This is a genomic window from Haloimpatiens lingqiaonensis, assembly GCF_901447495.1.
GTDB classification, from domain to species: Bacteria; Bacillota; Clostridia; order Clostridiales; family Clostridiaceae; genus Haloimpatiens; species Haloimpatiens lingqiaonensis.
Genome location: NZ_CABDWS010000014.1, coordinates 1 through 50,323, shown reverse-complemented (window position 1 = coordinate 50,323; position 50,323 = coordinate 1). Strand labels below are relative to the sequence as shown.

42 protein-coding genes and 1 riboswitch are annotated in these 50,323 nt (G+C 30.4%); of the genes, 33 read left to right on the top strand and 9 right to left on the bottom strand.

Annotated features, from left to right (window positions below; genetic code table 11):
* Positions 1 to 633 precede the first annotated feature (633 nt).
* The 18 genes from FGK85_RS04500 (at position 634) to FGK85_RS04420 (ending at position 14,878) form a co-directional block, all read left to right on the top strand.
* A complete protein-coding gene (locus FGK85_RS04500) occupies positions 634 to 1,056 on the top strand; it encodes a DUF5684 domain-containing protein (protein ID WP_138204129.1) in 423 nt (140 codons plus the stop codon).
* Positions 1,057 to 1,522: 466 nt separating this feature from the next.
* The gene (locus FGK85_RS04495; protein WP_138204127.1) at positions 1,523 to 2,131 is read left to right on the top strand and encodes a copper homeostasis protein CutC; all 609 of its coding nucleotides are present in this window, start codon (positions 1,523 to 1,525) and stop codon (positions 2,129 to 2,131) included.
* Between the two features lie 850 nt (positions 2,132 to 2,981).
* Complete coding sequence (locus tag FGK85_RS04490; protein ID WP_138204125.1) at positions 2,982 to 3,530, top strand: GNAT family N-acetyltransferase; 549 nt, start codon at positions 2,982 to 2,984, stop codon at positions 3,528 to 3,530.
* Between the two features lie 158 nt (positions 3,531 to 3,688).
* Positions 3,689 to 4,903, top strand: a complete 1,215-nt coding sequence (locus tag FGK85_RS15480) for a S66 family peptidase (RefSeq protein WP_138204123.1) — start codon at positions 3,689 to 3,691, stop codon at positions 4,901 to 4,903.
* Between the two features lie 234 nt (positions 4,904 to 5,137).
* Positions 5,138 to 5,710 carry a GNAT family N-acetyltransferase gene (locus FGK85_RS04480; protein WP_138204121.1) on the top strand — a complete coding sequence of 191 codons (573 nt, stop codon included), beginning with the start codon at positions 5,138 to 5,140 and terminating at the stop codon, positions 5,708 to 5,710.
* Between the two features lie 239 nt (positions 5,711 to 5,949).
* Complete coding sequence (locus FGK85_RS04475; protein ID WP_138204119.1) at positions 5,950 to 6,462, top strand: GNAT family N-acetyltransferase; 513 nt, start codon at positions 5,950 to 5,952, stop codon at positions 6,460 to 6,462.
* A gap of 411 nt (positions 6,463 to 6,873) precedes the next feature.
* A complete protein-coding gene (locus FGK85_RS04470) occupies positions 6,874 to 7,407 on the top strand; it encodes a GNAT family N-acetyltransferase (RefSeq protein WP_138204117.1) in 534 nt (177 codons plus the stop codon).
* 66 nt (positions 7,408 to 7,473) lie between these two features.
* Positions 7,474 to 7,695, top strand: a complete 222-nt coding sequence (locus tag FGK85_RS04465; RefSeq protein WP_138204115.1) for a PF20097 family protein — start codon at positions 7,474 to 7,476, stop codon at positions 7,693 to 7,695.
* 299 nt (positions 7,696 to 7,994) lie between these two features.
* Complete coding sequence (locus FGK85_RS04460) at positions 7,995 to 8,687, top strand: class I SAM-dependent methyltransferase (RefSeq protein WP_341472466.1); 693 nt, start codon at positions 7,995 to 7,997, stop codon at positions 8,685 to 8,687.
* Between the two features lie 45 nt (positions 8,688 to 8,732).
* Positions 8,733 to 8,882 (top strand): hypothetical protein, encoded by a 150-nt coding sequence (locus FGK85_RS15270; RefSeq protein WP_171011327.1) that lies wholly within the window; start codon positions 8,733 to 8,735, stop codon positions 8,880 to 8,882.
* 219 nt (positions 8,883 to 9,101) lie between these two features.
* Positions 9,102 to 9,434 (top strand): DUF3784 domain-containing protein, encoded by a 333-nt coding sequence (locus tag FGK85_RS04455; protein WP_138204112.1) that lies wholly within the window; start codon positions 9,102 to 9,104, stop codon positions 9,432 to 9,434.
* Between the two features lie 42 nt (positions 9,435 to 9,476).
* Positions 9,477 to 10,613, top strand: coding sequence for a hypothetical protein (locus FGK85_RS04450; protein ID WP_138204110.1), 1,137 nt, complete (start codon positions 9,477 to 9,479; stop codon positions 10,611 to 10,613).
* 178 nt (positions 10,614 to 10,791) lie between these two features.
* Entirely contained in the window at positions 10,792 to 11,154 is a 363-nt protein-coding gene (locus tag FGK85_RS04445; RefSeq protein ID WP_138204108.1) for a dATP/dGTP pyrophosphohydrolase domain-containing protein, read from the top strand.
* A complete protein-coding gene (locus FGK85_RS04440) occupies positions 11,129 to 11,365 on the top strand; it encodes a hypothetical protein (protein ID WP_171011326.1) in 237 nt (78 codons plus the stop codon). The genes FGK85_RS04445 and FGK85_RS04440 overlap by 26 nt, the downstream gene beginning before the upstream one ends.
* The gene (locus FGK85_RS15845; RefSeq protein WP_138204135.1) at positions 11,366 to 11,551 is read left to right on the top strand and encodes a GNAT family N-acetyltransferase; all 186 of its coding nucleotides are present in this window, start codon (positions 11,366 to 11,368) and stop codon (positions 11,549 to 11,551) included.
* A gap of 93 nt (positions 11,552 to 11,644) precedes the next feature.
* On the top strand, positions 11,645 to 11,926 hold the full coding sequence (locus FGK85_RS04430; protein ID WP_138204104.1) for a histidine kinase: 282 nt from the start codon (positions 11,645 to 11,647) through the stop codon (positions 11,924 to 11,926).
* Between the two features lie 799 nt (positions 11,927 to 12,725).
* Positions 12,726 to 14,288, top strand: a complete 1,563-nt coding sequence (locus FGK85_RS04425) for an AAA-like domain-containing protein (RefSeq protein WP_138204102.1) — start codon at positions 12,726 to 12,728, stop codon at positions 14,286 to 14,288.
* A gap of 38 nt (positions 14,289 to 14,326) precedes the next feature.
* On the top strand, positions 14,327 to 14,878 hold the full coding sequence (locus FGK85_RS04420; RefSeq protein ID WP_138204100.1) for a Uma2 family endonuclease: 552 nt from the start codon (positions 14,327 to 14,329) through the stop codon (positions 14,876 to 14,878).
* A gap of 112 nt (positions 14,879 to 14,990) precedes the next feature.
* Here FGK85_RS04420 and FGK85_RS04415 read toward each other — a convergent pair whose 3' ends face one another.
* The gene (locus FGK85_RS04415) at positions 14,991 to 15,098 is read right to left on the bottom strand and encodes a putative holin-like toxin (RefSeq protein ID WP_171011325.1); all 108 of its coding nucleotides are present in this window, start codon (positions 15,096 to 15,098) and stop codon (positions 14,991 to 14,993) included.
* A gap of 70 nt (positions 15,099 to 15,168) precedes the next feature.
* On the opposite strand from FGK85_RS04415, the gene FGK85_RS04410 reads away from it, so the two are divergent.
* The 5 genes from FGK85_RS04410 (at position 15,169) to FGK85_RS04390 (ending at position 18,472) form a co-directional block, all read left to right on the top strand.
* Entirely contained in the window at positions 15,169 to 15,540 is a 372-nt protein-coding gene (locus FGK85_RS04410) for a DUF5412 domain-containing protein (protein ID WP_138204098.1), read from the top strand.
* A 119-nt stretch (positions 15,541 to 15,659) separates the two neighbouring features.
* Positions 15,660 to 16,115, top strand: a complete 456-nt coding sequence (locus FGK85_RS04405; RefSeq protein ID WP_138204096.1) for a LytTR family DNA-binding domain-containing protein — start codon at positions 15,660 to 15,662, stop codon at positions 16,113 to 16,115.
* A gap of 1 nt (position 16,116) precedes the next feature.
* On the top strand, positions 16,117 to 16,815 hold the full coding sequence (locus FGK85_RS04400; protein WP_138204094.1) for a LiaF transmembrane domain-containing protein: 699 nt from the start codon (positions 16,117 to 16,119) through the stop codon (positions 16,813 to 16,815).
* Between the two features lie 211 nt (positions 16,816 to 17,026).
* A complete protein-coding gene (locus tag FGK85_RS15475) occupies positions 17,027 to 17,377 on the top strand; it encodes a hypothetical protein (RefSeq protein ID WP_207670517.1) in 351 nt (116 codons plus the stop codon).
* A 99-nt stretch (positions 17,378 to 17,476) separates the two neighbouring features.
* Positions 17,477 to 18,472, top strand: a complete 996-nt coding sequence (locus FGK85_RS04390; RefSeq protein ID WP_138204092.1) for a patatin-like phospholipase family protein — start codon at positions 17,477 to 17,479, stop codon at positions 18,470 to 18,472.
* Positions 18,473 to 18,749: 277 nt separating this feature from the next.
* On the opposite strand, the gene FGK85_RS04385 is transcribed toward FGK85_RS04390, so the two are convergent.
* Positions 18,750 to 19,610, bottom strand: coding sequence for a tetratricopeptide repeat protein (locus tag FGK85_RS04385; RefSeq protein WP_138204090.1), 861 nt, complete (start codon positions 19,608 to 19,610; stop codon positions 18,750 to 18,752).
* Positions 19,611 to 20,262: 652 nt separating this feature from the next.
* Between FGK85_RS04385 and FGK85_RS04380 the strand changes: the two genes are divergently transcribed.
* A complete protein-coding gene (locus FGK85_RS04380; protein ID WP_138204088.1) occupies positions 20,263 to 21,759 on the top strand; it encodes a cobyric acid synthase in 1,497 nt (498 codons plus the stop codon).
* 147 nt (positions 21,760 to 21,906) lie between these two features.
* Here FGK85_RS04380 and FGK85_RS04375 read toward each other — a convergent pair whose 3' ends face one another.
* Genes FGK85_RS04375 through FGK85_RS04365 form a run of 3 tightly spaced genes read right to left on the bottom strand, consistent with a single transcriptional unit; the run spans position 21,907 to position 25,520 of the window.
* Positions 21,907 to 23,406, bottom strand: coding sequence for a hypothetical protein (locus tag FGK85_RS04375; RefSeq protein ID WP_138204087.1), 1,500 nt, complete (start codon positions 23,404 to 23,406; stop codon positions 21,907 to 21,909).
* A 34-nt stretch (positions 23,407 to 23,440) separates the two neighbouring features.
* Positions 23,441 to 24,829 carry a sensor histidine kinase gene (locus FGK85_RS04370; RefSeq protein ID WP_138204085.1) on the bottom strand — a complete coding sequence of 463 codons (1,389 nt, stop codon included), beginning with the start codon at positions 24,827 to 24,829 and terminating at the stop codon, positions 23,441 to 23,443.
* On the bottom strand, positions 24,816 to 25,520 hold the full coding sequence (locus FGK85_RS04365; protein ID WP_138204083.1) for a response regulator transcription factor: 705 nt from the start codon (positions 25,518 to 25,520) through the stop codon (positions 24,816 to 24,818). Before FGK85_RS04365 ends, FGK85_RS04370 begins: the two co-directional genes overlap by 14 nt.
* A gap of 875 nt (positions 25,521 to 26,395) precedes the next feature.
* On the opposite strand from FGK85_RS04365, the gene FGK85_RS04360 reads away from it, so the two are divergent.
* The 5 genes from FGK85_RS04360 (at position 26,396) to FGK85_RS04345 (ending at position 37,507) form a co-directional block, all read left to right on the top strand.
* Positions 26,396 to 27,946, top strand: coding sequence for an FGGY-family carbohydrate kinase (locus tag FGK85_RS04360; RefSeq protein ID WP_138204081.1), 1,551 nt, complete (start codon positions 26,396 to 26,398; stop codon positions 27,944 to 27,946).
* 228 nt (positions 27,947 to 28,174) lie between these two features.
* A complete protein-coding gene (locus FGK85_RS15265) occupies positions 28,175 to 28,348 on the top strand; it encodes a hypothetical protein (RefSeq protein WP_171011324.1) in 174 nt (57 codons plus the stop codon).
* Between the two features lie 328 nt (positions 28,349 to 28,676).
* Positions 28,677 to 29,912 carry an MDR family MFS transporter gene (locus FGK85_RS04355; RefSeq protein ID WP_138204079.1) on the top strand — a complete coding sequence of 412 codons (1,236 nt, stop codon included), beginning with the start codon at positions 28,677 to 28,679 and terminating at the stop codon, positions 29,910 to 29,912.
* A 667-nt stretch (positions 29,913 to 30,579) separates the two neighbouring features.
* Complete coding sequence (gene rsgA / locus FGK85_RS04350) at positions 30,580 to 31,650, top strand: ribosome small subunit-dependent GTPase A (RefSeq protein WP_138204077.1); 1,071 nt, start codon at positions 30,580 to 30,582, stop codon at positions 31,648 to 31,650.
* Positions 31,651 to 32,743: 1,093 nt separating this feature from the next.
* Positions 32,744 to 37,507, top strand: a complete 4,764-nt coding sequence (locus FGK85_RS04345; RefSeq protein WP_138204075.1) for a S8 family serine peptidase — start codon at positions 32,744 to 32,746, stop codon at positions 37,505 to 37,507.
* A 49-nt stretch (positions 37,508 to 37,556) separates the two neighbouring features.
* Here FGK85_RS04345 and FGK85_RS04340 read toward each other — a convergent pair whose 3' ends face one another.
* The gene (locus tag FGK85_RS04340; protein ID WP_279232900.1) at positions 37,557 to 41,000 is read right to left on the bottom strand and encodes a pyruvate carboxylase; all 3,444 of its coding nucleotides are present in this window, start codon (positions 40,998 to 41,000) and stop codon (positions 37,557 to 37,559) included.
* Positions 41,001 to 41,760: 760 nt separating this feature from the next.
* Here FGK85_RS04340 and FGK85_RS04335 point away from each other — a divergent pair.
* From FGK85_RS04335 to FGK85_RS04320, 4 genes are all read left to right on the top strand, one after another.
* The gene (locus FGK85_RS04335) at positions 41,761 to 42,327 is read left to right on the top strand and encodes an amidase domain-containing protein (protein WP_138204073.1); all 567 of its coding nucleotides are present in this window, start codon (positions 41,761 to 41,763) and stop codon (positions 42,325 to 42,327) included.
* Between the two features lie 1,842 nt (positions 42,328 to 44,169).
* Positions 44,170 to 44,853: a hypothetical protein gene (locus FGK85_RS04330; RefSeq protein WP_138204071.1), complete on the top strand. Its 684-nt coding sequence runs from the start codon at positions 44,170 to 44,172 to the stop codon at positions 44,851 to 44,853.
* A 265-nt stretch (positions 44,854 to 45,118) separates the two neighbouring features.
* Complete coding sequence (locus FGK85_RS04325) at positions 45,119 to 46,057, top strand: dipeptidase (RefSeq protein WP_138204069.1); 939 nt, start codon at positions 45,119 to 45,121, stop codon at positions 46,055 to 46,057.
* A gap of 334 nt (positions 46,058 to 46,391) precedes the next feature.
* A riboswitch (THF riboswitch) is annotated at positions 46,392 to 46,499 on the top strand.
* Between the two features lie 51 nt (positions 46,500 to 46,550).
* Complete coding sequence (locus FGK85_RS04320; protein WP_138204068.1) at positions 46,551 to 47,102, top strand: folate family ECF transporter S component; 552 nt, start codon at positions 46,551 to 46,553, stop codon at positions 47,100 to 47,102.
* Positions 47,103 to 47,612: 510 nt separating this feature from the next.
* On the opposite strand, the gene FGK85_RS04315 is transcribed toward FGK85_RS04320, so the two are convergent.
* The 3 genes from FGK85_RS04315 to FGK85_RS04305 form a co-directional block, all read right to left on the bottom strand.
* Complete coding sequence (locus FGK85_RS04315) at positions 47,613 to 48,335, bottom strand: amino acid ABC transporter ATP-binding protein (protein ID WP_138204066.1); 723 nt, start codon at positions 48,333 to 48,335, stop codon at positions 47,613 to 47,615.
* A complete protein-coding gene (locus FGK85_RS04310) occupies positions 48,328 to 49,008 on the bottom strand; it encodes an amino acid ABC transporter permease (protein WP_138204064.1) in 681 nt (226 codons plus the stop codon). Before FGK85_RS04310 ends, FGK85_RS04315 begins: the two co-directional genes overlap by 8 nt.
* Before the next feature lie 74 nt (positions 49,009 to 49,082).
* A complete protein-coding gene (locus tag FGK85_RS04305) occupies positions 49,083 to 49,895 on the bottom strand; it encodes a transporter substrate-binding domain-containing protein (RefSeq protein ID WP_138204062.1) in 813 nt (270 codons plus the stop codon).
* Positions 49,896 to 50,323: the final 428 nt, after the last annotated feature.

Genomic DNA, 50,323 nt, shown 5'->3' with positions numbered 1-50,323 from the left:
GTATACCTTATTAATATAAGTAAGTAATTGTTTTAAATAACTTTTACTCATTTTATCAGCATCCTTTTTAAGTTGGTTTCTTGTCAAAACTATTATAAAAAGGATGCTTTTATTATGCAAATTTTTTCTCTAAAATTTCCAGCAAAAATCAGAATTTATGGTTTTTAACCTAACCCTCAATCATTCATTATAAATCAGCGGGCTCACGCCCCAAAAATTTTTAAGCGCTAAACTTCTGTAATAATTTTATTAATATAAATTAACCGAAAGACAATAAATGAAGTCATATAAAGCAATAGGAAATGCAATAAGTTTATGCATATAAATTAATAGGAAATGCAATAAGTTTATGTATATAAATTAATATGAAATGCAATAAGTTTATGCATATAAATTAATAGGAAATACAATAAGCTTATGCATATAAATTAATAGGAAATGCAATAAGTTTATGCATATAAATTAATAGGAAATGCAATAAGTTTATGCATATAAATTAATAGGAAAGACAATAAGCTTATGCATATAAATTAATAGCAAGGATAATAATTTTGTATAAAAAATGGTGGACTGGCATAGGGAATGCTCTTTTGAATATTATATAAGTATAGAGTAATTATCTGGAGGAATTTTATGTTTAATTACAATTACTATTCTTATTTAAATAATACCTATCTTATTTGGGTGTCAGTTATAAGTTACGTAGTTCAAGCATTTGCATATTATAGGCTGGCTGAAAAGGCGGGGCTTAATAACAAATGGATGGCTTTTATTCCTTTTTTACAATTTATAATTTTTTTCCACATAATAGATAAGAGTGCGTGGAATGTATTATTTGCATTTCTTGCCATCATACCATTTATTGGCCCATTAGTTTTGATTATTATATATATAATTTGGGATGTGGAATTTTACCAAAGATTTAAGACGCCTACAATATGGATTGTATTAAGCATAATATTTGTATTTGTAGCATGGATATATGTACTTTATATGGCCTTCTCGGATGATGTTGAATATGTAGGAATAAATCAATTTTCAGATAAGAAATTTTAAAGAAGATCTGGACAAGAAATTCTATAAAAACTTGGTGATAAAAACTTGGGGACGGTTAACAACTAATTTAAAATAAACAAGAAAAAGTTAGGTAGAATTAAAAAAACTAAGGACAGTTAATAATTAATTTATAATAAGTAAGAAAAATAAGGATAATCTAAATAAAAGGCTCATGTAAGGTTATGCAACTTTATATGAGCTCTTTGTTTTTTGTTAACATGTAGATATGTTAATATGTATATATGATATATATTAAATAAACTGTGATATATAATAGGGAATGATTTACACATAAAGTAATAAATAGATTGACATGGAAAATAATAAATAAATTGTGGTATGGAATAATGTAAAATAGGAGTTTATAGAGTAGGTAAGAAGTAAGAGTGAAAAAGTAAGAACTATGCTAAAGTTTAGTTAATATATAAACGAGTACATAGAATAATATGTAGGGGAGGAAAAGGTTATGACTATTTTTGAGGCTTGTGTAGGTAATTTTAAAGAGGCAGTTTCCATGGAAAAGTTAGGAGCAAATAGACTAGAATTATGTGATAATTTATTAGAGGATGGTACTACCCCAAGCTACGGCACTATAAAGGCAACTATAGATAATGTGAAAATACCTGTAATGGTTATGATTAGACCAAGAGGTGGTTCCTTTGAATATTCAAAGGAGGAAATAGAAATAATGAAGGAAGATGTGAAAATAGCTAAAGAATTAGGTGCCCATGGAGTGGTTATTGGTGTGTTAGCTGATAATAAAATAGATGTAAAAGCAGTGGGGGAACTAGTAGAAATAGCAAAGCCAATGTGTGTAACTTTCCATATGGCTTTTGATGAAATAGAGGACAAGTTCTCCGCTATAGATCAGCTGGTAAGTTTAAAAGTGGATAGGATATTGACTAAAGGTGGACAAGTTAATGCTTTAGCGGGAAAGGAGCAATTGAAAGCTTTAGTACAATATGCCAATGGCAGGATTACAATTATGCCTGGAAAAGGTGTTACTAAAGAAAATAGACAATATATTTTAGATTATACAGGTGCCACTGAAATTCATGGTAGCAAGGTAGTTTAATTAAAACATTTAAGAAAATTTGTAATTGTACTATTGACAGTTTTTATTGAACATGTTAACATATTACACAATTAAGTGATATTTCACAATTTTCAGTGCAATAAGGTATTAGTTTTTAGTTAACTTAAAGGCCGTAATTTTTCACTTAAAATTGTCAATAAATATATTATAAAGTGAGTGTATCTAGGGTTATACTTCAATTAGAGTTATATCTAAGTATGAGTAGGGCATTAGTTATTGATGCAGTTATTAGACTAAGCGTTATACAGGGATAATGGTTATGCTGGGATAATAATTATATTAGGGTAATAGTTATACTTAGATTAAAGTTATACAAGCATGTGGACAAGACCAAGATGTTTTAGTTGCATAGCTAAAAGTTATACTTCAATTAAAGTTACACCTGAGCGGTACAGGGAGACTTTCTAAATGTACAAAGAAATTTCCTACACGCGGATTAGAATTTAAACCTGCGGAGTCACGATTTAAAAGTGATTCTGTGGGTTTTTTGTTTTATAAACAGAGCTCTTAGCTTCAGATGGAGTTTTTACTCCAACTGAAGGTTAGAGATCGTTATCCAGGGTAGCTGGCGTTAACTCGCACTTTGTTAGAAGTGGGAGTGTTACGGCAGGTAGTCATCGGATAAACAGAGCTCTTAGCTTCAGATGGAGTTTTTACTCCAACTGAAGGTTAGAGATCGTTATCCAGGGACGTAGCTGGCGTTAACTCGCACTTTGTTAGAAGTGGGAGTGTTACGGCAGGTAGTCATCGGATAAAAATAAATATTTTATAGGATTTGTCATGAAAAAAACATATATATTTTATATTAATTATACTAGGAGGAATAGCTATGGGGAGAATATTAGGAAAAAGAATTATGCTGAGAGAGTACAAAAAAGAGGACTTAATTTATATGAGGCAATGGGTGAATGATGACAATATTACTAAGTATTTATCAGACATATTTTTATATCCACATACATTGAATGAAACGGAAAATTTTTTAGACTCCATATTGGATGGAAAAACTAAAGGTAAAAATTTTATAATTGCCAATAAAGATACAGAAGAATATTTAGGTCAAATAGATCTTTTAACAATAGATTGGAAAAACAGAGTTGGTTTATTGGGAATTGTATTAGGAAAAGAAGCTAATTTAGGAAAAGGATATGGTGAAGAAGCTATAAGACTTCTCTTGGATTATTCCTTTAATAAACTTAATTTAAATAGAATAGAACTTTGGCTTCATGATTTCAACAAAAGAGCATATAGATGTTACTCAAAATGTGGTTTTAAAGAAGAAGGCAGGAAGAGAAATAGTTTTTACGTAGATGGCAAGTATACGGACTATGTTTTGATGGGCATATTAAAGGATGAATTTACTGGGACAGTTAAGTAGAAATTGGTGAGATCAGAGCAGAATGAATGGGGACGGTTAAGCAGAAATTACTGAAATCAGAGTAGTAGTTAATGGGGACGGTCAAGCAGAAATTACTGAAATTAAAGTAGTGAATAGGGACGGTTAACATTTTATATTAATTATTGGGAGGGAGCGCTATGGAGATGATAGGAAAAGTGAATAAAATAGAGTGTAACAAATTGAAATTTGGTGATGAAATAAGAGTGATATCACCAGCTAGAAGTATGAAAATAATAACTCAGGAATTAAGAGAAATAGCTAAAATAAGATTTGAAGAAATGGGGCTTAAAGTCACTTTTGCAAAACATGTGGAGGAATGTGATGAGTTTTCATCATCGAGCATAGAATCCCGTGTGGAAGATATTCATGAGGCCTTTTTAGATAAGAATGTAAAGGCTGTTATAACCACCATAGGCGGTTACAATTCAAACCAATTATTAAAATACATTGATTATGAAATTATAAAAAATAATCCTAAAATATTTTGTGGCTTTTCAGATATAACCGCATTATGTTGTGCAATTTATAAGAAAACAGGACTTATAACTTACTATGGACCTCATTTTTCATCCTTTGGTATGGAAAAAGGCATTGAATATACAAGAGACTATTTTAAAAGGTGTCTTTTAGATGAAGAAAGCAAAGTAAGAGGAAAAAGTAGCCAAGCAGTCATTGAGGGGGCAAATGGTATAGGAAAATTTAATAGCCACGAAAGCATTGTAGGGCCAGATGGTATAGAGAAGTTTAGTATCCAAGAAAGCATTGATGGGCCAAACAATGTTGGAGAATTTAAAAAACATGAGGTTTGTAAAAATAAAGTTAACAGGGAGACAAGCAATGAAAATAAAACTTATATAGAGATTAAGCCTTCAGAATTTTGGAGCGATGATCCTTGGTATAGAGATCAGGAAAATAGAAATTTTATTCCTAATGATGGGTATTTAGTTATAAATGAAGGGGAAGCAGAGGGAACTTTAATTGGAGGAAATTTATGTACATTCAATCTTCTTCATGGTACTGAGTACATGCCACCTTTAAAAGATTCCATATTATTTATTGAAGATGATGAGCTAACCAATGTGGAAACCTTTGATAGAGACCTTCAGTCCATCATACATCAACCAGGATTTGAAGGAGTAAAGGGAATTCTTATAGGAAGATTTCAAAATGCTACAGCTATGACAAATGAAAAGCTTATAAAAATAATAAAAACAAAGAGAGAACTGAATAATATACCAGTTATGGCTAATGTGAATTTTGGACACGTAACTCCAATTGCAACTATTCCTGTAGGGGGGTGGGGAAGAATGTCCACTGGCAGCAAGAGGATAGAAGTAAGAATGAATAATTAGTGTATTAGTTGGTTAGTGGACCAGAAGTAAGTGTGCCAGTTGACCAGTGTGCTAGATAGCTAGTTTACAGTGTACTAGTTGTCCAGAGGGACAGAAGTCAGTACGCCAGTTACCCAGTGTGCTAAATCAAAGTGTGCTAGTGGTATAGAGAAGGTAGAGGTTTCTAGTCGGTGTTGAGGAAAAGATTTGAAGGTAAAATTGAAAAATAATCATTGTAAAGAAGGAGGAATTAGAATGTATTTTAAAAAACTTATAGGGCAAAAATGCTATTTATCTCCTATAAATGTGGAGGATTATGAAAAATATACTAAATGGGTTAATGATATGGAGGTATCTGCAGGCCTTGTATTTGCATCTAAACTTATTGGAATCGAAGCAGAAAAATCAGTTTTAGAAAGGCTTTCTACTAACGGTTATAATTTTGCAATTGTAGATGTAGAAAAGGATGAGCTTATTGGAAACTGTGGATATCCAAAGCTAGACCACATAAATAGAATAGGAGAAGTAGGTATATTTATTGGTAATAAAGATTATTGGGGTAAAGGCTACGGTCAAGATGTGTTAAATCTTTTATTAGACTTTGGCTTCAATGTATTAAATTTACACAATATTTCTCTAAAAGTATATTCATTTAATAAGCAAGCTATAAAATGTTATAAAAAAGTGGGATTTAAAGAGGCTGGGAGACTTCGAGAAGCAAAACTTATAGCTGGAAAAGCTTATGATGAAATTTTTATGGATATTTTAGATACGGAATACCAATCAATTTATGTTAATAATATAGTAGATAAGAAATCCCAGAGATAAATTGCAGAAAAAATGCGATAAAAATGGGGACGGTTAAGTAGAATAATAAAAATGGGGACAGTTAAGTAGAACAATACGATAAAAATGGCTAAGTAGAACAATTAAACTAAGTAGATAATAATTAAGAAAAAATAAAACGATGTTAAGTAAAATTCAAAAAACGATACTTAACCATCCCCAAAAAGGCTCCTTAAGAAAGAGTGAAAACTTAAAACTAAATAGGGGGGATGGAATTGAGTATGAATTTTAAAATAAGACCAGTAAGAATTGAAGATGCAACTGCTATAAATGAAATAAGAAGGCAAGATGGAGTTAGAGAAAACACCATGGGTATTATCAGTGAAAGAATTACTAGAATTCAAAATATCATAAATAATCTTACTGAAAATGATCATATGTTAGTTGCGGAAATTGAAGAAAATGGCATTGCAAAAGTTGTAGGAGTTGCAACCTTATCAGTTAATAGATCAAATAGGGTACGACATTCAGGGAGTATGGGTATATCTGTACACAAAGATTATCAAAGCAAGGGAATTGGAAGAGCTTTGATGACTAGTTTATTGGATATAGCAGATAACTGGCTTATGCTTGTAAGAATTGAGCTTGGAGTTTTCGTTGATAATGAAAAGGCCATAAATTTATATAAATCATTAGGCTTTGAAATTGAGGGCAGGAAAAAATACGTAGCCATCAGAAATGGAAAATATGAAGATGAGTATATAATGGCTAGATATAATTTACACAGAAATTAAGAATCCTGATTCAAATAAAGTGTATAAGAGTATCGGTTATAAGGAATGTGGAAGAATTGATGAAATTATTTTTAGCCTTAAGTAATATTTTAGGCCTTAAGTATAAATTATAGGGTCTAAATAATATCTTAGTAAAAGGTATAGTAAACATAAAATAAACAGAGCTCTTAGCTTCAGATGGAGTTTTAACTCCAACTGAAGGTTAGAGATCGTTATCCAGGGACGTAGCTGCCGTTATCTCGCACTTTGTTAGAAGTGGGAGTGTTACGGCAGGTAGTCATCGGATAAAAGCATGTTTTAGGATTTAAGCAGAGATTAACAAGGCCTAATTAATACTTTGGTAAAACTTATAGTAATTATAAAATAAAAATATTAGGCCAATAAAAATATGAGAAACAGGAGGATTTTATTATGTATGGAGGAGAAAAGGTAAAATTACGTGAATATAAAAGGGAAGATATTAAATTAGCTCAGGAATTTGTAAATGATGTAGAAGTAAAGAAAATGCTAAATCCGGGTATTCCATTTTTGTACACTTATGAAGATGAGGAAAAATGGTTTGAAAGCCAATCAGCTACAAATGAGCTATATAATTTTGCTATTGAAACATTAGAAGAAAGGAAATATATAGGTGGTTGTGGAATAAATAAATTGGATTGGAAAAACAGTGTAGCAACTATCGGTATATTTATAGGAAATAAAGAATATTGGAGTAGAGGCTATGGAAGTGATACATTAAATATTTTAATCAGATTTATTTTTGAGCAAATGAATATACACAAAATTAAACTAAATGTATTTTCTTTTAATAAAAGAGCTATAAAATGCTACGAGAAATGTGGCTTTAAAACAGAAGGTGTATTGAGGGAAGAAATATTTAGAGATGGAAAGTATTATGACGAGATAGTTATGGGACTTCTAAGGGATGAATACTATAAAAAATAGTAGAGTATTTGGTAGCATTGGGCTAGCAGATTTTTATTGTTATTAATAGAAAGTTAGGTGAATTTTATGGAGTGTCCATATTGCAATAAGAATATGGAAGAAGGAGTAATACATGGAGACAGATATGCATTGAAGTGGATAGAGAAATCAAGGGATAAAGGAGTAATGTTGAGTGCGTTTCAAAAGGGTATAAAGTTAACAGATCCTTGGATGCACAATGAAGTAGAAGTATTTTACTGTATCAATTGTAAAAAGATGATTATTGATCTCAATAATAAGATTGAATAAGCCAAGCAAATTTTTAGGAAATTGAAGCTAAAAAATTAATGCAATAACATTAATTATATTTTATTAATTAAGCAAATAACGATATTTACGTTAGAAATGGGTGGTTAATCTTAAATAAAGACAAAAAAATGTTAACCGTCCCCAAAGACTCATCCCCAAAAATCCAATGAATTTATTTATATTTTAAGAAGGGAAAATGAATTATGGAAGAATTGAAATATTTGGCAGAATATTATAATAATTATGATGAAGAGGGGCGTCTTACCTCTAAACATGGTCAGGTTGAGTTCCTTACCACAATGAAGTACTTAAATAAGTACTTAAAAAAAGGAATGCGTATTTTAGAAGTAGGAGCTGGAACCGGTAGATATTCGCTTTCACTTGCAGAAAAAGGATTTAGAGTTGATGCAATAGAACTTATTCAGCATAATATTGATATTCTTAAGAGCAAGACAGGAGAAAATTGTAATATAGATATTAGACAAGGCAATGCCATAGATTTGTCTTGTTACAATGATGAAACTTTTGATATTACATTAGTGCTTGGACCATTGTACCATTTGTTCACTGATAAGGATAAAAAGCAAGCCATCAGCGAAGCTATTAGGGTTACAAAAAAAGGCGGAGTTATATTTGTTGCCTATTGTATGAATGAAGCAACAATTATAAGCTGGGGCTTTCAGAAAGGTAATATTCTTGAAGGAATTCAAAGTGGTATTGTTGACAAGGACACATATAAATGTTTGTCCAATCCATCTTTGCTGTTTGAAATGTACAGGAAAGAGGAAATTGATCAGTTGATGGCAGGATATGCTGTTGAACGTCTTCATTTTGTTGCAACTGATTTAGCAACAAATTATATGCGTGGTGAAATCGATGCCATGGATGAAGAAATGTTTGAAGCTTACTTGAAATACCATTTTTCTATATGTGAACGTCCTGACCTAGTGGGTATAACACACCATAGCTTAGACATTTTTAGAAAAAATTGATATAAGTTTAAACACAATATTTTTAAATAAAAAGGGGGGACTGTCATGCAGGATATAGGGGGATCCATAATGGCTTTGAGTTTTTTGGGGATTGTTAAATCAATATTAGAAGTTCTACTTTATATTTCAGCAATTATAGTATTATTTAAAGTAACACAGGCATTAAATATATATATTAATAAAAATTCAAGATAATATATTAAACATTTTTTTATAATGCAGGAACTATTGAAGAAAAAACATTGAAGAAAAAACAAAGGGGACGGTTAACAACAATTAGATAAATTTAAAGGCGAAAAGTTGTTAACCGTCCCCAAAAAAATTCCCCCAAAACTTTCCCCAAAAATCCCACATGCATGGAGAAGATATAATTAAAATGAATAGAGAGATAAAGGTACAAAGGAGTGAATAATTATGACTATTGCTTGGATAGCTGCAGCTATTTGTGGAATTATAAGTATATTTCTTCTTTGCGGTAAAGGAAGCTGGCTGGTTGCAGGGTATAATACTATGAGCAAAGAAGAAAAAGCTCAATATGATGAAAAAAAAGTTTGTCGCCTTACTGGAATTTTAATGTTAATTATTACAATTCTAATAGTAATTTTGATACAAATAACTGAGTATGGAACTAGGAATAATTCCCAAAGCATAATTTCTAATGCTGCATTAGCTTTCGGTTTTATAGTGATAGTGTTATGTATTGTATTTTGTATATTTTTTGATAGACTAACTAAAATTAAACATTAAAAATAACTTAAGAACATGTAAAATATTTCAGGAGGACATGCTGTGGATAAAAAAGTAAAGAAAAAGAATGTTAAAGATTTATTTAAAAAAATAGGTGCTATTATACTATCTATGGGGATAGGCGCTATTATAGGTATTTTTGTGTGTAAATTAATTGAAGAAGTGGTTGGTGATTATGGTCCATTTACAATTATAATTGGTATGGCTATTTTTGTATTTGCATTTATGTTGCAATTGATTCTACATGAAGTAGGCCATTTGATTTGTGGACTTTGGTCTGGATATGAATTTGTATCGTTCAGAATTGGAACTTTAACATTTGTAAAAGATAATGGGAAGATAGTAACTAAAAAATTTACTATTAAAGGTACAGCTGGACAGTGTATTATGATGCCGCCTAAAGATAAAAAGCATGATTGTCCATACATCCTTTATAATTTGGGTGGTATACTTATGAATGCTGTAATAACATGTTTGTGCATAGCCATTTATTTATGGTGTCCTATGCCTAAAATATTATCCATATTTTTTATTTTTACTGCTATTAGTGGAGTTTATGATTTAATATTAAATGGTATTCCTATGAAAATAAGCGGTGTTTGCAATGATGCATATAATCTGCTTTCCATTAAAAGGGACAAAATTGCAAAGTATTCATTTTATATAGCGCTTAGGGTAAATGGACTTCTTTATGAGGGAGTTCGAATAAAGGACATGCCACTTGAATGGTTTGAACTTCCTGAGGGGGCTGATTTAGGCAATCCTATAATTAGTAGTATAGAAATTCTAAAGGGAAACTATTATTTTGATAAAAAAGAATTTCATAAGGCAAAAGAATGTTATGAAAAGCTATTAAATAATGTACCTAATCTAATTAAGTTATATGAAAATGAAATCAAATGTGAGCTTCTTTTTCTTGAAATTATAGGCGACGCCAGGAAAGATATAATTGATAAGTTATATACTAAAGAATTAAAAAGTTATATAAGGGCAACTGATTGTTATATGTCCAGAAAACGTTTAATGTATGCCTATGCGCTTATAATAGAACAAAATACACAAAAGGCGGATAAGCTATTGAATGAGGCTTATATAGCTCAAAAAACATGTCCCGCAAAAGGCGATGCGGAAAGTGAAATGGAAATAATAGAGTTTGTAAAGGAAACGTATGCCCAGTAACTAAGAAATTAAATTTAAACTATAGCACATATAAAATAGTGCCAATACGCATTTTGTAAAGTTACCACATAATATATTGAAAGGAAGTGAATTTTAGTAGCCAGTGAATATAATAAGTTGAAATATTAATTCAAAAGATTATTGACAACTTGTAATATACTTTGGTGCTAAATAAATTATGTTAGATTTAAAAATATCAGAAATTATGTCTATGCAAAAGGAACTTCAGGAAAAATATAAAGGAAAATGGGCTCCCCTTACTGCGGAAAATGGTCGTAATTCTTTACTGTGGATGATAGAAGAAATGGGAGAAGTTGTATCAATTATAAAAAAACGTGGAGAAAATGATATCATGAATGATCACATAGTGAGAGAAGCATTTGTGGAAGAAATGGTTGATGTGATGATGTATTATAGTGATGCATTGATGTGTTATGGAATTACTCCAGAGGAATTATCGAAGGCTTTTGTAAAAAAACACTCTAAAAATATGGCCAGAGATTTTATCCATGAGCATGAGGAATATTTACATAATAAATAACTTCTTTAGTAATATTAAATTAAATAATTTTGTGTTGAATTTTTATATAGATAATCTTGCTGATGAATATAAAAGAATTAAAGAACTTAATATAGGAAAAGTTACTGAAATTATGTATGTAAATATTGCATCACCTTATTATCATTTTTTACTAGAAGATCCAGACGAAAACATAATTGAAATAACAGGAAATTATAATGGAATTATATAGATAGTAAATACGGTTTTTACAAATGAAAAATATAGAAATAAGGGTTATGGGAAATTTGTAACAATTGGAGCATTGAAATGGTGTTATGAAAATGATATTATGCCAATTTATTGGGTAGATACAAAAAATACGTATTCAGTTGCTTTAGCAAAGAGTTTAGGTTTTAAGGTGAAATCTGAAGAATAGTGGTAGGAACGTATTTCAATGAATAATTTTAATTTGATAATAGTAAAAAATCCTTTATAAGAGGAGATTCCATATTGCGAGGAGTGGCGTGAAATGAAATTTAATAAGTTAGATTTAATGTTATATATAAAAAATGGCAATTTAAATTGGATATTATATTTAATAGCTTCATTAGTCATCTTAATTCCAATAGCTATAGTTTTTATTACTGGCAATCCCTTTAGTTCATCTTTTAGTAAAATATCCATAGGCATAGCATTTATTTTTGTCATATTAGGAAAATTCTTTGCACTACTTAAAAAGGAAAAAGGCGATAAAAGTATTCCTATAGATATTGGAATTATCATTGGTCTTTTAATTGCATTTATCCGATGACTACCTGCCGTAACACTCCCACTTCTAACAAAGTGGGAGATAACGGCAGTTACGTCCCTGGATAACGATCTCTAACCTTTAGATGGAGTAAAAACTCCATCTGAAGCTAAGAGCTCTGTTTATTATAGAAGATGGTTGGGGTAACCTACTTTTCGTGAAAACTTAAAATAAAAATGCAATTGAAATTATTTATTAAAGTTATTAATGTTTTATGGGGTAAGTGAAAGTATAACTATTTTTGCAACCTATCGGTCTGCGGCCTGACCAGCCCTTTCTTTTTTCTAACTTAAAGATTTTCTGAATAAAATGAAAAAAATCCACATTATTTGATATTTGATATTTGATATCTGATATTTATATATTTAGCCTGACTACTGCCAAGAAAAAATTATCCTTAACTCTTACTTCTTATTTTTTACTTCTTACCTTTTCTCCCCTACAAATAAGATTTATACAAGCAATTGCCTTACGGCAAAATGAATCGAATTTTAATTACTATTATATTTTGTGTGAGATAAAAACAGCCATATAAGCTAATGATATTAAAAGTGTCATTGGCTTATGTTATAATGGGTTAAAGGATAAAATAGATATATAAGTATAATTAATAATGAATAATGAATAATTAAGGATAAGACTCCTTTGGGAGTTTTTGATAAAATATAAATTCAAGAAATTCTTTAGGAATTTCAACCTTACCTCTTACTTGTTACCTCTTACTTCTTACTTAGTACTTGCTACTTCTTACTTATTATCTCAATTATTCATTATAAAAATTATAGGTGGTGAAAATTCATTTATGAAGAAAAGATTTAATACTACAGGAGTGTGCGTTAGTAGAAAACATTATATGGTTGATATAAGCAGTAAGCTTAAGGAAATAGAAAAGCTAATAGAAAATGAATTTTACTTTACTATAAATAGACCAAGACAGTATGGTAAAACCACTACTTTAAATGCAATAGCTAACTATTTAAGAGAAAAATATTTAGTTATAGATATTAGCTTTGAAGGTATTGGAGATTCTGTTTTTGAAGAAGAAAAGATTTTTTGTAATAAATTCTTAAAGTTAATGATTAATTCTTTGAGGTTTAGTGATAAAAAAGAGAGTGATAAATTATTTAATATAACAGAGGAAATTAATGATATTGCAGAACTGTCAGAAGTGATAACGAGTTTTGTAGGAAATGCAGAAAAAGACGTTATTTTAATCATAGATGAAGTGGATAAAAGTTCAAACAATCAATTGTTTTTAAGTTTTATAGGAATGCTTAGAAACAAATATTTATCAAGAGAAATGGGAAAGGACTATACCTTTAAATCTGTTATACTAGCTGGAGTGTACGATGTAAAAACTTTAAAACTAAAATTAAGGCCAGAGCAGGAGACGAAATACAATTCTCCTTGGAACATAGCAGCAGATTTTAATGTGGATATGAGCTTTTCACCAGCTGAAATTAGCACAATGCTAAAGGAATATTGTGATGAAAATAATATTTCTATGGATATAAAAGAACTTAGTGAAGAAATATACTTTTTTACAGAAGGCTATCCATTTTTAGTCAGTAGGATATGTCAGATTATTGACGAGAGAATTTATGAATTAGATAAGAAACCTTGGAGTATATGGGATGTTCAAAAATCAGTTAAAATGATCAATGAAGAAGTTAATACTTTATTTGAGAGCATAGTTAAGAATTTAGAAAATAACAATGAACTTTATGAGTTAACAAGGCGAATCTTAATAGATGGCGAACAAATTGTCTTTAATCCATTAGATCCTATAATAAGTATAGGGGTAACTTACGGTATATTTAAAAAAGGTAAAGATGGATTAGAAATAAGTAATAAAATATTTGAAGAGATAATTTATAATTATATGATATCTAAAATAAGAACCTGTACTAAGAATATGAGTTTATATAACATTAAAAACAATTTTATAGAACCAAATGGAGGACTTAATGTAGAAAAAATTCTTCAAAGATTTATGCAATTTATGAAGGAACAATATTCCTCTAAGGATCAAGAATTTATAGAGCACCACGGAAGGCTACTATTTTTAGCATTTATTAAGCCAATAATAAATGGAGTTGGATTTGATTTTAAGGAAGTTCAAATTTCAGAAGAAAAGAGATTAGATGTGGTTATAACCTATAATAATTTTAAATATATCATAGAAATGAAGATATGGAGAGGGCAGAAATATCATGAAGATGGATTAAATCAGCTTTGTGATTACTTAGATATTAACTCTTTGGATAAGGGATACCTGGTTATATTTAACTTTAATAAAAATAAAGAGTTTAAAGAAGATAGAATAAAGGTGCAAGGGAAAGATATATTTACGGTTTATGTTTAGAAATAGTTAAAGGCATTAAAATAAGGGAGTGGTGAGGTATGTACGCTAAGAATATACACTACACAGAAGATGAGTTTGAAAATATTCAGGCTAATTATAATGGTAAGGCTGAATATAGTAACGGATATATTATATTATCATCTAATACTTCTATTCAACATAATAAAATAATATCAAGATTAAATTTTAAATTAATGACGTTCCTTGATAAAAGTAAATGCGATGTATATACGGAATCTATTGAAGTGATTTTTAGAAATAATGAAGAAGTGTATAAGTATAAACCAGATGTATTTGTAATGTGTGAAAAATCTACTAGGCAAGGTGAAAGTTTCACATCAGCGCCAAAGATTGTATTTGAAGTTATTTCAAAAAGTACCGCAACTCATGACTATATAACAAAGTTAGATGTTTATCAAAGATTTGGTGTTCTTGAATATAATATAGTTGAACAAGAAGGGTATATAGTACAATATTCATTAATAGATAATCAGTATAAAATAACAAATGTTTTTAAGAATAATGATAACTATATAAGCACGGTTTTTCCAGATATGTCTATAAACCTAGAAGATATATTTAAGTTTTAGCATTACCTTAGGTGATTATAGAAGATTATTTTGCAAATGCCTAATTTACTAAGCTGATCTAGTTGCTTAGGCAACTGGCATCACTATAATATATATAATAAAAAATTAGTAGCTAACCAATTCGACCTGGGGCTACTATTTTTTTTGACATTTTATCAATAAGTAACACTATAAATGTTAATAGTGCTAATAAAAATAATCCTGCCTGAAATAGTAACATTAAAGTATCGTTATTGATATATTATGGTACAAATGTTATAATTATGAAATTATTTATGGGAGAGTAATTTATGAAACAAAAAACAAAAAATAGGCTTATAAAGATAGGTATCATTATGGTCATTTTGGTTGGTGGAGTAGCTTATGCTATTAATTGGGCATTTTTTGATATTCAAAGAATTAGAGGTCAAGAATATCTTAGTGAATCAACTTCACCTAATGGAACATATAGTGTAATCGCTTATTTGAATAATGGTGGAGCCACAACAGGTTTTGCAGTTTTAGGTACACTAAAGAATAATAAAACCGGGAAAACGAAAAATATTTATTGGCAGTACCACTGTGAAAAAGCTCATATGGAATGGATAAATGATGAGACAATAAAAATAAATGGTGTAGAATTAAAAGTTAAAAATGAAATTTATGACTATAGAAGAGAATAAATTATAAGCAGTTAAGGCATAAAAATCATACCAGTTACAAGCAAAAACTAACCACTTACTGTTGTTATATTTACAAAGGGAAAAATAGTTAATATAATAAAAATATGGAGAGTGGAAATATGAAAATACAAATCGAGGTAGATAATAAAATTGAAGAAAACGAAGTTATTATTAGATGTAGTGAATTAAGTGAAGATGTTAAAAATATTCAAATTATGCTTGACCATATGCTATCATATAAAAAACGCATAACTTTTTACAAAGGTGATACTGAGTATTATATTTCCTTAGAAGAAATTTTATTTTTTGAAACTGAAAAAAATGGGATTTGCGCACATACCATTGATAATATATATAATGTGAAATATAAGCTTTATGAGCTTGAAGAACTTTTACCGGGATATTTTATGAGAGTTTCAAAATCAACTATTCTAAATACAAATCATATTTACTCCATAACACGTAGCATATCATCATCAAGTAAAGTTGAATTTCAAAATACTCATAAACAAGTATATGTTTCAAGATATTATTATAAACCATTAAAAATTAAATTATTAGAAAAGAGGAAATGATATGAAAAAAGATAGGATTTTTTGGGGATTTATACTTATATTGGGGGGGATTTTCTTAATTATAAATAAGCTTGGGTACTTTCCTGATGTAAATGCATTTAGCTTATTGTTAACAGTTTTTTTAGTGGTAGTTATTGTGAAAAGTTTATTTACTCTTAATTTTTCAGGTATTTTATTCCCTATTGCATTTATTTGTATAATATATGATAAACAATTAGGGATAACAAAGATTACACCTTGGACTGTATTACTTGCAGCAGCACTTGGTAGTATTGGTCTTTCTATGATTTTTCATAAACATACCAAAATGGTTAATTTCAAATGCGATTGTGAAGAGGGTAAGTTTGAGAAAATTGATATAGAAGATGAAAGCTATGTTAGATTTAATAATTCGTTTAGTGGTACTATAAAATATATAAATACAGATAAGTTTGAGCAAGCGGATTTTAAGTGTTCTTTTGGGGCGATGAAGGTGTATTTTGATAACGCAGTCATGAGTAATAATAATGCTATAGTTAGGATTAATGCTTCTTTTTCAGGCGTAGAACTATATATACCTAAAAGTTGGAAAATTGAAAATAAAGCAGATGTATTTTTAGCTTCCATTGAAGAAAAGAATAAAAGAGATGAAATAACAACAAATACTTTAACATTGGTTGGTAATGTTAATTTTTCAGGAGTAGAGATAATTTACATCTAATTATAAACAGAGCTCTTAGCTTCAGATGGAGTTTTTACTCCAACTGAAGGTTAGAGATCGTTATCCAGGGACGTAGCTGCCGTTATCTCCCACTTTGTTAGAAGTGGGAGTGTTACGGCAGGTAGTCATCGGATAAATTATGAAGATGGAAGATTAGATTTTGAAACAGATATAGAGGCATTAGTAAATTGAGCAATGCTATATAATTTCAGTGAAAGAAATGTGGGGAGATTATTTAACATCTATAGGCGAGAATATCACTACTACTAATAAAAATTACACTTCATGGTATTTTTGCAATGATGAAAAAAGTGCTAATAATTTAGCTGAATTAGTTAGTAAGGGAATAAAAAGAGGAACCTCTTCACTTTATTGTCTTTATGAGTTAGAAAATTTAGTTTCAAAAGAGAAAAATAAGGATATATTTCTATATGTATTTGTTAAAAATAAGGGAGCTGTTAATTTGTATCTTAGAAATGGATATAAAATTGTAGAGAATATCCATGATAGTAGATATATAATGAAAAAGTCTACAGTATTTAAAGTATATAAGGGTATATAATATAGAATTTTGCTTACTGGAGGAATTGTAGTAGATGAAGATGAAATAACACTAATGGGTGATGTATAATATAATAAAAAGCATAGGAGAGGGATGCAGATGAATAGCTTTGTAAAAGCAGAGGCTGTTTTTGAAGGTGGTGGCATAAGGGGTATAGGTACAGTAGGAGCACTTAAAAGCTTTGAGGAACATAATTATATATGGCAAAGGGCAGCAGGAACTTCTGTAGGAGCTATTATAGCAGCACTTGTAATGGCAGGATATAAGGCGGAGGAATTGGAGAAAATACTGTCTGAAATGGATTTTATAAAATTTTTGGACAAGGACTCTGTTAATAGAATTCCGGTAGTTGGAGCAGCACTGGGGATTTTTAGGGATAAGGGCATATGTTCAGGTGATTACTTTGAAAACTGGATAAAAGAGCTTTTAGAGAAAAAAGGCATAATTAATTTTAAAGATATTATGGAAAAGGGAGAGAGTAAGCTTAAGGTTATAGCTTCAGATATAACTTTAAAGAGGAAAGTAGTTCTTCCAGATGATTTAGTGGATTATGGGGAAGATCCAGGAGAATTTTCAGTGGCTAAGGCTGTGAGAATGAGCATAAGCATACCACTTTACTTTAAGCCTGTGGAGTTTAAATATAAAGATGGAGTTAGCTATATGGTAGACGGAGGAGTAACTTGTAATTATCCAATAGATATATTTGACATGGATAATATAAAAATACCTATAATAGGATTCAAATTTAAAGCAAAAGAGAAGGATGAAAGTTTGACTTCAAAAGGTAAAAATGATCCTATGTCTTTTCTATTTGATATAGCTAGTACCATGAGTGAATACTCTATATATAAAGAACTTAGTGCAAGAGATGCTGCTAGAACTGTATTTATACCTGTAGAGGGTGTAAAATCAACAGAGTTTAATATTGCTAAAGAAAAATCAGCAGCATTATATACAGCAGGATATTATGCCGGGGAAAGATTTTTAGAAGTTTGGGATTTTAAAGATTACCAAAAGAGATTTAGAAGAAAAAACAATGTAAAATTTGCTGTGAATAGTTTTATAGGAAACTTGTTAAATAGGAAAACACCTTAATTCAACAAAGAATCCTTCACTTCAGCGTAAATTTAAGATTTAAGATAAAAAGGGGCTATGGCACTAAGAAATTTACATATAATATGTTGATTTGTAAATTAAAAATCAATATATTGTAGTATTTATTCTTAATGCCACAGCCCCTTATACGAACTAAAAAAATTCCTTAGGAATTTCAACCTTCATTTTAAATTTTACATTCTAAATTTCACATTAAATTTTAAACTTAAAATTTAATGTGATGTAGGTCTTAAAAATTACGTGGAAATTTAAGATACTATTTAATTAACTTTTGGCCGCTAGGGCTAGAATTATGTGATATTCTATTTAATTTTTTTTGAATTTTATATGTTACTTTAATATAATCTTTTGAATCAACGCCATATTCTTTTGCTGCAAGAGATAAGGCAGCTCTGTAATATTCCTTTTGAACTTCATCATAACCAATGGACTCCAAAGTTTTGCCAATGTAAAAATAAGTATTTATAATACTTGAATTGTCACTAAATTTAGATGAGGTAAGTGAGCACATAGCCTTGTCTAAGGTTTTTAAAGCCGCGTCATAATCACCAAGACGTCTTAAAGCTTCTCCCTTAAGGGACAAAAACATTCCGTATAAGGCACTATCATGATTTTTTAGATTGGATATGCCCTGTTCAATAGAAATAAGTGCTTCTTTTGGCTTATTTATTTTCAGTTCAGCATCACTTAGATAATACCACATTATTGGGCTCTTGCTATTATATGTCTTATTTATTTGAGTTTTATAGTAGTCAACTACCTTTTGGAAATAATAAGGATACATTAGAGGGTCGTCCACATAATCAGATCCATTTTTACTTAGAACTTCTACTTTGTAGGCATCTCTAGTATCATGATTCCATATAATAAGTTCTTTTTCCCCGTCTCCATTTATGTCCTCATTTATTGAATAAGGAGAAGTTTTTTTAGAGGAAGATTTTTTGTTTTCCTTAGAAGGAAAAGATATATTTAAAAATTCTATTAAGTTTTCTATAGAAATTTTAGTGCCAAATGCATTTGCAGATCTATTGTTGACAGGCATAAAAAGGCTTCCAATGGATAAAGCAAAGCAAAGGGTTAAAGAAAGTGTTAACTTAGATAACTTTTTACTATTCATGCTAATCACCGCTAATAAAAGCTTGCAAAACTCTATAATATATATTTGTTTTATAGAATTTGTTAATGCTTTCCACGGTCCACCTCCCTTAATGAAATTTAATCCTTATAACTATTTTAAAACAATTTATAAATAAATTCAAATATTCTACATTAATTATACAATAAATAGTAAATATATGAGTTACAGAAGAATTACAAAACAATTTTGTAAATTAAAACAATCGTATATAAATTCTTTAATGCCATAGCCCTACATTACAGGTATTGCAATATGGAAGGCAAATTGTTAATATAAAAATTAGGAACTTAAAAGTATTTTATTGGTGGTAGCTAGCGAAAATACTAAAATTAAGAATGTTGCGACTCAACATTCTTATAATTGACAATGGAGAATTGACAATGGACAATGAAGGAAGTTTTTCTTATAGAAAAACTAAAATTTTAAGAGAACTAAACATAGAATTTATCTGCTTTAAATTTTAGTTTTGCATTATCAAAACATCCATCACTGTCAATTATAAAATTGTTATGCAGTTTATTTTAAAGGAGAAAGTAAATTGTTAATATAAAAATTAAAGACAGTGCAATAATATAGGCACTTTCAATGTAGTGGTGCGAATTATAAAGAATCTAATAGAGGGGGAAAAATTATGGCTAAAATAATGATTCAAGGGACGGCTTCTTCAGTAGGCAAGAGTATATTGGTGGCAGCTTTATGTAGAATATTTAAGCAAGATGGATATAAGGTTTGTCCGTTTAAATCACAAAACATGTCTTTAAATTCATACATAACATTAGATGGAAAGGAAATGGGTAGGGCACAGGTACTTCAAGCCTATGCTGCAGGACTTGAGCCAGAGGCATATATGAATCCCATTCTTTTAAAACCTACTTCTGATAAAAAGTGCCAAATAATAGTTAATGGTAAAGTTTATGGAAACAGTACTGCTATGGAATATCATAATATGAAATTAGAATTTAAGGATATGCTAAAAGAGCATTTTGAAAAATTGGAAGAAGAATTTGACATAGTAGTAATGGAGGGTGCTGGAAGCCCCGCTGAGATAAATTTAAGAGATAGAGACATAGTTAATATGGGTATGGCGGAACTTATAGATGCACCTGTACTTTTAGTAGGAGATATAGATAAGGGTGGAGTTTTTGCTTCACTGGCAGGAACAATGCTTCTTCTTAATGATGAGGAAAAAAAGAGAGTAAAGGGAACTATAATAAATAAATTTAGAGGAGATGTGGAAATATTAAAACCGGGCCTTACTATGCTAGAAGATATAATAAAAATACCATGCTTTGGTGTGGTGCCACATTTTAGATTGGCTCTAGAAGATGAAGATGGAGCTGTAAGCTTTAACAAAGAAATTAAAGGAGATATTGATGTGGCTGTAATTAAGCTTCCTCATATATCAAACTTTACAGACTTAGATGCACTTAAAAATGAAGAGGATATTTCAGTAAGATTTATTGAAAATGTAGAGGAATTTGGAAACCCAGACCTTTTAATAATACCAGGAAGTAAGAATACCATAGAAGATTTGATTTCTTTAAGAAAAAATGGATTGGAAGATAAAATTAAAAAATATAGTGAAACTGGAATGGTCATAGGTATATGCGGAGGATATCAAATGCTAGGGGATTTACTTAAGGATCCATATGAAGTGGAGACAGCGGTAAAAGAAGTAAAGGGCATAGGTCTTTTGAATATGACTACTACCTTTGAAAAGGAGAAGGTTACCACTAGGGTAAATGCGGAACTTCTACAGGAATTACAGGGACATAAAATTGCAGATAAAAAGGTTTATGGCTATGAAATACACATGGGTATAAGCTCTTATGGTGAGGGATGTAAGCCGCTTTTCAAAATAGAGGATAGAAATGGAGAAAAGGTTGACGTATTTGATGGAGCTATAAATGAAAGAGGAAATGTAATGGGTACATATATACATGGAGTCTTTGATGGCTTAAGCTTTAGGGATTACGTGGTAAATACTTTAAGAATGAAAAAAGGATTACAGCCTAAAGAAGTTAGCGAATACGAAAGCTTAAGAGAAAAGGAATTGGATAAGTTAGCAGATATAGTTAGAGAAAATTTGGATATGGAACAGGTGTATAAAATAATAGGACTAAAATAAAAGGATTGAAATAAAAGGATTGAAATAAAAGGATTGAAATAAAAGGGGACTGTGGCACTAAGAAATTCATACACAATATATGGGTTTGAATTTTAATATCAAACTCAATGTTGGATAGAATTTATTCTTAGTGCAACAGTCCTCTTATTATTTCTTATTTTTTTCATTTTTTATAAAGTCCCTAAAGCTGTCAGTCCACTTAGAAACGTAGTCTCCAGTGGCCCATTCTGCCATAATTATCGATTCAGTACTATCTATAGGAATTTTTTCAATTGGTTTCGAAGATAAAGTTTTATTTTCTATAGTATAAACATAAAGAGCATCTTTAGAAACCACTATAGCTATGTCGCCATTTGGTGAAGTAAATACATCCAGGGCATGGGGTATGTTATTTTTTACTTCACTCCAAGATAAAGATAAATCATCAAAGGTTAGAAGTTTCTTAGGAGGAAACATGTTTAAATCAAAATCAATATAATCCATTTCATTTTTAGAAGAATTCAATCGTCCGGTCATAACCCAATGGCCATTTCTTCTAGTTAATGTAAAGTTTTCTTCATCAATAGCCTGATCTTGAAAAGTATCTTTTTTATCACTTCTTACGGATAAAAAAGAATTTAAGCTGTCTTTTAGAATATTAGAGCCCACATTTCCTACTAGGTCAGATATTTTTATTCCTTTTTTATTTTCTAAATTGTCCACAGGTAGCACTTGAAATTTATTTAAATTATTATTTGATATAGAGCCCATGGAATATTCAGTACCTATATAATCATTACATATAAATAATATATTTCTAAATAGGTTTTGAGCAGAGGGTTTATGAGAAGGAACAGTAATTTTAGTATTTTTATTGTCGCTGCTATCTATTGCATGGGCTTCTATATTGTCCTGTGTAATGCCGGATTTTGATGTTCTATTTACATTAACATACCAAAATCCAGTTTTTCTAGGAAAAAATATTCCATCACTTTTTAAAATATCTAGTGTTTTTTTATTTTTTGAAGAAATCCATATAGTTCTATAACTAGAAGGAGAATCTGATATATTGGCACTATTGGAGCGAATTCCAATGAAAACTCCAGAATTTAGCTGAGAAGATTCATTGGAATTTTTTTCTTCATATGATACAGTGTCTTTAATTTTTGCTATATTTTTAGTGTCATCAGAAATTTTATCCATTATAAAAAATGTTTCATCCATATAAATGAGAAGTCTATTTTTATCTATAAGTATAAAATCATAGAAAAGATTCTCATTGCAGGTTACAGATACAATCTCAATTTTATCTTTTTTTATACCTAAATCCTCAGGTGCTAATTTGTAATTGTAAAATAAGTAGTCCACAGCATTTACAACTTTAACTTTATATTTAGGAGAGTTACAAGTTTCATCCAAAAATATAGCACCCTTTTGGCTAAACTCTGCTGTTTTGCCAATTAAAGATTTATTTACTTTAGCATTTTTATTAGCATCTTTATAATCTACAACTTTCCAAGTGCCCTGAATAGGAATAAGTTTATTCCTAGGAGCAGATATCTTTTCTGTAGGATTAATTTGAGGAAATTTGCAAGCTTGCATAAAAGTGCTTGATGAAAACAATAATAATGTTATTAATAAGAATATAAATATGTTAGTTCTCTTCATTACATATTATCTCCCTGTGTATTTTTTCGAAAATTTAAATTTCTATTGGAAGCTTAACTGAAATATTTGTTCCAATATTAAGTTCACTGGTTATAATGAAAAACCCATTGTGCAGTCTTATTATTTCATCGCATATGGATAAACCTATTCCATTTTTAGATTTACTGCTTTTACCTTTATAGAATTTTTCTTTGATTTTTGGAAGTTCGTCTTCACTTATTCCAGAACCAGTGTCATCCACATGAAGTATTAAATATTTATTTTGAACCTCTGTCCAAACTGTTACGGTTCCACCTTCGGGTGTAAAATTAAAGGCATTGTCCACAAGATTTATGAGTACTTGCTTTATTCTATTAGGGTCCATGGCTATGGCAGGAATATTGTCGTTTTTCAACACTATAAAACTTATATTATCCCTTTTAGCTCTAGGACTCATTTGTTTTTTTATATAATCTAGTAATATATCAATATGAATTATTTCCTTATTTAAAGTAATCTTTCCTGATACAAATTTTGAAAAATCTAAAAGTTCTTCAACCATGCCAGTAAGACGTTCGCTTTCATCTTCAATTATTTGAAGTCCATCTCTTATAAGCTCTTTATCGTTTAATTCATCTGTTTTTAGTGTTATAGCCCAGCCCTTTATAGAAGTTAAAGGAGTCCTTAGCTCATGAGAAACTGAGGAGATAAACTCATTTTTTAATTGTTCTTTTTTTAATAGTTCATCTGCCATGTAGTTTAGTGTATCCGAAAGCTTTCCAACTTCATCGTCAAATACTTTTTTATTACGTATTTTTAAATCTCCATCAGCCATTTTACCTGCTACAGTTGTTAAGTTTTTTATTGGACCAACGATTGTATTGGACATGAATATGCTTACCACTAAAGCTGTAAATAAAGCAATAAATCCAATAGCCGATAGAATTAAGGATATGGCAAAAATTTCCTTATCTACAGGGGCTAAAGATGTTATAAATCTAAGGGCACCCACTATTTTATTATTGGATTTTAATGGATAAGTTACAGAAAATACTTTATGCCTAGAGTAGGACACAGTACCACGCCATTTACCTAGTTTACCCTCCAGGGCATTTTTAAATGCTTCATCATCAATTACCTCAGAAGGAATTACTCCTATGGAGTCCATTAATATATTGCCTTTTGTATCTATTATTTGAACTTGAGCTGAAGTCTGCTTCCAGAAAACATCTACGTTTTCCTGAACATTTTCTTTTAATGATGAATTTGAAAAATACTTTGTATAAAATTCAGAGGAGGCCTTTACTTGATTAGTAAGTGAATCCTCTATGTTTTTATAATAATATTGTTTAGTACCACTTATAATAAGAGTTTCAAATATTGCTATCGTTATAAATATTACAGTTAAAAAATTTAAACTTAGACGCTTTCTAATGCTGTTCATTCTTGTTCCACCTATAACCTGTTCCCCATACAGTTTCTATATATTTAGGTGCAGAGGAACATTCTTCTATTTTTGTTCTTAGACGTCTTATATTTACATCAACAATTTTGGTGTCGCCTATAAAATCTAATCCCCAAATAGCATTCAATAATTCATCACGGTTAAATGCTTTGCCGGGATTTTCAATAAATAGCTTTAGTATTAGATATTCCTTAGGAGTTAAATCCAACTCCATTCCATTTTTATATGCCTTTTGTGAATAGGTATCTAGTTTAAACGGGTAGAATTCTACTATAGTATTATCTTGAGTATTGTCATTATTTTCTTCAATTCTTCTTAAAAGAGCCTTTATTCTTAATACTAATTCTAAAGGATTAAATGGTTTAACTATATAGTCATCAGCACCAAACTCTAACCCCATTATTTTATCCATATCTTGACTTTTAGCTGTCAACATTATTATACCCATATGAGGAAATTTTTCTCTAAGTTTTTGACAAACTTCAAATCCATTTATCCCAGGAAGCATTACATCTAATATAGCCACCTTAGGCTTTTCTATAAAGGCCTTTTGTAAACCCTCTTCACCGGTACCAGCTTCTATAACTTGAAAATTATTTCTTTGTAAATTTATCTTTAGAAATCCTCTTATGGAGTTTTCATCTTCTACAACTAATATTTTTTCTAACATATAAATCACCTCAAATTTATAATACACTTATATACAATTATATACTGTAATAAACATATAACTCAACTTTCGTATATAAATTTTTATATTAGATGGAATAAAAGCAATATAAATATAGTTTTTAATTTTGTTTTACAACTTAGAAAGTTGAATATATATAACTCCTAATAAGATTTCTATACATAGCAAAAAATATCTTATTATAAATAATTTAATGGAAATTTACTTTGAATGAGTTACAAAATCATAAAAAAATATTACAAAAGTATTACAAGAATTGATATAAACAGAGCTCTAACCTTCAGATGGAGTTTTTACTCCAACTGAAGGTTAGAGATGGTTATCCAGGGACGTAGCTGCCGTTGTCTCCCACTTTGTTAGAAGTGGGAGTGTTACGGCAGGTAGTCATCGGATAAAAAAGAATAAAAAAAGGAAGCCCTACGCTCTGGCTTCCTAAGGGGGTTAAATTTCTAATTAATTAGAAATTTGAGGGGAATAATTGTTAAGGAAAACAATTTTCAAGGGAAATGCTAAATGGAGAAACTAAACATTTCACACATTTTATGAAAATAGCTTTACTGTAATTTAATTATATACGAAAAATGAATTGTTATCAATAGATAAATTCAAAAAAACTAGCGCAAAAAGTAAATAATTTATTAACAGAATCAATGTTTGAACGATTAGTCATAGAGCTTGGAGAGGTGTGAATAAATTTTTTGTAGATAAATTGTTTTTTAGAAAAATGAAAGATGTTAAGAATACGTTTTCAATAGCGTATATTATATAATTACATGATGTTTTATAGAGGGATTTGTAATCTTTTATCGAAATAGTTGAGGGATATAATTTAAAGATTTTGGAGGAATTTAACATTGGAGGAATATGTTTTAACTATAGATTGTGGCACACAAAGTGTTAGGGCCATAATTTTTGATATAGAGGGAAATTTATGTGATATTGAAAAAATACCTTTCGACCCTTATTTTTCAATCAAACCTGGATTTGCAGAGCAATATGTAGGGGTATTTTGGGAAAATACTTGTAAGGCATGTAAAGCATTGAAGGAAAGACAAAGGAATAAGTGGGATAAAATCATAGGTATGTCAGTGACTACGCAAAGGGATACTGTAATAAATATAGATAAAAAAGGAAATATATTGAGACCAGCTATTATATGGTGTGATCAGAGAATGGCTAAATGCAGGGAACCGCTACCTATTGGAGCTAGACTGGTTTTAGCAGCTTCAGGTATGACTGAGAGCATGGATGAGGTGAGAAAAAAATCTAAAGCCAATTGGATAATAGAAAATGAAGAAGAAATTTGGGAAAAAACCCATAAATATTTATTGCTTTCAGGATATTTTACATATAAGCTTACAGGCAATTTGTGTGATTCAAAAGCAAGTCAAATAGGTCATATACCCTTTCATTATAAAAAAAGGGATTGGGCAAATAAAAATAATATTTTAAGATGGAACCTATTTGGAGTGGACAGAGAAAGACTGCCTAATTTAATAGAACCTGGAGAAATATTAGGTACAGTTACTAGAAAAGCTGCGGAGGACACTGGAATAAGAGAGGGACTTCCAGTGGTGGCATCTGGTTCAGATAAAGGATGTGAAACACTGGGCAACGGGTGTTTAGATTTAAACAGTGTTAGTATAAGTTTTGGAACTAGTGCTACAGTGCAAACTACTAGTAAAAGATATTTTGAACCTATAAGATTTATGCCAGCATATCCAGCTGTAATGCCCGGGAGATTTAATCCTGAAATAGGAGTTTTCAGAGGGTATTGGATGATTTCTTGGTTTAAGAAAGAATTCTGTACAGATGAAGTATTTAGAGCAATAGAAAAAAATATGTCTACAGAAGAATTTTTAAATTATCAATTATTAAAGATACCACCAGGAAGTAATGGACTTATATTACAGCCATATTGGGGAGCAGGACTTAGAATTCCAGAGGCGAAAGGTTCTGTTATTGGTTTTGGAGATGTGCATACAAAATATCACCTTTATCGTTCTATTGTGGAGGGAATTAATTTTGCCTTATACGAGGGTATTGAAAAAATAGAGAAAAGATCTAAAAATAAAGTTAAAAATGTTATAGCTTCTGGAGGAGGGGCTCAAAGTGATGTTATATGTCAAATAGCTTCAGATATGTTTAATTTGCCAGTAAATACAGTACAGACCTACGAAACTTCAGGACTAGGAGCAGCTATAAGTACCTTTGTGGGACTTGGGGTTTATAGTGATTATGAAAGTGCAGTTAAAAACATGGTTAAGTATAATAGAAGCTTTAATCCTAATACAGCTAATGCACAAATTTATAAGGAGTTATACAATAAGGTTTATAAAAAAATGTATAATAGTCTCAGGGACATATATAAAGATCTTAAAAAGATAGTAGATATGGAAGTATAGTATTAAGCATAGTATAAGATTGAGATATTTGTATAATTAACAAATTAAAAATATAGCCATAATATATCGTATTCCCACAATGGAGGCTATATAATATATTCATAAGATTTTATTTTAAAAGGAATTATGCAATTTTCTCCATTAGAAAAAGCTTTACAAATGCTATTTTTAGGAGTACAATAAATTTTGTAATGTTTCAAGAATTATGAATTATAAGGAGGTGTGAGTATGTTTTTACAAACTTTAGTATATGAAAATCCTAATTTTATAGAAAATCTTAATTTAAAAGCGGATTTTAATTTTAAGGCTAGAAGTGCGTCCAAAATTAAATATAGTAGTATACTGAAAGAGAGTAAAAATGTATTTGCCCGAATTCAAGATTTATATATTAATTTAAATTAGTTTATATGAATATATTGAATTTATAACCGCAGGCATTTTTGCTTAGCGGTTTTTATTTTTATAAAATTTAATTTGTGGTTATAAACAGAGCTCTTAGCTTCACATGGAGTTTTTACTCCAACTGAAGGTTAGAGATGGTTATCCAGGGACGTAGCTGCCGTTATCTCCCACTTTGTTAGAAGTGGGAGTGTTACGGCAGGTAAGTCTCTGGATAAATCTAGAGAAGGGGTGGACATCAAAATTTAGCATGGGGATAAATCTATTTAAAGGATTATGAAAACAATTAAGATTACTAAAATTTTTTATGCACAAAAAGGGGGAAATTAAAATGAATTATTTAAAGAAACTTTTGGAACCATACAAGGGACTGCCCAGGGAGGTGTATGTAATATTTGCATCTAAAATTATAAATGCTATGGGATGCTTTGTAGGACCACTTATGACACTTATTTTAACTAAAAAAATAGGACTTTCAACGGAATTAGCAGGAGTCTATATGAGTATATCGGGAGTTTTATTTATGCCCACAGGGGTAATTGGTGGTAAGCTTGCTGATACCATTGGAAGAAAGAAAATGATAATTATATTTGAAGGTTTATCTTGTTTTTTATATATAGTATGTGGATTTATGAAACCTACAATATATATGGTTTATGTGCTTATGGCAGCAGGAGCAGTTATGGGATTTGCAGGACCTGCCCATGATTCTATAATAGCTGATTTAACAGAACCAAAGAATAGAAATGCAGCTTATGCCCTTGATTATATGGGATGGAACATAGGATTTGCTGTAGGTCCTATACTAGGTGGACTTTTATTTGAGAATCATCTTAAATGGGTGTTTATAGGAGACGCATTAACAGCACTTATTGGTTTATCACTTATATATTTCTTCGTTAATGAAACTATTCACCTTACCAAAGAAGATATAACTGATGAAAGCAGAAAGCTTGAAAAGAAAGAAGAGGGATCTATATTTAAAGTTTTATGGAATAGAAAAATTTTATTATATTTTGCTATTATAACTTTTGGATACAATTTTGTTTATAACCAATGGGGATTTATGTTCCCTCTACAAGTTTCACAAGCTTATGGGGAATTAGGATCAAAATATTATGGATACTTGGCTAGTTTTAACGGAATTGTAGTTATGATTATGACTCCAGTAATTACAAAAATATTAAATAAAACAAAAAATTTAACTAGCATAGTATATGGGGGACTTTTTTACACTATAGGTTTTGGAATGCTTGGCTTAGTAAATAACATGACATTTTTCTTCATATCTGTTTTTGTATTTACTATAGGAGAAATAGTTTTGTCTATAAGTGTTATGCCATTTATAGCTAACCATACTCCTATTTCTCACAGAGGAAGAATGAGTGGAGTGCTTCCACTTATAATGGGCCTTGGATATATAGTAAGCCCTGTGGTTATGGGGAAAGTTTTAATGTATATAACCATTCAAAAGGCTTGGCTTATACTAGGAGCAGTGGCACTTATATCTTCTATGTTTATGAGAACACTTAAGAGATTAGAAGACAATAGCGCAGAAGAAGCATAAGAAAATTGTGACGGAGTCACAATTTTCAGTGGGCTAGTGTGCCAAAATTAGTGGGCTAGTGGGCTAGAATGCTAGTGTGCTAGTTAGGGAGGATTTTCCTCCACTACGTTACGGAAAATCTTTAATTTATAAATAGAAAAGGGTCATAATATTTTTTAGGCGGAGCCGTTCGTTTAGGCACCAGCTCCTAAATGATTTAGTGGCAATTATTGATTTTTAGACATAGTTATATTTAGGTACTAGGTTCTAAGTACTAGAAGAAAAGTGCTTGTATTAAAATAGTGGATAAATTTTAATATATTTTGCCGTAAGGCTCTGGTTTGCATGAGACTTAAATATATTTACTAAAAATGAAATATATGTTGTTTTTTAAATGTTTTAGTTGTATAATGAATTTATGTTATTTTTATGAATTTTGAAAGGAGTGATGTCTTATGAAAAAAATTAGAGAATATTTATTAACAAAAAAATTCATAGGGGCTACTCCTTGGAAAAATTACCATTTATCCATTAATGATTAATTTATGTTTGGATTATTATGAAATATAAAATCTAATACATATGATTTTCATATTATTATTGTGTATATTACCCTGGAGTGGCAAAGTAAAGACTTCAGGGTATTTTTATGCCCTAAATACACTATTATAGTATGGAGGAATGGAATTTGAGTAAATTTAATTTAAAAGAATTGGGATTAAAGGATAATACAATAAAAGAGTTTGAAAGTTTATATGAGGGTATGTATTTAGGTAGAGTGGTTTGTGAGCAAAAGAATTATTATAAAGTCATTACAGAAAAAGGAGTTATAAGTGCTAAAGTTTCAGGTAAGATAATGTATAACGCCTGCAGTATAGCTTCCTATCCAGCGGTGGGAGATTGGGTAGCTATGGATAGAGATGAGGACGCGCAAGGAGAGGCTATAATTCATGGGACACTTGAAAGATATAGTAAATTTTCAAGAAAAACTGTTGGACCTAAAGATGATGAGCAAATAATAGCTGTAAATATAGATACTGTATTTATAACCATGTCTCTTAATAATAATTTTAATTTGAGAAGACTTGAGAGATATATAAGTACCGCATGGGAGAGTGAAGCAGAGCCTGTTGTACTGCTTACCAAGGCTGATTTATGTGAAGATTTAGAGGAGAAGTTATTGGAAGTTTCAAAGGTAGCAATAGGTGTAGATATATTAGTGGTGAGCAGCTTGACTAATGAAGGTATAGATAAAGTTAAGGAATATATTACTAATGGTAAAACAGTGGCGTTTATAGGTTCATCTGGTGTTGGAAAGTCCACTCTTATAAATAAATTTCTTGGATATGAAAAGATGAAGGTTTCAGAAATTAGAGAAAGTGATGGAAAGGGAAGACATACCACTACTTATAGAGAACTAATAGTGATTCCTCAAGGAGGAGTGGTTATAGATACTCCTGGCATGAGAGAACTTCCTATTATGGATATAGAAGATGGAATAGAAAGTGCTTTTAGGGATATAGAAGAATTGACCATTCAGTGTAAGTTTGGAAACTGCACTCACGATGGAGAGCCTGGTTGTGCTGTTAAAGAAGCTATTAGTAAAGGAGTAATATCTGAGGAGAGATATAAAAGTTATATTAAACTTAAAAAAGAAGCAGAGTTCATGGCAAAAAAGGAAAAGACAAAAAAGCTTAAGGAATCTAAAAAAGGTAGAATAAAGAAAAGTGGTAAAAAAGATTTTGTAGAAATAATATAATTTTTACAAGGTATATTATTAATTCAACTTTCGTAGTTATAAAATAAAAATATAAAATTTAAAATGAAGAATAAAGCTTTTTTAGAAATTAACTATAATTCTTAGTTTGTAGATAAGAAAAGGTGAAAAAGAAGTAAGAGGTAAAAGGTAAGAAGTAAGAGTTAAGGATAAAACTCAAGGAGTTTTTTTATAATTAATTTGTGAATAGTAAGAAGTAATAGGTGTAGTAAAAATTTAGCTTTACTAAATTTTTTTAAGAATTCTTACTTAAAGGTTCGATAAGTCCGCGGACCGATAGGTCGCAAAAATAGCTATACTTTCACCTACACTCAGCGGGCTTACGCCCAAAACACTTTTTAAGTGATAACCTTCTGACTTTTTACCTAGTAGTTCTTACTTTTTCACTCTTACTTATTACTTTCTTACCTATTCCCCATTACTTATCTACACGTTACTATTCACCTAACAATTAAAATTATATATTCTTATATATAAATTCTAATCATATCTACGTATTTAGACTGGCTACCGCCAATAAAAGATTTTTTAAGCCCTTAAAAAGAAAAGGTATAACCACTTCATTTAATGAATCAATTATACCTTTTCCCACTATACCATTGCTTATATTTAATTAAAGATTTTCCGTAACGCAGTGGAGGAAAATCCTCCTTTCCTAGCACCTAGCACCTAGTACCTAGTACCTAATCTCTTAATTCTTACCTTCTATACAAATTCTAATTTATGGCGAGTATTCTACTTGGAGATAAGGGGAAAAGTAGTTTGTATTTTATAAATAAAAAAAGTTTAGTGGTTGAATAATAGTCTATATCCATGGAATTATCTGAATAAACACAATATTCTTACATGGGAATAAAATTAATATTATGAAATAATTGAAAAGTAGTATTTTGTGTGATAAAATATATAGAAATAAGTGGTATTAATATAAGTACATGTAATGAAATAAAATGTATATAATAGTAATTATGGGGATGTATGTAGTTTATTGGGGCAATATTAAACTATGATTAATTTTTTAATAAGGTTATTTAATATGCCTTATTGAAAATTAAATAATAAAAGGGGGGTTACTATGAAAAGAAAGAATCAAAAATTGTTGTCATTGTTTGTTATAGCAATGATGATAGTTTCCTTTGTGTCTGGGTTTGAAACTAAAGAAGTAAAAGCCCTAGATAATGCAAAGGCAGCAGAAGTGTTATCTTCTAATCCGTTGAGGGTTAAGTACTCAGAAAAAGACATTGAGAACTTTATGAAATCCAAGCGCGGAAGTGAGTTTGTTTTTAATGAAAACAAACCACTAACTCGAAGACCTGAAGAGACAGTCAGAGTTGTTGTGCAATTAAAGGACAAACCTTTATTAGAAAAAGGGACTAAAGGATTAAGTTCCATTCAAAGCACACAAAAATCTGTAAAATCGAAAGTTGCAGAATTAGAAGGGGCTAAAATTAGAAATAGTTATACTAAAGTTTTAAATGGCTTTAGTATGATGGTTAAAAAAAGTGAAATTTATAAGATTAAAGCTTTACCAGAGGTAAAAAGCGTAACTTTAGTTAATAAATATTATCCAGATATGACATCTGCAAAAACTTTAACTCAAGCTTACGAAGCCTATGGTTCTTCTTATGGTTATAATGGACAAGGTATGGTAGTATCCATTATAGATACTGGTATAGATTATACTCATAAGGATATGAAGCTTACAGATCCTTCAAAAGCAAAATTACAATCAAAAAGCTCAGAAGGAGTTGGAAAATATTTCACAGACAAAGTGCCTTATGGTTATAATTTTGCTGAACAAAATTATAATGTAATAGATACTGGAAGCATGCATGGAATGCACGTTGCTGGTATAGTAGGTGCAAATGGAGACAAAGAAGCAGTAGACAAAAGAGAAGCTATACAAGGTGTAGCTCCAGAATGTCAATTGCTTGCTATGAAAGTATTTGCTAATGATCCTGAAATAGGTGGGGCATATTCAGATGATATAATAGCAGCTATTGAAGACTCAGTTAAACATGGGGCAGACGTTATAAATATGAGTCTTGGTTCTAATTCAGGATTTCAAGAATCAGATGAACCAGAACAAAAGGCAATAAAAAATGCTACTGAAAGTGGAGTAGTTGTGGTAGTGTCTGCAGGAAACTCTCAATACAACACAGCGCCATATAAATTTAGCGAATTATATGATACAGGAGTAGTAGGATCACCTGGTATTGCTAAAGAATCTTTACAAGTAGCTTCTTATGAGAATACTAATATAATGTTATTCAATATGGAGTATACTAGTGCAAGTGGCAATGGAAGTTATACCTATGAAGTAAATAATGTAAATCCATCAGAAGTTCTTAAAGGTGAATTTGAATTGGTGGATTGTGCATATGGTAAGGAATCAGATTTTGAAGGCAAAGATGTTAATGGAAAAATTGTATTAGCTCAAAGAGGAGAGCTTACTTTTGCTGAAAAAGAAGTAAATGCTCAAAAAGCAGGTGCAAAGGCTATAATTATTTATAACAATAGAGCTGGTTATATTGGAGGCATGTTCGTAGATGATGCAGTTAATATTCCAGTTATAGGAATGACAGAGGCTGATGGAAAAGCTCTTAAGGAAAAAGCTTCTTCAGGGCTAAAGGTTAAATTCTCTGGAACGTTGACTTCATTAGATAACACAGATAAAAATGATATGTCTGATTTTACTTCTTGGGGTCCAGCTCCAAATTTAGAATTTAAACCTGAAATATCAGCTCCAGGCGGAAATATATGGTCAACTGTTAACAATAATAAATATGAGAATATGTCTGGTACATCTATGGCAGCACCTCATACATCAGGAGCTGAAGCATTAATATTACAAGGAATAAAGAAAAATTATCCAAGCTTAACAGGAAAGGAATTAGTAGATTTTGCAAAAACTACATCTATTAATACTGCAAAAACTATTATGGATAAACAACACACAGAAGTACCTTATTCTCCAAGAAGACAAGGTGCAGGATTAGTTCAGATAGTAGATGCTGTAAACAATGGTGTAACAGTAAAAGATGATAGAGGAAATGCAGCAGTAGCCTTAAAGGAAATAGGTAAAACTACTACCTTTGCTTTAAATTTAAAGAACTACAAAGACAAACCTATTACTTTTGATTTAAGTGATATAGGTGGAGTTTTAACTGAACAAAGTGAGACTATAGAGAGCATGTCTTATGATGTAAAAATTAAGGATGCTAAAGTTTCTTTTGATAATACTAAAGTAACAGTTCCAGCTAATGGAACCGCAAAAGTAAATGTAACAATTAATTTACCAGATGATCTTGCAAAAGAAATCTTTGTAGAAGGATTTATTAAATTAAAATCTACTGAACCTAAAGACAATCCAGATTTAGTAGTTCCATATATAGGTTTCCACGGAAAATGGGATACACAAGATGTTATAGATAAACCTATATGGGACGAGAATGCATATTTTGGAAGCACAAGAATGCTTTCATTGGATGAAAATGGAGAAGATCTTTATTATTTAGGTTATGATGGAAAAGATGAAGATGGAAATCCTATTATAAAGTCTGAGAAAATTGCTATTTCTCCTAATGGGGATAACTTAAATGATAATATATATCCATTCTTAGGCTTCTTAAGAAATGCTAAATCTATGCAAGTTAGAGTATTAGACAAGGATAAAAAGTTAGTAAAACAGTTATTAACTACTAATGATATAAGAAAAAATGTTATTTCAGATCCAAACGACCCAGGATATAGACATGATATGAGCTGGATGTGGGATGGAAAGATTTACGACCCATCTACAGGTAAAATGGGAGTAGTTGAAGATGGTCAATATTATCTTGATTATGTAGCAAAAGTAGATATAGACAACGCTAGAGAAAGTCATGTTACAGTTCCAGTAAAGATAGACACTGTAGATCCAAATGTAGAAATAATATCTGCAACAAAATCAGATGATTCTAATTATAAATTACAGTGGAAAGTAACAGATGAATTATCTGGGGATGGCCAATTCTCTATGGTTTATTTAAATGGTAAGAAACAAGATAGTTCAAAAATATCAGTAGACGAAAATGGAATATATAGTTGTGATTTGCAACTAAAAGAAAAGGCAGCTAATTCTATAGCTATAGCTGCATTAGATAATGCATCTAATATTGGCGTTAAAGAGACAACAGTTGTACAAGGTAATCCAGCATTTAATCTAAAATTTGATAATTTATCCTCTAGAATGAGTGTAAATCAGAAGGATTTAACTATAACTGGTTCTGTAGGATATGTGCCAAAGGTATTTAAGATAAATGATAAGGATGTTGAGATAAACAAAGACTTAACTTTCTCAATGGATGTTACTTTTGAGGAAGGAAGAAACCTTGTAAAGATATATGCTGAAGATTTTGATGGCGAAAAGCTATGTGATTTTTCATACAAGGTAGATTGTGACACTATAGCTCCTGTACTTGATATTACATCTCCTAAGATTACAGAGGATAGCAAAGCGTATGTTAATACAGACACTGTTAAGGTTACAGGAAAAGTATCAGACAATACCTATGGATACAAACTATATGTTAACGGAGAACAAAAAATAGAAGTGGCTATAGATGGCCAAATGGGTAAAGATGTAACAGAAAGAACTTTTGATTATGATGTTCCTGTTACTAATAACTCTTTCTTAGAAATAAAAGCTGTAGATTTATTTGGTCATGAAACTGTTAAGAATGTTAATGTAGTAGTGGACAAAGCTGCTCCAGTTATTACAGTAACAGGCGTAGAAGATGGAAAAGTTTATAATAAAAATGTAATAGCAAAAATTACTGCTGACAAAAAAGCTAACATTACTGCAACTCTTGATAAAAAGGAATATAATGGAGAAGAAATCAGTGCAGAGGGAGCTCACGAATTGGTAGTAACTGCTACAGATTTAGCAGGAAATACTTCAACCTATAAGGTTAATTTTACAATTGATAAGACTAACCCAGTAATAACAGTTGCTGGTGTAGAAAATGGCAAAGCATACAACAGTAACGTTATAGCAAAAGTATCTTGTAATGAAGAAGCAAAAGTTACTACAACTCTTGATGGAAAAGCATACAATGGAGAAGAAATTACTACAGAGGGATCTCATGAGTTAATAGTAAAAGCTGTAGATTTAGCGGGAAATACTTCAGAATATAAGGCTAACTTTACAATTGACAAGACTAAACCTGTAATAACAGTAACAGATGTAGAAGATGGCAAATTATATAATGGAGATGTTACACCAAAAATCACAGCAAGTGAAGATGCAACAGTAACATTAACTCTTAATGGTAAGGAATATAAGGGAGAAAAGATTACTGAAGAAGGTATTCACGAATTAGTAATAAAAGCTGTAGATTTAGCAGGAAATACTTCTGAATTAAAGATGAACTTTATCATTGATAAAACTTACCCAGTGATAACAGTAACAGGAGTAGAGGATGGCAAAGTATATAATAATAAAGTAACTCCTGTAGTTAAATGTGATGACGATACAGCTAAAGTTATAGCAACACTTAATGGAAAGAACTATGATGGTAAAGAAATAGCTTCAGCAGGAGACTATACTTTAATAATAACTGCAAAGGATTTAGCAGGAAATACTTCTTCAGAAACTATTAAATTTAGCATAAAAGCATCATCAGCAAGTGGTTCTAACAACACTTCAGATAATAATGCTAATACAAATAATAATACAAATTCTAATAATAAATTAGTTCAAACTGGTGGCAGAATGAACGCACCTTTATTAATAGCTATAGGTGGAATTTTAATAGCTTGTGGATTTGTATTTCTTAGAAGAAGAAAAAGAGCATAAATAAAATTAAAAGTGGACAGCTAATTTAATTAGCTGTCCTTTTTAATTTTTATTTTTTAATTTTTAATTTAATTAGCATTTCGCCAGATTTAACTTGTTGGGCCTTAGATACATGGATGGATTCCACTATGCCTGAAACAGGGGAGGTAATTATAGTTTCCATTTTCATAGCTTCAATAACTACTAAGTTTCCGTTTTCCTTTATTTCGTCTCCCTCTTTAACAAGTATATCTAAAATAGTTCCAGGGATGCTGGCACCTATTTCGTTTTTGTTTTCTGGGTTAGCCATTAAAACCTCAGAAGTTTCCTTTAATTCTGCTCTTGTTTTATCCTTTATCTTAATTTCACGTCTATTGCCGTTTACTTCAAATATTAAGGTTCTAAAACCTTCTTTGTTTAGCTTTGTAATTTCTAAAAGCCTTACTACTAATATTTTGCCTTCAGCTAATTTGATTTCACAAGTTTCCCCTTCACTTAAGCCGTGGAAGTATATATCACTACCTACGTTACTTAAGTCACCATTTTCTTTTATATATTTTACATAGGCTTCAAATACGTCTGGATATAGGGCGTAGCTTATAATATCTTGCTTTGTTGGCTCCAAGCCTAATTTTTCTTTAAGGTGTTTTTCTATTTTACTAAAGTCTTCAGATGGTAAAAGTTCTCCTGGTCTGCAGGTTATAGGTTCTTCTCCCTTTAACACCATCTTTTGAAGCTCCTTTGGAAAACCATGCTCTGGTTGACCCATCATACCTTTAAAATAGGATACAGCTGAGTCTGGGAAAGACAAGTTTGAAGCCTTTTCTAAAATATTTTCAGGAGTTAAATTATTTTGCACCATGAATATAGCCATATCACCTACCATTTTGGAGGATGGAGTTACCTTAACTATATCACCTACCATGGAATTAACTCTTTTATACATTTCTTTTACTTCCCCAAATCTGTGGCCAAGACCGAAACTTTCTACTTGAGGTTTTAAGTTAGAGTATTGTCCCCCTGGAATTTCGTATTTATATATTTCTGTAGATCCAGATTTTAATCCAGATTCAAAAGAAGTATAAACAGGTCTTACAGCAGACCAATAATTTGATATCTTTTGTATATCACCAAGGTTAATGCCCGTATCTCTCTTAGTGTTTTCAAGGGCAGCCACTATAGAATTTAGAGATGGCTGACTTGTAAGTCCTGCCATGCTATCGATGGCTGTATCTACTATATCAACTCCTGCCTCTGCTGCTAGTAAGGCTGTAGCTACACCATTTCCTGTAGTGTCATGAGTGTGCAGATGAATAGGAATACTTATTTCTTCTTTAAGGGCCTTTATAAGTTTAAAGGCAGCATAAGGCTTCAATAGGGCAGACATATCCTTTATGCCCAGTATGTGAGCACCCATTTTTTCTATCTCTTTAGCTTTTTTAACGTAGTAGTCTAATGTATATTTATCCCTAGAGTTATTCAGTATATCTCCAGTGTAGCATATACAGCATTCAGCTACTTTCCCTTGTTTTAATACTTCATCTAAGGCTACTTCCATACCTTTAAGCCAGTTTAGAGAGTCAAATATTCTAAATATATCTATGCCTGCATTTGCAGATTCTTTTATAAATTCTCTTATAACATTGTCAGGATAGTTTTTATATCCTACAGCATTGGCTCCTCTTATAAGCATTTGGAAAAGTACGTTAGGAGATTTTTCTCTTAATTTTTTAAGTCTTTCCCATGGGGATTCCTTTAAAAATCTATAGCATACGTCAAAGGTAGCGCCTCCCCACATTTCAAGAGAAAATAAATCTTTACCTAAGTAGGAAGTGGCATCGGCTATTTTAACCATGTCTACCGTTCTCATTCTAGTAGCCATAAGCGACTGATGAGCATCTCTCATAGTGGTGTCTGTTAAAAGCAGTTTATCCTGTGCTTTTATCCAATTAACTAATCCTTCAGGACCTTTTTCTAAAAGTATATTTCTCGTACCTTTTAAATCTTTAACTTCAGGTATTATAGGAACTACAGGCACATCAAAGGATTTCTTTACACCATGAGTTTCATTAACTACTTTTTCTCCTATAAATTTTAGAAGGTTGTATTCTTCATCAGCTTTAGCGGTAGTTATAAATAAATCAGGATTTTCTCCTATGAAATTAGTAGTACAAAGACCCTTTTGGAAAGTAGGGTGATTTAATACATTTATTAAAAAGTCCACATTGGTTTTTACTCCAGATATTTTAAGTTCTTTTACAGAACGAAGGGATTTTCTAACAGTATCCTTAAAAGTTCTGGAATAAGCTGTAGTCTTAACTAGTAAGCTATCATAATAAGGACTTATTACTGCTCCTGTAAATCCGTTTCCCCCATCTAGTCTTATACCAAAACCAGAACCAGTTCTGTATACATCAATTTTACCTGTGTCTGGGGCGAAATTATTAGATGGATCTTCAGTAGTTATTCTGCATTGAATAGCATATCCATTAGTTTTTATAGAATCTTGAGATGGTAATCCTATTTCTTCAGAATCTAAAGTATATCCTTGAGCTATAAGGATTTGGCTCTGAACAATGTCTACTCCAGTTATTACTTCTGTTACAGTATGCTCCACCTGAATTCTAGGGTTCATTTCTATAAAATAGTGATTTCCCTTGCTATCTAAAAGGAATTCTAGTGTACCAGCTCCTCTGTAATTAACGCTTCTAGCTATTTTAAGAGCATCTTCACAAATTTCCTGTCTCTTTTCCTCTGAAAGAGATAGTGATGGAGCAAATTCAATAACCTTTTGGTGACGTCTTTGAATAGAACAATCTCTTTCAAAAAGGTGAACAATATTTCCGTATTTGTCTCCAAGAACTTGCACTTCAATATGCTTTGGATTTTCTAGATATTTTTCTATAAATATATCATCTATACCGAAGGCTTTTTTAGCTTCGTTTTTGGCACTTCTGAAGGAAGAAATTAAGTCTTTTTCCTCTTTTACAATTCTCATACCTCTTCCACCGCCACCAGCTGCTGCTTTAAGCATAACTGGATATCCGCAGAAATTTGCAAACTCTAGAGCCTGTTCTTCAGTTTTTATAGGCTCTTCTACTCCAGGTATGGTAGGAACTGAAACCTTTTGAGCTACTAACTTAGATTTTATCTTATCACCCATTTGTTCCATCATGAAGGCGGTAGGCCCTATGAATTCAATTCCAGCTTCTTCACACTTCCTGGCAAATTCAGGATTTTCCGAAAGAAATCCATAACCAGGGTGAATAGCATCTACACCTTTTTTAAGAGCCAGATTTATAATTTCATCTATATTTAAATATGCATCAACAGGATTATTGTTTTTTCCTATTTGATATGATTCATCAGCTTTAGTTCTAAAAAGAGAACACTTATCTTCATTTGAATAAATTGCTACAGTTCGAATATTTAATTCGCTACATGCTCTGAATATTCGTATAGCAATTTCCCCTCTATTTGCCACAAGAATTCTTTTGAAGTTTTTAATTGACATATTAGCACCTCACTTATATATGAAATATATTAAATCATATAAATTCATTTTTAACGTATGGTAACATTATATGATACATATATGTATAATGCAATGCAATTTTTTTAAAAAAATAATTCTTTTTAATGAAATTTATTAGATTTAGCTAAAATTTATAAATAGTAGGGAATAAAACTAATAGTATAGCACAATTAATTTTTAATAAATATTAATAAAACACTGTAACTTAATTAATGTATATTAAATATAAATATAGTATAGTAATTTGTTTTGCAATATAGTAATTGATTTATCTGCACATTAAAATTTAAAAATCATAAGATAATATATAAATTGCATGAGGTAAGTATATATTATTGCAATTTAGATATAAAATTATAATTTTTTATAAAATATAAATTTAAGAAATTCTATTAGCAAGTTCAACATTTAATTTAAAGAGTACATTAAAGACTATAGTTCTAATTTTTTTATTTATCTAATGTACAGCTTAAAATTTATCCAGAGACTTACCTGCCGTAACACTCCCACTTCTAACAAAGTGGGAGATAACGGCAGCTACGTCCCTGGATAACGATCTCTAACCTTCAGTTGGAGTAAAAACTCCATCTGAAGCTAAGAGCTCCGTTTATGTACCAAAGTTCAGTATTAAGGCTTTTAAACGAAGTTATATGCTTTTGCAAAAGTGAAACCATAGTATTATTATTGTTAATTTGTACTGTAATTACACCGATTTTAAATAAAAAAGGAGGAATAAAGTATGCCAAGCACAGGGTATGATAGAATGGCAGCTAAGGAATATGCAGAAAAATATGCTTTAAGTCCTAATTTGAAAGATTATCCATATTATAAAAGTGATGACTGTACAAATTTTGTATCTCAAGTTTTGAAAGCTGGAGGAATGCAGGAAATAGGAAGCCAATGGGATAACTTCAATTCATGGTTTTGCAGAACTAAATATGAAAAAGAATTAAAAAAAGTTGCAATTACTTGGAGAGCAGCTAGATATTTTATGAGACATTGGGGCAATGAAGATGGCATGGGTGACAATAGAGCATATGGTTTTTACAGAATAACTCCAGAGGAAGCCATATCAAATTTTTTGACTATATACAATAATTTTGATGTTGGAGATGTGATTCAATATGGCAATCCATTACCTTATCATACTCAAGTAATTCATAATAAAGTTTTTAACCCATTTATGGGTCAATACGATTTTTTTGTAGCTCAGCATACGGTTAATAGACTGAATGTATCCCTTTATGGATATATATTAAAGCTTTTAGGTAAAGACAATATTTACATTTATTTATACAAACTATAAGAAATTTGTGACGGAAATGGCATAGGAAAAATCTGCTTTTAAGTCCACAATAAATATATTTTTTTAGACTGTTCGCAGTACGCTAAGAAATTCTAATGTTTTCAAATTTGAATTCCCTAAAGCTTTCAAACTCACTCGTTCCTCGTTCAGGCAATGAAAGCTTCTTAACGGGTATTCAAATTTGAAAACAAAGAATTTCTAAAGCTAGCTCAATAGTCGAAAAAAATATATTTATTGTTCCCTTAAAAGCAGATTTTTCAGGTCATGCGTATATCGTCACAGGGAGAGAAAAGCCTACTAAAGGATATTTCAGTGGGCTAGTGTGCTAGAGGGCCAAAATTAGTGTGCTAGTGTGCTAGAGGACCAGAGGGCTAGAGAAGGATAATTTTTCTTCATTACATTACGAAAAATTTTAGAATGTAAGAAAGATAGCCAGGCTAAATATATAAATATCAGATATCAGATATCAGATATCAAATATCAAATATCAATTAATGTGGATTTTCTTCATTTTATTCAGAAAATCTTTAATTTATCCGATGACTACCTGCCGTAACACTCCCACTTCTAACAAAGTGGGAGATAACGGCAGCTACGTCCCTAGATAACGAACTCTAACCTTCAGTTGGAGTAAAAACTCCATCTGAAGCTAAGAGTTCTGTTTATAAATAAAAAAGCGCTTATAATCTTTTAGGCGGAGCCTTTTGAAAAGTTATAGGATACTTATTAAAATAAAATAGTAATTAAAATTCGATTCATTTTGCCGTAAGGCAGTTGTTTGTATAAATCTTAGTTTGTAGAGAAAAAAAGGAAGAGATAAGTAAAAGGTAAGAAGTAATAGTTAAGGATAAAACTCAAAGAGTTTTTTATAATTAATTTGTGAATAAGTAAAAGATAATAGTTGTGGTAAAATAGCTATGCTTTTACTTAACCCATAAAACCGTAATAATCTTAATAAATAATTTCAAATTGCATTTTTATTTTAAGCTTTAACTAAAAGTAGATTATTCCAACCATTTTCTATAATAAGTATTTTATTATAAATCAGCTGGCTACGCCAAAAAAAATTTTTTAAGTGCCCAACTTCTGATTTTTTTACCTATTGGCTTGTTTTACTATTACATCTATTTAATTAAAGACTTTCCATAGCATAGTGAAGGAAAGTCTTCATTCACTATTACTTTTTACTTCTTCCACAAATTCTAATTTAAGAAATTCCATAGGAATTTCAACATTATTTGATATTTGATATTTGATATTTAATATTTAATATTTGTATATTTTCGCTGGCTATCGCCAATAAAAGATTTGTTAAGCCCTAAAAGAAAAAGTATAACCACTTCATTTAATGAATCAGTTATACCTTTTCCCACTATACTATTTATTTAATTAAAGATTTTCCGTAACGCAGTGGAGGAAAATCCTCCTTTAGTAGACCGTTCTCTCCCGTGACCATATATGCATGAACTGAAAAATTTGATTTTAATGGAGTGATAAATGTGAAATTTAGGACTATTGAACTAGCCTTAGAACTTCTTTATTTGTCCATTTAAAGCACCGTTAAGAAGTTTTCATTGCCTGAGCGAGGAACGAGTGAGTTTGAAAACTTTAGGGGCTTTAAATGGACAAATATTAGAAGTTCTTGGCGTATTGTTCAAGTCCAAAATTTCACATTTATCACGGAATTAAAATCAGATTTTTCCTATGCACTTACTTCACAACATATTCTTATTGGATTTTAAATAAAAACTCTTATGAAACTTATTGAGTTATAGTGTATTTAATATGTATAATATCTGTATATGGGGGAAGTTATTAATATATACTGGGAGATGGGGAGCATTGGACAGGATAATAAAAAAAGAGAATTTTATACATATAATGTTTATCTATATATTCCTTTGGATTTTTCACATTTGTACTTTGGGGGATAATAATTTTTATAAAACCTTTGGAAATAATATATTTCTTATAGTGGGTGAGTTTGTAGCTTGTAAACTTATGTTTATTGCTTACAAAAAAAGTATAGGTATAGAAAAAAGGTTTTGGCTTTTTATGTCATTATCTATAATTAGTTATTTTATAGGAGATTTAATTTGGATAGTAGTAGAATCATATACAGGAACTAATTTAACTTCCTTGGCTATATCGGATATTTTCTATTTAATGCAATATCCTTTAAGTATAATAGCTATATTGTATATTGTGTATAAAAGGAAAAGTAAATTTCTTACATTTCAAATGGTTATGGATATTTTCATAACAGTTATAGCTGTCTACAGTATAATTTGGTTTTTTATTATAGATCCTATTTATTCAGAAGTGGGTATGGGCTTTTTTAGAAAGGTTTCATTATTGGTAAATCCTATGGGAGATTTAGGGGTATTGCTTTCAGGATTATTTATGATATTATTGGCAAGAGATGCTTTCCCTAATAAGGTGATTTTTTTAATTATATCGGGGTTGCTTTTAGAGATATTTGTGGATTTATTATATTGTTATATTACATTGTTATATTACATTTAATAATATACCTATTTCTTTGGTATTTTTAGATCCATTTTGGGTTATGGCCTTATTGCTTATATCTTATTCGGCTATTGTATATGATGAAGTAATAGAAAATGGAGAAAAGGATCTTCTAGATGAAATGAAGAAAATCCACATTAATTGATATTTGATATTTATTATTTGATATTTATTATTTAGAATTGATATTTTCAATGGTTAGCTAATGTAAAATCTAAAAATTATATACAAAAATTTAGTTAATATATAGGGGGATGTGTAAATGAATTTAATTGATATGCACTGTGATACTATACTAAAAATGATGGACAGAGATGAAAAGTTTAATTTTGAAGAAAATCATTATGGTATAGATTTAAGTAAACTAAAGAAAGCTAATTCTATTGCGGAGTTTTTTGCTTGCTTTGTAGATCTAAAAGGGGATAAAGATCCATTGGAAAGGGCTCTAGACATGGTGGACAGATTTTATTTGGAGCTACATAAGCATGAAGAAACTATTGCCATTGCTAAGAATTATGAAGAGATAATGAAAAATATTAAAGAGGATAAAATATCAGCAATACTGACTATAGAAGGCGGGGAAGCTTTAAAGGGAAAACTTTCGAACTTAAGGAATTTCTACAAATTAGGAGTTAGACTTATAACCTTAACTTGGAATTATGAAAATGAAATAGGATATCCGGGATGTGTGGAAGAGTCTAGAGATAAGGGACTTACTGAGTTTGGAAAAGAACTAATAGTTGAAATGAATAAATTAGGCATGATAGTGGATGTATCTCATCTTTCTGATGGAGGTTTTTATGATGCTATAAAATATTCTAAAAAGCCAATAGTGGCATCTCACTCTAACGCTAGAGAAATTAAAGTTCACTCAAGAAATTTAACAGATCCTATGATAAAGCTTTTAGGCGAGAATGGTGGAGTTATGGGGCTTAATTTCTGTAACCCATTTTTATCTAGAGAAAAAGTAGCAACAGTTGAAGATATGGTTAGGCACATAAAACATATAGTTAATGTTGGAGGAATTGATGTAGCTGCAATAGGTACTGATTTTGATGGCATTGATAATCCGCCAGAGATAGGTCACATAGGAGAAATGGACAAACTATTAGATGCATTACATAAACATGGATTCTCAGAAGGAGACATAGAGAAAATTTTCTATAAAAATACTTTGAGAGTTATAAAAGAAGTTTTGTAAAATAAAAAATGAAAAATTAAGGATAAAACTCCTTTAGGAGTTTTTAAATATAAATTTAGGAAATTCTTAAAGGAGTTTTTGAAATTTATATTTAAGAAATTCCTTAGGAATTTGAAACTACATTGTAAATTTTAAATTCAAAAATAGTCTACAATTTAAAATTTATGCATGGAGGTTAGGTTAATATTTTTTAATGTATGAAAAAATTACTTGCATTATAAATTTAATTCAAACTTATAATGCAAGTAAAATTTCAAAAGTTAATAAAATTTAAAATATTATATACAATTTTTCAAATAATTGTGTTATAATATAAGTGAAAATAAAATATATGGGCAGAGTAGATATAAGAGCGTCAAGTGCTAGAGGATGGGAGGTTGTCTCTAGACGAAACTTTTTACCAGGGGTGAATAGTTACGATTCTTAAATCGCTTCCGCTGTCATAGAAGGTATAACCTCTATGTGGCATGTCCTGTTGTAGGAGGTTTTTTTTATGCAAAAAAAACAAGTATTTAACACAAAAACACTAGTTTATCTAGCAATGCTGGGCGCTATACAAATAGTGCTTACAAGATTTCTTTCAATTCAAACACCAATTATTAGAATTGGTTTTGGATTCATACCGTACATGCTTACAGCCATGTTGTTTGGACCAATAGTTGGTGGTATTTATGGAGTTGTAATAGACTTTGTAGGAGTAATGATTAACCCAGCTGGAGGAGCATATTTTCCTGGATTTTCATTAAGTGCATTTTTAGGAGCATTTGTTTATGGCATATTCCTATATAAAAAGCCTAAAAATCTTTGGAGAATGGCTGCATCAGTAATTATTGTAACTTTATTTGTGGACATGTTCCTAAATACTTTATGGCTAACAATGATAACAGGAAAGGCTGCTTATGCTATATTGGCTCCAAGGGCTATAAAAAATGCTATAATGGCAGTTATAAAAATAGTTACAATGTTAGCAGTGTGGAAGTCTGTAGGCAATTATATTGAACAAACATTTATACAAAAGGGTGAAACAAAAGTAACCCACGCGTAAAAGTATAAATTATATAAGGTTCAATTTATATAATATTAAAATTAAATAGTAAGCTAGTGTAAAAGAAGTGTTAAAAGAAAATGAAAAAACAAAGCAAACAGAACAAACAAAACAAGTAAAATAAATTAAATAATTTTGCTTGTGAAAAGAGAATTATACTTATGAGAAGAAATTTGTGATAAAAAACTTAAACAGATGATTAAGATAATATAGACACAAAAGGTAAAATAAAACAAAAGGAACGGTTAAAATTTACTCTTAATAAATTTTAACCGTTTTTTTATTATATTTGATCAGTGTAACTTACACCTACGTAATGAAATGGAGTGGGTGTTTCAATTATAAATAATGATAAAAAACTTGATATATAGGCATTTATAGTATCATAAAATAAAGGAAACTCCTACTTTGATACGCTAAGTAGGAGTAAGTTCCGTTAGCTAAATCAAGGATTTAGAGCGTCACTTAAATTCCAAATTATAGTTAAATTCTAAATGAGTTTTTACTTGCTTATAAAACTTTGCTTAAGAAATCTTTTGTTCTAGGGTGAGTTGGATTTGAAAAAATTTCTTTAGGATTTCCATCCTCTAATATTTTACCTTCGTCCATAAAGAATAGGCGTGTACCAACTTCTTTAGCAAATCCCATTTCATGAGTTACAACTATCATGGTCATTCCTTCTTTAGCCAAGGATTTCATGACATTTAAAACTTCTCCTACCATTTCTGGGTCTAGGGCGGAGGTTGGCTCGTCAAAAAGCATAACATCAGGATTCATAGCTAGGGCACGGGCAATAGCTATTCTCTGTTTTTGTCCACCAGATAGCTTATTAGGATATACGTTAGCTTTGTCCCTAAGACCAACTTTATCTAATAATTCTAAAGCTCTTTTTTCAGCAGCTTCCTTACTTAATTTCTTTACTTTTATTGGGGCTAGGGTTATGTTTTCTAAAACGGTCATATTAGGAAATAGATTAAATTGTTGAAAAACCATTCCCATTTTTTCGCGCATTTTATTTATATTATTATCCTTAGATAATATAGAATTTCCTTCAAATATAATATCTCCAGAAGAGGGTACTTCCAATAGATTAAGGCATCTTAAAAAGGTGCTTTTACCAGAACCGGAAGGTCCTATTACAACAACTACTTCACCTTTTTCTATGTGAGTATTTATTCCTTTTAATACTTCTAATTTGCCAAAATTCTTTTTTAAATCTAATACGTTAATCACTAGTAGCCATCCTCCTTTCAAATATGCTTAAAATCTTAGAAAGAGTAAATGTAAGTAGGAAATAAAGAACTGCAGCCACTAACAATGGTGCAAAAGCCTTAAAAGTATTTCCTCTTACGGTGTCAGCATTGTACATAAGTTCAGGAACTCCTATAATTGAAACTATAGAAGATTCCTTTATTACTGTTATAAATTCATTGCCAAGAGCTGGTAATATGTTTTTGAAAGCTTGAGGAATTATAACAGTTTTCATTGCCATAGCATTGGTTAGTCCCAAAGAACGAGCTGCTTCCATTTGACCTTTATTTACAGAGTTAATGCCGCCTCTTATTATTTCAGCCACATATGCAGTACTATTTATTGAAAGAGTTATTATACCAGCTAAAATATCAGATGCCTCACTGCCCATACCAGGTATAGTAGGAAGCGGAATTCCTATGCTAGGAAGTCCATAATATACTATAAAAAGTTGAACCATAATAGGGGTACCCCTGACAAATTCTATATAAGCAGTGGAAATAGTTTTTAAAATCTTATTATTAGATAATCGCATTAGTGCAATAAATATTCCAAATATAACGCCTAAAAATACAGTAAAAATGGAAATAAGCACTGTATTTTTTACTCCAGTTAGAAAAAAACCATAATATTGATATAAAAATGATAAATCCAATGTAGAAACCTCCTTTTACAATTTATGAGAAAATAAAGGCTAAGGAAGATCCCTAGCGCTTATTTTGGTATCAATTAATCTTGAAGTTCATTTGCTTTTATAACAAACTCATCTATTTTATTTTCCTTTTGAAGTTTATCTATAGTTTCGTTTAATGCTTTTACAAAATCAGCAGAGCCTTTTTTAACAGCTATAGCAGAACCGCCTTCTTCGTCTACTACTTTTATATTTGTAAGACCAATAGATTTATCATGGGCAGCATAAGCTTTTGCCACAGGTTCTTCCATAACTACAGCATCCACTTTATCAGTGTTAAGAGCTAGAATAAGGTCTGTAACCTTTGGAAGAGATTTAACTTTTGAATTTGGTATTTGAGTTTTAGCTATTTCTTCCTGAAGAGTACCCTTTTGAGCACCTATTCTAAGGCCTTCAAGTGATTCTAATGAAGTAAATTTGTCAGAATTCTCAGCTTTAACTATTATAGCTTGGCTTGCTTTGTAGTATATTTTTGAAAAGTCAACGCTTTTTGCTCTTTCAGCAGTTGGAGTCATGCTTGCCACGATAAAATCAATATTTCCAGAAGATAAAGCAGGTAAAAGTCCATCAAATTTCATATCTTTAATTTCTAATTCAACACCTAAATCTTTGGCAACAGATTTAGCGATTTCTATATCAAGTCCAACTATAGTATCTTTGCCATTGACTTCTTTGTGAAATTCATAAGGTGGGTAATCAGCACAAGTTCCAAGCACTATTTTTTTGTTTTGTTTAATTTTGTCTAAAGCAGAGCTGTTTTTTTCTGTAGATTTACCACAGGCTACTAGTGAAAAGCTCAATAATGTAGTCAGTGTTATTGATAATATACTTTTTAATTTTAATTTTTTCATTTGTAAATCCTCCCTCGTAAGTTTATCCGATGACTACCTGCCGTATACTCCCACTTCTAACAAAGTGGGATATAACGGCAGCTACGTCCCTGGATAACGATCTCTAACCTTCAGTTGGAATAGAAACTCCAACTGAAGGTTAGAGATCTGTTTATACATATGATTAATATGAAATTTAGTTTTTAATTTAGTTTTTTAGTTGAATTTGCAATTTGGCTTATAATTCGTAATATTTAGCATTAAGTGCATTTTTTAATAATATGCTGCATTCATTTGGCAATATTAAGTTTTAAGATAAAGCAAGTTTAAAGCTTGATTTTAAATTATAAAAATTAATTTAAAACCTATAACTGCATTTATTTTATCCATTTAATTTAGAATTTTAAATTATATACAGAGAATATTAATTAAATAACTATGTGCATATT

Coding starts and splice junctions, on each gene's coding strand:
- FGK85_RS04500 (WP_138204129.1), top strand. CDS start 634: ATGTTTAATTACAATTACTATTCTTATTTAAATAATACCTATCTTATT.
- FGK85_RS04495 (WP_138204127.1), top strand. CDS start 1,523: ATGACTATTTTTGAGGCTTGTGTAGGTAATTTTAAAGAGGCAGTTTCC.
- FGK85_RS04490 (WP_138204125.1), top strand. CDS start 2,982: ATGGGGAGAATATTAGGAAAAAGAATTATGCTGAGAGAGTACAAAAAA.
- FGK85_RS15480 (WP_138204123.1), top strand. CDS start 3,689: ATGGAGATGATAGGAAAAGTGAATAAAATAGAGTGTAACAAATTGAAA.
- FGK85_RS04480 (WP_138204121.1), top strand. CDS start 5,138: ATGTATTTTAAAAAACTTATAGGGCAAAAATGCTATTTATCTCCTATA.
- FGK85_RS04475 (WP_138204119.1), top strand. CDS start 5,950: ATGAATTTTAAAATAAGACCAGTAAGAATTGAAGATGCAACTGCTATA.
- FGK85_RS04470 (WP_138204117.1), top strand. CDS start 6,874: ATGTATGGAGGAGAAAAGGTAAAATTACGTGAATATAAAAGGGAAGAT.
- FGK85_RS04465 (WP_138204115.1), top strand. CDS start 7,474: ATGGAGTGTCCATATTGCAATAAGAATATGGAAGAAGGAGTAATACAT.
- FGK85_RS04460 (WP_341472466.1), top strand. CDS start 7,995: ATGAAGTACTTAAATAAGTACTTAAAAAAAGGAATGCGTATTTTAGAA.
- FGK85_RS15270 (WP_171011327.1), top strand. CDS start 8,733: ATGCAGGATATAGGGGGATCCATAATGGCTTTGAGTTTTTTGGGGATT.
- FGK85_RS04455 (WP_138204112.1), top strand. CDS start 9,102: ATGACTATTGCTTGGATAGCTGCAGCTATTTGTGGAATTATAAGTATA.
- FGK85_RS04445 (WP_138204108.1), top strand. CDS start 10,792: ATGTTAGATTTAAAAATATCAGAAATTATGTCTATGCAAAAGGAACTT.
- FGK85_RS04440 (WP_171011326.1), top strand. CDS start 11,129: ATGAGGAATATTTACATAATAAATAACTTCTTTAGTAATATTAAATTA.
- FGK85_RS04430 (WP_138204104.1), top strand. CDS start 11,645: ATGAAATTTAATAAGTTAGATTTAATGTTATATATAAAAAATGGCAAT.
- FGK85_RS04425 (WP_138204102.1), top strand. CDS start 12,726: ATGAAGAAAAGATTTAATACTACAGGAGTGTGCGTTAGTAGAAAACAT.
- FGK85_RS04420 (WP_138204100.1), top strand. CDS start 14,327: ATGTACGCTAAGAATATACACTACACAGAAGATGAGTTTGAAAATATT.
- FGK85_RS04415 (WP_171011325.1), bottom strand. CDS start 15,098: ATGTTACTATTTCAGGCAGGATTATTTTTATTAGCACTATTAACATTT.
- FGK85_RS04410 (WP_138204098.1), top strand. CDS start 15,169: ATGAAACAAAAAACAAAAAATAGGCTTATAAAGATAGGTATCATTATG.
- FGK85_RS04405 (WP_138204096.1), top strand. CDS start 15,660: ATGAAAATACAAATCGAGGTAGATAATAAAATTGAAGAAAACGAAGTT.
- FGK85_RS04400 (WP_138204094.1), top strand. CDS start 16,117: ATGAAAAAAGATAGGATTTTTTGGGGATTTATACTTATATTGGGGGGG.
- FGK85_RS04390 (WP_138204092.1), top strand. CDS start 17,477: ATGAATAGCTTTGTAAAAGCAGAGGCTGTTTTTGAAGGTGGTGGCATA.
- FGK85_RS04385 (WP_138204090.1), bottom strand. CDS start 19,610: ATGAATAGTAAAAAGTTATCTAAGTTAACACTTTCTTTAACCCTTTGC.
- FGK85_RS04380 (WP_138204088.1), top strand. CDS start 20,263: ATGGCTAAAATAATGATTCAAGGGACGGCTTCTTCAGTAGGCAAGAGT.
- FGK85_RS04375 (WP_138204087.1), bottom strand. CDS start 23,406: ATGAAGAGAACTAACATATTTATATTCTTATTAATAACATTATTATTG.
- FGK85_RS04370 (WP_138204085.1), bottom strand. CDS start 24,829: ATGAACAGCATTAGAAAGCGTCTAAGTTTAAATTTTTTAACTGTAATA.
- FGK85_RS04365 (WP_138204083.1), bottom strand. CDS start 25,520: ATGTTAGAAAAAATATTAGTTGTAGAAGATGAAAACTCCATAAGAGGA.
- FGK85_RS15265 (WP_171011324.1), top strand. CDS start 28,175: ATGTTTTTACAAACTTTAGTATATGAAAATCCTAATTTTATAGAAAAT.
- FGK85_RS04355 (WP_138204079.1), top strand. CDS start 28,677: ATGAATTATTTAAAGAAACTTTTGGAACCATACAAGGGACTGCCCAGG.
- FGK85_RS04345 (WP_138204075.1), top strand. CDS start 32,744: ATGAAAAGAAAGAATCAAAAATTGTTGTCATTGTTTGTTATAGCAATG.
- FGK85_RS04340 (WP_279232900.1), bottom strand. CDS start 41,000: ATGTCAATTAAAAACTTCAAAAGAATTCTTGTGGCAAATAGAGGGGAA.
- FGK85_RS04335 (WP_138204073.1), top strand. CDS start 41,761: ATGCCAAGCACAGGGTATGATAGAATGGCAGCTAAGGAATATGCAGAA.
- FGK85_RS04325 (WP_138204069.1), top strand. CDS start 45,119: ATGAATTTAATTGATATGCACTGTGATACTATACTAAAAATGATGGAC.
- FGK85_RS04320 (WP_138204068.1), top strand. CDS start 46,551: ATGCAAAAAAAACAAGTATTTAACACAAAAACACTAGTTTATCTAGCA.
- FGK85_RS04305 (WP_138204062.1), bottom strand. CDS start 49,895: ATGAAAAAATTAAAATTAAAAAGTATATTATCAATAACACTGACTACA.